Raw genomic sequence first — 57,671 nt, 5'->3', positions numbered from 1 at the left:
CCTTGACCGATCGGCGGTGACGTCGTGAGCGCCCAGCCCATCGTCGCAACCGACCGCGCGGCCCTGATCATGCAGCTCGTTCCGTACCTCATCGCCCAAGGAGAGGTGACGGTGGCCGACGCAGCGCGCGATTTCGACGTCGAGCCGCAGCAGATGCGCTCGATGGTCGAGAAGCTCACCGTGATCGGGCTTCCCGGCGAGGGCGGCTTCTGGCAGATGGCCAACGACCTCTTCGACATCGACTGGGACCTCCTCGACCGCGAGGACCGCATCGTCATCACCAACACCGTGGGGTTGCAGCGATCGCCGCGGCTCACCGCGCGCGAGGCCGCAGCGCTGCTCGCGGGTCTGCAGCTGGCGGCATCCGTCCCGGGTGTCGGCGACAGCGGTATCGTCCAGGGGCTCCTCGCCAAGCTCGCGCGCGGGGCGGGCCAGACTCCCGCCGACGTCATCGTCGCCCCGGCGCCGGTCGATGACGTTCGCGAGACGGTGGCGCGAGCGCTGCGCGAGCGCGTCGCCCTGGCGTTCACCTACACAGCACCGGACGGCGCGCCGACGACGCGCACCGTCGACCCGGTGAAGGTGACGATCTCCGCCGGCCGCTGGTACCTGCAGGGATGGTGCCACACACGTCGCGCGATGCGCACTTTCCACCTCGATCGCGTGACCGACCCGGCGCTCACCGAGATCCCGGCCCTTCACTCGACGGAGCCGGTGCCCGAGCTGTTCGAGCCGGGCGACGACGAGATCCTCGCCGAGATCCGCTACCCGCATCATGCGGCGACGATCGTGGGCGAATTCCTGACCAACGCAGAGGTGCGCGACGAGGGCGGATCGCAGACGGCGATGATCCGCGTCGCCGACCCCCGTTCACTCAAACGACTGGTCGCCCGCAGCGGGGGGAGCATCGAGGTCCTCGCACCGGCCGAGGCCCGCCGTGCCGCCCGCGATTGGGCCCGAGCCGGTCTCGATCAGTACGCCTGAGACGGGCTTCCGGCCGGGTGCGCGGGTTAGACTGTGCGAAACGATCGATGGGGAGACTCAATGAGCAATCTGTTCGCAGGCCCGCACCTGTGGATCCTACTCATCGTCATTCTGCTGCTTTTCGGCGCTGCGAAGCTGCCGGCGCTGGCGAAGAGCATGGGACAGTCCGCCCGCATCTTCAAGGGCGAGATGAAGGCCATGAAGGAAGACGATGCCACGGCCGGCACCGCCGCCTCGACGACCGCTGACGTCGCGCCCGTCGAGAAGCCTGCGGACCCGAAGAGCGGTCCCGCAGCTCCCACACCGTAGCGCCGCGTGGTGACGGCTGAGCGCACGCGCTCAGGGGCGGACGGTGCGCCCCGGCGCGACAAGCGCATGTCCCTCGGGCAGCACCTCGTCGAGCTGCGGCGACGCCTGATCATCTCGGCGCTCGCCCTGGTGGTCTCGATGGTGGTGTCGTTCTTCCTCACCGACTGGATCATCTGGGCGATGACCGAGCCGATCCGTGTCGTCGCGGAGCAGCGAGGCGACACCGAAGCGGTGAAGCTCATGTATTCGACGATCACCGGACCGTTCGACATGCGCCTTCGCATCTCGTTCTCGGTCGGCATCATCCTCTCCGCTCCCATCTGGCTCTGGCAGATCTGGGCATTCCTCATGCCCGGATTGACCCGGAAAGAGATCCGGTACACGGTCGGATTCGTCTCGGCCGCGGTTCCCCTCTTCTTCGCCGGTGTCTACACCGGCTGGCTCGTCATGCCGCACATCGTCGAGATCATGGCGACGTTCTCGCCGGAGGCGTCGGCGAACTTCTACGAGGGCAAGTACTACTACGACTTCGTCTTCAAGCTCCTGCTCGTCGTCGGGGTCGCGTTCATCATCCCCGTGTTCCTCGTCGCGCTGAACTTCGCCGGCATCATGAGCGGGAAGGCGATCCTCAAGGGATGGCGCGTCGCCATCCTCATCGCCGTCGTCTTCTCGGGCCTGGCAACCCCCGCCGCCGACATCGTGAGCATGCTGATGCTGGCGGCGATCCTGACGGTGCTCTATTTCGCGGCCGCGGCGCTCTCACTCCTGCTCGACCTGCGCCGGTCGCGTCGCGCGCCCGAGCTCACTGTCCCCGGCCCGCCCCCGATGACTGATCCCCTTCCGTGAGCGCGTCCAGCCCCGCGGAGCGGTTCCTCGCCGCGCAGTCGGCCCGGGCCCACCCGCTGACCGCGGCGTTCGCCGACATGCAGCGATTCGATCTCGACCCGTTCCAGATCGCCGGATGTCACGCCCTCGAGGACGGGCGGAGCGTCCTCGTCGCCGCGCCCACGGGAGCCGGCAAGACGATCGTGGGCGAGTTCGCGATGCACCTGGCCATGCTCGAGCCCGACACGAAGGCGTTCTACACGACGCCCATGAAGGCCCTGTCGAACCAGAAGTTCCGCGAGCTGGTCGACGTGTACGGCGAGGATGAGGTCGGCCTGCTCACCGGCGACACGAACATCAACGGCAACGCACGCATCGTGGTCATGACCACCGAGGTGCTGCGGAACATGCTCTACGCCGACTCGCCGGCCTTGCGTGGCCTCCGCTACGTCGTGATGGACGAGGTCCACTACCTGGCAGATCGGTTCCGGGGCGCCGTGTGGGAGGAGGTCATCATCCATCTCCACCGCTCGGTGCGGATGGTGGCGCTCTCGGCGACGGTCTCGAACGCGGAGGAGTTCGGCGACTGGCTCGACACCGTGCGAGGCGATACCGCCGTCGTGGTCTCCGAGATCCGTCCCGTTCCTCTCGAACAGCACGTTCTGGTCCGCGGCGATCTGCTGCCGCTGTTCGACGACCGGGCGGGTGTGGCGACTGCGCAGGTCAACCAGGAGCTGACCCGCCTGCGCTCGCCCCAGGGCCAGCGATACGACAGCAACCGGCGGTCGCACGGCTACCGCGGTGCGGGGGGCCACGAGGCTCATCGCAAGCACCGTGGCGGACAGGGGTCGGGACGCCCCGCGGCCGCGCAGCGCCTCGAACGCCTCGACCGACCAGCTGTCGTCGAACTCCTGGGCCGGGCCAATCTGCTGCCCGCGATCTTCTTCATCTTCAGCCGCGCAGGGTGCGACGGAGCGGTCCAACAGGTGCGCAGGTCGGGTATCCGGCTCACGACACCCGAGGAACGGGATGAGATCCGCGCCATCGTGGATCGACGCACCCGCGCGCTCGCGCAGGAAGACCTGGCAGTGCTGGGGTTCTGGGAGTGGCGCGACAACCTCGAGCGCGGCGTCGCGGCCCACCACGCCGGACTGCTGCCGGCGTTCAAGGAGGTCGTCGAGGAGCTCTTCCAGCGCAAGCTCGTCAAGGCGGTCTTCGCGACGGAGACGCTGGCGCTGGGCATCAACATGCCCGCACGCACCGTCGTCCTCGAGAAGCTCGAGAAGTTCAACGGCGAAGCACGCGCGGCGATCACTTCGGGGGAGTACACCCAGCTGACCGGGCGCGCCGGTCGCCGGGGCATCGATGTCGAAGGGCACGCGGTCATCCAATGGAGCGACGGTCTCGACCCGCAGTCGGTCGCCGCGCTGGCGTCGCGGCGCACGTACCCGCTGAACTCCAGCTTCCGCCCCACGTACAACATGGCCGTGAACCTCATCGACCGCTTCGGTCGCGACCGCGCACGTGAGATCCTCGAGTCGTCGTTCGCCCAGTTCCAGGCCGACCGGTCCGTCGTCGGCCTCGCGCGCCAGGTCAAGGAGAAGGAGCAGACGCTCGACGGCTACGCCCGCTCCATGACGTGCGAGCGGGGGGATTTCGCGGAGTACTCCGGCATCCGTCGCGAGCTGAGCGACCTCGAGAAACTCAATCGCAACGACCGCACCGCACCGGCACGCATCCATCAGCGCCGTCAGGACGAGCTGGCCGGTCTTCGCAAGCGGATGCAGCGCCACCCCTGCCACGACTGCCCGGACCGGGAGCACCATGCCCGGTGGGCCGAGCGCTACTGGCGGCTGCGCCGCGACGTGCAGAAGCTGCGGCAGCAGATCGACACGCGCACCGGTACCGTGGCGCGGGTGTTCGATCGAGTCGTCGACGTCCTGACCGCCCTCGACTACGTCTCGGTCGACAGCGACGGCACCACCGCGCTGACAGAGGCGGGCGCCACGATGCGTCGGATCTACGGTGAACGCGACCTCCTCGTGGCCGAGGCGCTCCGCCGGGGCCTGTGGCGCGAGCTCGATCCCGCCGGTCTGGCGGCCCTCGCATGCAGTCTCGTCTACGAGCCGCGCCGCGAGAGCGACGGACCGGGCGAGTACGGGCTTCCGCGAGGCGCCTTCCGAACGGCACTGGCCGAGACGCAAGAGCTGTGGGCGGTCCTCGACGACCTCGAACAGGACCACCGCCTGCCCGGCACCGAGCCGGTGGCCACGGGCCTCGCGAAGGCCATGCATTCGTGGGCACGCGGCATGATGCTCGATCGCGTGCTGCTCGAGGCCGACATGGCCGCCGGCGACTTCGTGCGCTGGGCGAAGCAGACGATCGATCTCCTCGATCAGCTCTCGCTCGTCGCCGACGCCGATCTGGCGCGGACAGCGCGTGCCGCGCTGGATGCCGTCCGGCGCGGCATCGTCGCATACTCCGGCGTCTAGGCTCGAACACGTGCCCGACTCGTCTCCGGCCGCGGTGCGGCCCCTGATACCGCTGTGGCTGGCACTGGTCGGCGCCGTCGTCGGCGGTGCGGTTCTGGACGCCGCATTCCCCGACATCGGGTGGTGGCCGCTGGCGTTCGCCGGTGTCGCGTTCGCTCTCGTCGGTCTGATCGGGCGCTCGGCGTGGGGTGCGCTCGCGGTCGGGGCCGTCTTCGGAGCGTCCTTCTACTTCATCCATATCTCGTGGATCACCCGTTATCTCGGGCCCATCCCGTGGTTCGGACTCGCCGGCATCGAGACGCTCTTCTTCGCGGTCGGCTCGATCCCCATCGCTCTTGCGTACCGCTGGGTCCCGCGTCTGCTGCCGGGCCAGGGAGCACGACTGATCGCCCTCCCCGCCCTGGTCGCGGGGCTGTGGACAGCGCGCGAGCTCTTCATGGGGTCATGGCCCTACACCGGCTTCCCCTGGGGCCGCGTCGGCATGAGTCAGTCCGAGAGCCCGCTCGCGCACGTCGCGTCCTGGACCGGGGTGGCGGGCCTGACATTCCTCATGGTGTTCGTCACAGCGGCGGTCATCGAGTGGCTGCGCCTGGGCAGGCTGCGCGAACTCCGCACGGCGCTCCCGGCGGCCGTCGTCGCCGTCGCGCTCGTGGCGCTGCCCGCTTTCCCGACGACGGATGCCGGGACGTACCGCGTCGGTTCCGTCCAGGGCGACGGCCCCACGGGATACTTCGATTCTCGCGAGCCCTACGACGTCCTGCGCTCGCAGCTCGCGGCCACACAGCCGATCATCGACGAGCCCATGGATCTTCTCGTCTGGCCGGAGGGCGGCATCGATGCGGACCCGCTGTCGAATGCGTCCGTCGCCGACACGCTCGATCGGCTGTCGGAGCGCATCGACGCGCCGTTGCTGGTCAACGCAGCCACGCAGCGCGGCGACGACATCTACAACACGTCGATGCTCTGGCGGGCTGGCGCCGACAATCCCGTCGCGATCCACGACAAGTCACGCCCGGTTCCCATGGGCGAGTACGTCCCCGACCGGTGGTTCTTCGAGCTGATCGTCCCAGACCTCATCGGTCTCATCCAGCGCGAGTACACACCGGGAACGAACCCGCCCTTCATGGACGTCTCCGGCATCGGCGTCGGGCTCGCGATCTGCTTCGACGTGCTCTACGACGACGTGATCTGGACGGGTGCACGTGACGGTGCGCAGCTCTATGTCTTCCAGACCAACAACGCCGACTTCCGCGACACGGACGAGAATCTCCAGCAGCTCGCGTTCGCGCGCATGCGCGCGATCGAGACCGGCCGAGCGGTCGTGAACATCTCGACCGTCGGCACGAGCCAGGTCATCGCGCCCGACGGCACGGAGATCGACGGCCTGCCGGCGGCGGAGGCCGGTGCGATGATCACCGAGGTGCCGCTGCGCACCGGACTCACGCCCGCCGTCATCGTCGGCGGCGCTGTGCAGGTCATCCTCGGCTGGGGAAGCCTCCTGGCTCTCCTCGCTTGCGGCGTCGCCGTCGCGGTCGCGCGACGACGCTCACGCAGCACGTCCGCGACATGAGAATGCCGCCGGTCCCGAAGGACCGACGGCATTCGCGCGGAGCTGGAGGCTCAGGCGCTCAAGCGGGAGCCGCGGCGCTCGCGGAGCATGGCCAGACGCTCCTCGAGCAGTTCCTCGAGCTCGGGGATCGTGCGGCGTTCGAGCAGCATGTCCCAGTGGGTTCGGGCGGCCTTGTCGCCCGAGTGATCGACCTCGACAACGCCCTCGCCTACGCGCAGGAGAGCCTCGGCGCCGCACGCGCGGCACTCCCAGGTCTCGGGCGCCTCCGCGTCGGCGGCGAACGTCATGACGGTCTCGTGCGCACAGCGCGAACACACGTACGTGTGGTTGACCCGGTCGTGGAAGACGACGCCCTCTTCGCTCTGTAGGCTCGAGGCGCCGAGTCGGATGCCGCGCAAGCTGCGGTCTGCCATTGTGTGGTCCTCTCGTCGGCTATCAGTTGTAACGTGCGCGGCTGTGTGCATCATCCGAAGAAGGGATGGTCTTCGGGGTTTCACAGCCGATGTTCAGCGTGTCGGGGTATTCAGCGCTCTTCCGCCACGATGGTCATCGCGCGGTCGGCTCGGTCCGTGACGATACCGTCGACGCCGGCCGCGAGCAGGCGTCTCATGCCGTCCGCGTCGTTGACCGTCCAGACGTGCATCTCGACACCCGTACGGTGGACCGCGCGGATCATTCGGGGGGAGACGATGCGGATGGGCCCCCGACGCTCGGGAACCTGCACCGCGTCGATGCCGCGCAACGCACGACCCATCAACCATGGCACACCTGACGCGACGGCTGCGACGAGAGCCGCGATTCGGATCGTGCCTGCCGACGTCGCGGGGCGTCCCCCGGCAGCGTGGGCGGCGCGGAGTGCGCGTTCGCGTGTGCGGTCGGAGAAGCTCGTGACGAGCACCCGGTCCGCGTGCGGCGCCACCAGACGCCCCACCTTCTCCGCCGCCGATTCGGTTTTCACATCGAGGTTGAAGAAGAGCGTGGGAAACGCGTCGAGGGCTTGAGCGAGCGTCACCAGGCCGCCGCGGTCGGCCATGAGATCCTCGAGCTCGCGGTCTCCGACATCCGCGATCGGGCGTGGGTCTCCGGCGACCCGCGAGAGGTCGGAGTCGTGGAACAGGATCACCGTCCCGTCCGCGCTCAGATGGCAGTCCGACTCGACGTACCGCACGCCGAGCGCGTGTGCCGCAGCGAAGGCCGCGAAGGTGTTCTCGACGATGCCCTCAGAATCCGCCGGCACGAAACCGCGGTGCGCGAGAACCCGAGGACGCTCCGAGCCGAAGTACGGGTGCGTCACGGCGCGGGAGGCGCAGGACGGTCCGCCGGTGCCGCCGGGCGGTCGTCCCGACGACCCGCGAATCCGGCGCTCATGCTCTTGAGAGCCTCCGTGAACTCGCTCGGGATGATCCAGAGCTTGCTCGACGCGCTGTCGCTGATCTTCGGAAGGGTCTGCAGGTACTGATAGGCCAGCAGCTTGTCGTCGGGGTTGCCGTCGTGGATGGCCTGGAATACCGACTGGATCGCAGCCGACTCGCCCTCGGCCCGCAGAATCTGTGCCTGCTTGTCTCCCTCGGCCTTCAGGATCTCCGCTTGACGGCGGCCCTCCGCCTCCAGGATCTGCGATTGCTTCGACCCTTCGGCGGTGAGGATGGCGGCACGACGATCGCGCTCGGCGCGCATCTGCTTCTCCATCGAGTCCTGGATCGAGGTGGGCGGGTCGATCGCCTTGAGCTCGACGCGCGAGACGCGGATGCCCCACTTGCCGGTCGCCTCGTCGAGCACGATGCGCAGCTGACCGTTGATGTTGTCGCGGCTCGTCAGCGCTTCTTCCAGATTGAGACCGCCGACGACGTTTCGAAGCGTCGTGGTCGTGAGCTGCTCCACGGCACCCAGATAGTTGTTGATCTCGTAGGTGGCGGCCCGCGCGTCGGTCACCTGGAAGTAGACGACGGTGTCGATCGAGACGACGAGGTTGTCTTCGGTGATCACGGGTTGCGGCGGAAACGACACCACCTGCTCGCGCATGTCGACGAGCGGCAGCACCCGGTCGATGAACGGCACGAGCAGGTTGAGCCCGGGGGAGAGGGTGCGCTGGTATCGGCCCAGCCGTTCCACGACTCCCGCATAGGCCTGCGGGATGATGCGGATGGCTCGGAAGAGCACGACGATCACGAAGATCGCCAGAACCACGAGAAGCACGATCACGAAGATCTGACCGACGAAAGCGCCGACATCAACCATGGGTGTTCTCCTTCGGGTCGGGGGATTGGGAGGGGGAACCGACCTCCACGGTGGCGCCCCGCACGGCGCGGACGACGAGACGGGAACCGACGGGGGCCTCGCCCGGCTCGCCGACGAGACGAGCGGTCCACGTCTCACCGTTGTCGAGCTTGACCGAACCGGCGCCGTCGACGAACGGGACGAGGACGCGCGCCCCGAGGCCTGCGAGAGCGTCGACATTCGTCGGAATGTGCTGACTGCTGCGGTGGAGAGCGCGCAGGAGGAGCGGTCGGATCGTGAAAAGGAGCAGGGCCGAGACGGCAGCGGCCGCCGCGACCTGCAGCCACCAAGGGGCGCCGAGAAGATTCGTTCCCAGTCCGCCGACGAGCGTGCCACCCGCGAGCATGAGGAAGGTGAACTCGAGGGTGAGCAGTTCGACGATCACGAAGATCAGGGCCAGCACGAGCCACGCTATCCACAGGTATTGCGTGAGATCGGGCAACATCGGCGCTCCTTCGTCCCTCATCCGAACCTATCAGTCGGGGGTTCGATCCGGGCCGGTTGATAGGCTCGTGCGGTGCCGGCGGACCGCCGTGCCGAGAGCCTTTCTTCCCCGCAGGAGCGCCACATGACTCAGCCCCTTCCCGCCGGAACCCTCACGGGTCGCACGGCACTGGTGACCGGATCGTCGCGCGGAATCGGCGCGGACACCGCGCGCTACCTGGCACAGGCGGGCGCGAACGTCGTCATCAACTTCCGCAACAAGGCTCCCCGCGCCGAGAAGCTGGCCGCGGAGCTGCGCGAGCTCGGCGTCGAGGTCCTCGTGGTCGGCGCTGATCTGACCGACCGCGCCTCCGTCGACGAGATGTTCGCCGCCGTCCGCGAGACCTTCGGCCGCCTCGACATCCTCGTGCTCAATGCATCAGGCGGCATGGAGGGCGGCATGGCCGAGGACTACGCCCTCACCTTGAACCGTGACGCGCAGCTCGGCACCCTCGATGCGGCACTGCCGCTGCTCGAAGACGGGTCGCGTGTCGTGTTCGTGACGAGCCACCAGGCGCACTTCATCCGCACGACGCCGACGATGCCCGAGTACGAGGCGGTCGCCCTGTCGAAGCGGGCGGGCGAGGACGCTCTCCGCGAGCGTGTGGGCGAGCTGACCGAACGGGGCATCGGATTCGTCGTCGTGTCGGGAGACATGATCGAGGGCACCATCACCGCGACGCTGCTGGAGCGGGCGAACCCGGGCGCCATCGAGACGCGCCGCGAGTCGGCCGGGAAGCTCTACAACGTCTCGGAGTTCGCCGCCGAGATCGCCCTCGCCGCCGTCGAACCGATTCCCGCTGACAACACGCGCCTCGTCGGAGACATCTCGTCCTTCGGCGGCGAGTGACCATGCGCCCCACCGACATCGAGGCGCTGATCGCTGTCGGGCGTCCGACGGTCGCTGCCGACGGTTCCTTCGCCGTGTTCGCGACATCTCGCCCCGACATCGCCGCCGATCGGAACGTGGGGCAGCTCTGGCGCGTCGACCTGCCGTCGGGCCAGCCGCACCGACTCACGCGCGGTGTCGCGGACGCCTCTCCGAGGCTCTCGCCCGACAGCCGACACGTCGCCTTCCTCCGCGGAGACGCTGACGGCAAGCCGCAGATCCACGTGATCGCGGCATCCGGCTCGGAAGCGATTCAGGTGACGGACGCACCCCTCGGTGTCGGGTCCTTCGCCTGGTCGCCCGCGGGCGACCTCCTCGCCTTCACGGCACGCATACCGGAGCCCGGCCGCTACGGCACCGTCGACGGGCTGGCTCCCGAAGCGGAGCCCGCTCGGAGGATCACCGGCATCCGCTGGCATGCGAACGGTCTCGGGTACATCGCGGACCGCCCCGCTCAGGTCTTCGTCGTCGCCGCACCGGACCTCCATTCCGAGCCGACGTACACTCCCGCCCCGACACCGGATTCCGGCTCCTCGGACGCCCCGCGGAAGGTTCCGGAGCACGCACGTCAGCTCACCTCCGGTGCGCTCTCGCACGACGGGGTCGTGTTCACCGCCGACGGCTCGGAGATCCTCACGACGACGGACGGGATCGAGCACGAGCGTCGGGACCTTCGCTCGCCGCTGATCGCAATCGATATCGACGGAACGGGGGAGCGGGTCGTCGTTCCCGCGACCCTGTCGATCGTCGACGTCACCGTCGCCTCCGACGGCACCATCGCGTTCCTGGCCTCCGACCCGGGCCCGGACGGCACCGACTTCGTCGCGCCCGGCGTCGCGCTCTGGGTGCTCGAGGGTGACGAGCCCCGTCGGCTCACCGATCCCGAGACGATCGACCTCGGCGAAGTGGGCTCGCACATCACGCCGATCGGCGATGACTTCCTGGTGCAGAACCGTACGCGCGGCGAAGTGCACCTGCTGCGGGTCTCGCGCGACGGCGCGGCCACGCGCCTCCGTCGCGGCATGGAGGTCGTCGGCCACGCCGCCGATGCCGCAGGCGAGCGCATCGTCTGCGCCGTAGCCACCAATCGGTCGGCCGGCGAGCTTCTCCTCCTCGACGGCGAAGGCATCGAGGCGCGGTTGCTGACGTCCTTCGGAGATGCCGCCAGCCGCGCCGAATTCGTCCTCCCGCGCGAGCTCGAGGTGAACGCACCCGACGGCTACCCCGTACACGGTTGGGTCGCGACGCCCGAGGGCGAGGGACCCTTCCCCGTCCTGCTGCAGATTCACGGCGGTCCGTATGCGTCCTACGGCGTGCACCTCTTCGACGAGACGCAGGTCCTGGTCGGGGCGGGCTACGCCGTCGTCTATTGCAATCCGCGGGGCAGCGCCGGCTACGGCCGCGCCCACGGCCGCAGCATCCGGGGCCGTATGGGAACCGACGATCTGAGTGACGTCCTCGCCTTCCTCGACGGAGCCGTGGCGTCGAATGCGCGGCTCGACGGCGGCCGTGTCGGCATCCTGGGCGGATCGTATGGCGGGTACCTGACGGCGTGGACGATCGCGCACGACCACCGCTTCGCAGCCGCTGTCGTCGAGCGCGGCTTCCTCGATCCCGAGACGTTCCAGGGAACGAGTGACATCGGCTCGTTCTTCGGTGACGAGTACGTCGGCACCAAGCCGGCCGCGATCCGAGCGCAGAGCCCGATGGCCGTCGTGAAGGACGTCACCACTCCGACCCTGGTGATCCATTCGGAGCTCGATTTCCGGTGTCCCCTGGAACAGGCCACCCGGTACTACAGCGCATTGCGCCGCCAGGGCACGGAGGCGGAGCTCCTCGTGTTCCCCGGCGAGGACCACGAGCTCACCCGTGCAGGGCGACCCCGTCACCGCGTGGAACGGTTCGAGGCCCTCCTCGAGTGGTGGGGACGCCACCTGCCGGCGTGACGCCCGCCCCGGTCAGGGCCGGAACGAGAGCCCCCGGATGATGTTGACGATGCCGAGGGCCACGGCCGAGATGCCGAGCAGCCACCAGAGCACGAACACGCCCCACAGCGGTGTGAACAGCAGCATGACGCCGGCGATGATCGAGAGGATCGCGAACGCGATCGTCCACCCTCGCGACGACGACTCGCTCACGACCGACAGCGAGACGGCACCCTCGACGATCCACATGATGCCCACCAGCACGCCGAGGAACACCGCGAACGACACGGTGAAGGCGGCGAGGTTGGCGAATGCCACGATGCCGACGACCACGAAGAAGAGGCCGAGCGCGACGTGCCCGACCCGCGCCCAGCCGCGCTTGGTCCGCGAGAGGATCCCGAGGGCGGCGTAGACGATGCCCGCGATGATCGCGTAGGCGGCGATGATGCCGGTCAGAACCTGCGCCGTGCGGCCGGGCCAGATGAGGATGAGCAGGCCGAGGATCAGCGTCAGGATGCCGCCGACGATGAACGACGTCCGCAGCGATCTGACGAATCTTCCGGCGATGTCCTCTGCAGTTGCCATGACGGAACCTCCTTCGCGGGAGCCGAGCACCCCCGACACGGCACACGCTAGTGCACCAGGCGGGCGGGCGTCAGAGCCCCGGATGCGGCACCGCGCAGTGCCGGGCTGATCAGCCGAGGATGAGAGTGGCACCCAGCAGGACGGGGACGCACCCGAGGGTGGTCAAGAAGACCGTGTCTCGCGAGATGGTCTCGCCGATGTCGTAGCGCTGCGCGAAGTTGAAGACGTTCTGCGCGGTCGGAAGCGCCGCGAGCACGGTGACGGCCAGGATGTCGGCGGGGGAGAGGTCGAAGACGAGAGCGGCCACCGCCCACGCCACGAGCGGCATGGCGATCAGTTTCAGACCTGCCGCCAGCAGGACGTCTCGCCGACGGCCGGATGCCGAGAGCACGCGCTGGCCGTGCAGCGACATCCCATAGGCGATGAGGAGAACCGGCACGCACGCGTCGGCGATGAGCTGGAGCGGGTCGAGCACGAGAGCGGGCAGTTCCAGACCCGAGACCGAGACGATCACGCCCGCGACCGAAGCGATGACGATCGGGTTGCCGATGGTCCGTTTGAGGATCGGGAGCGGCCGCCGCTGTCCGGTCGTGACAGCCTCGAGGATCGCCATCGTGATCGGGGTGAACACGATGAGCTGCATCAGGATGACCGGCGCGGGCAGTGCGGCCGAACCCAGGAGGTAGAGCGAGAGCGGGATCCCGATGTTGTTGGAGTTCACCTGCCCGGCCGACAGCATCCCGATGAGGGTCTCACCGACCGAACGACGCCACACGAGTCGAGCGATCAGCGCGTAGACGACGAACATCGACACCGCGGCAATGGCGGAGACCGGCAACAGAGCTGAGAACAGCGTCGAGACGTCGGCCTGCGAGAGCACGACGAACATGAGGAAGGGCGACAGGACGAAGAAGATCAGTCGCGCGAGCACCGGGCGGCCGTGCGGCCCGAGCAGATCGATCCGGCCGATGACGTATCCGACGATGATCGCGACCCCGACGACGACGAATCCGGTCACGACCTGCACCCTCCGAGCCTAGGGGAGTGGGCGCGTTGACCCGGCTCACAGCCGCCACTTCGTACGGTGGAACGACGGCGAGAGCGAGGTGATCGGATGAGGCGCAACGTGCGTTACCTGCAGCTGGCGGGCGTTCAGCTGGCGGCGATAGCGGTGACGATCCTGGTGTGCGTGTTCACGGCGTCCGGCCAGTACGCGGATCAGGCCGCCATGGTCGCCACGACGGCGTCCGGAAATCCCGTCCTTCGCGCGGCTCAGCACGTCAGCGCGAACTACATCATCGTGGTCGCCGCCGTGACGATGCTCGTCGGCATCACCGCCGCCCTCGTGCGGCGGCGCTTCGCCGAGGCTGCGGCGGCATCCGTGATCTTCGTCGGGTCGAGTGTCGTGACACAGGTGCTGAAGCACGAGGTCATCGCACGCCCGGATCTGGCGAGCGGCTGGGGCGCATATGGCAACTCACTGCCGTCCGGCCATGCCACCATCGCGATCGCCGCGGCGTGCGCCGCATTGTTCGCGGCACCGAACCGGATGAAGTTCGTCCTCGCACCGGTTCTGGTCACCTGGGCCGCCGTCGCTGGCATGGGTGTGATCGCCGCCGGATGGCATCGACCGAGCGATGTCGTCACGGCGAGCCTCGTCGTGGGCTTCTGGTACACGATTGCCGCGCTGATCGTCACGGCGGCGCGTCACCGTCATGGGCAGGCCGCGGCCGTCCTGACCCGTCCGCAGCGCCGGCTGCGCGGTCTCGCACCCGTCCTGGTCGTGGGCGGCGCGATCACGGCGGTCGCGCTCAGTGCGTTCTACGCGTCTGGTTCCGGACGCACGCTCGTCACGGCTGTCTTGACGGTGGTCACGATCATTGCGACGGTTCTCGGTGCACTTGCCGTCAGTGGCGGGATGCCGTCGGCCCGTTCCCGCAGGGCCTCAGTGGCGTCTGCCGTTTGATCCGATAATGCACATTATGTCAGTTCAGGTGTGAGCTCGTCGGTGCGCATCTTCCCCATCGGCTCGAGATCGAGCACCCGCGAACCGCCGCTTCCATCTCGAGTGCCGCACCATCGTCCCGATACGGTTGTGAAATGAAGACACCGACGCGTCTCGACGAAGCGATGCAGGCATGACCCACGATGCCGCGATACCGGGACGACGCGTCACGCTGGATCTCCGCCGACCCGTGCTCCACCTGATTCCCGGCGTGCGCCCGACCATCGTGATCGACGGCCGCGGACAGCCCGCGCAATGGGGCGTCGGCACCTGGCTCGTGCCCGCCGACGAGGCCGTAGAGATCACCGTCTTCCTCTTCAATCGCTTGTGGCGGTTCGGCGAGGCTCGAGTGGTGCTGCATCCCGCGGACACCGGCCTCGCCTACCGCGCTCCCCTGGTTCCCATCGGCCCAGGTCGCATTCTCACCACCTCCGGATGAACCTCGTCGCGCCGACCTGCATTCGTACCGTCCAGCTGGTACAGTAATCGGTCATCCTCGCTCGAATGGAGCGCGACGAAGGGAGACGGCCATGCACATCGCTGGCTTGGATGCCGACATCATCGACGCACTGACGCAGGTCGCGACGCCCGATCACCGGCCCGATGCACTCACGATCGGCGTGTCCCTCCCCGCGTCGTCCGACGCGCTCCCGGCGTGCATCGCAGAGCTCGACGCGCTGCTCGAGCACGAGTTGAGCCGCGTGTCGCCCCGCGTCCTCGTCGCGGTGGTGCACGCTGCCGGGCGGTTGAGCGAGGGCCGCGTCTTCGCGAGCGAGCTCATCGATCGTGCGAGCGTCCACTCGAGCAACTCGTTGGGTCGCGATCTCACGGCCATCGGCGTCGTGCTGGACGACGAGCAGGACCGCACCATCGCGGCGCGCCGTGTCGCGGAGCATCTCAGCGGCCGCAGCAACCTCGGAGACGGCACCGTCGTCACCGCGCACGATCTGCGCCGCAGCACGCTGCGCGACCTCATCCTCGAGGACGTCCTGTGATGGTCTGACCCCTTCAGCGGCGGCTGACGCGCAGCCAGACGAATCCGTGCTCGGGCAGGACGAGGCCCCGCCCGAGCTCGACCGAGACCCCGCGCACGAGATCCGTCGCAGAATCCTCGAGCCCGCTCATGGTCTCAGGATGAATGGCTGCCGGCGCATCGCCCACATTGGCGAGGACGAGGACCGCTCCCCCGCCGCCATCCATCGCAGGACGCATGAACCCCACGACCGCGTCGTCAGGCGTGTGGAACGGGACGAGCTCGTTGCCGGCGAACTCCGGCGTCGCTGCGCGCACCTCGATCAGGCCCCGGAGCCTTGTGAACACCCGACCGGCGACGGTCGACTCGTCGAGGCGCTGCGCGTATCGCGCGGTCGATCGCAGGGGCCGGTGCGCCCACCGGCTGTCTCCCCGACGGCCGGGGTCGTCCTGGAACGTGTCGTCGTTGAGCTGGGCGACCTCGTCGCCGAGATAGAGCAGCGGGATGCCGCCCGTCGACATCGCCAGCGCATGCGCGAGCACGACCCGGTCTTCACCCCCGGCATCGCCCGCGGCGATCCCGGCCAGCGAGGCCGTGGTGCCCGCGATCCGGGCGTCACCGGTGCGTGGATTCTCCTGGAACGGGTAGCCGCGCGAGAACGAGCCGTCGAAGCGACCGATGTAGAAGTCGTTGAGGAACCGGCGGTGCGGACCGCCGTCGATGCCGAAGCGCGCGGCATCCTCATCGGCGAACGTCCAGCCGATGTCGTCGTGACTGCGGACGTAGTTGACCCACGCCGTCCCGGGCGGCAACGCGTGACGCTCATCCAGCGCGAGCTGAAGCATGCGCGCGTCACGGGTCGCCAGCGCCTCCCAGGTCAGGGCCATCTGCAGCGGGTTGTAGGAGAGCTGGCACTCATCGGGCGAGATGTAGTCCTGCACTTCGTCGGGATGCACGATCGCCTCGGACTTGAAAAGTACCGCCGGCGCCGCGATGCGCAGCACGGCGTTGAACGCCTGGAGCAGCAGGTGCGCCTCGGGCAGCGACTCGCAGGCCGTTCCGAGGCGTTTCCAGATGAAGGCGACGGCATCCATCCGCAGAATCTCGACACCCTGGTTCGCGAGGAACAGCATCTCCCCCGCCATGGCTGTGAACACGTCGGGGTTGGCGTAGTTGAGATCCCACTGGAACCGGTAGAAGGTGGCCCAGATCCACCGGCCATCGGGAAGCGGCACGAACGAGCCCGGGTGGTCGTCCGGGAAGATCTCGCGCGTCGTCCGCTCGTACGCATCCGGGAGCTCGCGGTCCGGGAAGATCAGGTAGAAGTCCTCGTACACCGGGTCGCCGGCGAGGGCGCGCTTCGCCCAGTCATGCTCGTTCGAGGTGTGGTTGAAGATGAAGTCGAGGACCAGCGAGATGCCCGCCTCACGCAACTCGCTCGCGAGCGCACGCAGATCGGCCATCGTCCCGAGGGCCGGATCGACCGTGCGGTAGTTCGAGACCGCGTAGCCGCCGTCGTTGTCGCCGTCAGGTCTGTCGAAGAGGGGCATCAGGTGCAGGTAGGTCAGTCCGAGCTCGCGGAAGTACGGAATCATCCGGCGGACGCCGTCGAGGTCACCCGCGAAACGATCGACGTAGCAGACGCCGCCCAGCATCCTCTCGGACTCGAACCACGCGGGGTCCGCGGCGCGCACGCGGTCGAGCTGCTTGAGCTCGGCGGTGCGCTCTCCCCGGGCATCCAGCGCCACGTCGACGAGGTGCAGGAGCGACTCGAGCCCGTCGGGACGCTCGCCGTAGAGAGCTCGGAACAGACGGTGCAACCGCGGGAACTCGCCGCGAAGGCGCGCGATCGTCTCGCCATCGACCGGCCGTTCGCGACGCGAGACGTGCTCGACGACGATCGCCGCATCAGTCTCGAGCGCGGTCAGCGCGGTCATCGCGGGGCCACCGGAGCACTCATGCTCCGCATCATCTCAGAGGACGGGGACGGCGGACACCAAGGCGCGCGCAGCTGGCGTCCGACAGCGGAGTAGCGTAGAGGGGTGACCTCTCCGACGCCCTGCCCGCTCGGCCGGGTCACCCGATGAGCGTCGCGGCTCGGATGAGCGGTCCGGGGCTCCGGGCATGGCTCGTCTGGGGAACCGGCGTCGCCGCGTACATCCTGTCCATCACGAATCGGACGTCGCTCGCGGCCGTGGGCGTGGACGCAGCCGAGCGCTTCCAGGCGGACGCCGCGACGCTGTCGATGTTCGCTGTCGTCCAGCTCGCGGTGTACGGCGGGATGCAGATACCCATCGGCGTCCTGCTCGACCGTTACGGCTCCCGGCCCATCATGACGATCGGCATGATCCTCATGGCGGTGGGCCAGCTGACGATGGCTCTCTCCCCCAGCGTCGGCGTCGCCATCGTCGCACGCATGCTCCTCGGAGCCGGCGATGCCGCCATCTTCCCGGCGGTCCTCCGACTCGTCGCGACCTGGTTCCCGGCGCAGCGCGGGCCGCTCATGGTGCAGATGACCGGCATCCTCGGTCAGGCCGGCCAGCTCGTCGCCGTCATCCCCCTCTCAGCACTCCTGCACGCCACCAGCTGGTCGGTCGCCTTCGGCAGCGTGGCCGGCCTCGGCGTCCTCTTCGCGGTCCTCGTCTTCCTGCTGGTGCGCAACCACCCGCCGGAGGTCGATCGTGACGTCAGCGTCAACACCGACACGGGCGCCATCCGGGTGGTCACCTCGAGCGTCGACACCGGCGTCGGCATCCGTGCCGCGTGGGCGCACCCCGGCACCCGGCTGGCGTTCTGGTCTCACTTCACGACGCCGTTCGCCGGCACGGCGTTCATCCTGCTGTGGGGCATCCCGTTCCTCACGGCGGGAGAGGGCCGGACTCAGGCCGAAGCGACTCTCATCACGACGCTCTACGTCTTCGCGGGGATGGCGCTCGGACCCATCATGGGTGAGCTCTCCCGCCGCATCCCCAACCTCCGCTCACGCGCCCTCGTCCTGCCGGCGGTCGCCGTGCAGCTCATCGCATGGACAGCGGTGATCCTCTGGCCGGGCACTGCGCCGGGGTGGCTCCTCGTGGCTCTCGCCGTCGCCCTCGCGACCGGGGGTCCCGCGTCGATGATCGCGTTCGATCACGCCCGGACGCACAACCCCTCGCATCGCCTCAGCACGGCGACGGGACTGACGAACGCCGGCGGCTTCCTCGCCGCCCTGATCGCCGTGTTCAGCATCGGCTTGGCGCTCGACCTGCAGGGTGCGGGAACGCCGGCGACGTACTCGCTCGAAGCCTTCCGCATCGCCTTCCTCACCCAGGTGCCGCTATGGCTCATCGGCGGTGCGTTCATCGCGATCGAACGCAAGCGCACCCGCATCCACATCGGGATGGACATGCCGAAACGGCCGCGACGGGCGTGAGCCCACCGCGGCCGTTCACAGCGGCTGCGTCAGAGGATGGGGTCGCCCGAGGTGCTCGTGCTGTTGCGGGTGACTCGCTGGCCGCTGGCGGGGTCGACGGCGGTACGGCTGACCGTCTCGGTCTGACGGCGCCGCACCATCAGGACCAGGCCGATGACGAAGATGAGGGCTCCCGCGCCCATCAGGATGTAGCCGATGAGGTCGAGGTTCACCCACTCGACCTCGACGTTCACGGCGAACGCGAGGATCGCGCCGATGACGAACAATGCGATTCCGGCACCAATGCTCATGTCAGTTCCCTTCGGGTGTGCGGACCCGTTGATACTGGCGCGCGCGCGTGGTTCCACGCACCGGCTTGACACGCGTTCTCGCTGCGTGTCAGGCGCGCGGTGCGACCTCGATCCACGAGCCGAACTTGGGCTGACGGTTATCACCCGATGAACGCCCGGTGAGTCGGCGACGTACCCAGGGAGCGAGGTGCTCTCGGAAGTACTCGCCGCGGGCGAGCACCGGCGGTTGGTCGTCGACGGGAAGAGACCACCACTCCCCCGGCGCCTCGTGGCCGAGGGAACCGAGCACCCGAGCGGCGACCCGATGGTGACCGCGGGCGTTCATGTGAAGTCGGTCGGCCGACCAGTAGGACGGATGGGTCAATGCACGGTCGTACCAGTTCAAGGCGCGGACGACGTCGTCGCGATCCGAGATGCGCTCGACGACGGCGTCCGAGAGCGCGTCCCCCCGACGGTTGATCAGACCTCCCAACGGCAGCTGCGCCGACGGATTCGCACCCGACAGCAGGATGAGGCGGACGCCTTCCTCATCGCACCGCCGCAGCACCTGCACGAAAGCGTCGACGATGTGGGCGATCGACGTCCGCGGGCGCAGCATGTCGTTGCCACCGCCGTTGAACGACAGGTGGGTCGGGCGCAGAGCGAGGGCGGCTTCGAGTTGCTCGTCGACGATCGGGCGGACCAGTTTGCCGCGGATCGCGAGATTGGCGTACTGCACGGGTCGCCCCGTCGCGTCGGCCCAGCCAGCGGCGACGAGGTCGGCCCAGCCGCGCACGGCGCCGTCGGGCAGCTCGTCGCCCACGCCCTCGGTGAACGAATCGCCGATCGCGACGTAACGAACCTCTGTCTCAGCGGTCATCGAGCGACTCTCCTCTGCGGTCGACGAGTCCCCACGCACCGGCGGCGGCGAGGACGAAGAACACGGCGAACACGACGAACAGCACCGGAGCGCCGCCCCACAACAGGAGCGGCGGCACAGACAGGGGCGCGAGGATCGATGCGATGCGGCCGACACCGGCCGCCCAGCCGGCCCCGGTGCCGCGCAGCGACGTCGGGTACATCTCCGGCGTCACCGCGTACAGCGCACCCCAGGCGCCCAGGTTGAAGAACGACAGCGCCATGCCCGCGGCGATGATGACCGTCTCGGTGCCGGCCGTCCCGAACACCACGGCGGATGCCGCCGAGCCGATGAGGAACACCGACAGGGTCAGGCGTCTGCCCCAGACCTCAATTAGCCAGGCCGACACGGCATAGCCCGGCAGCTGAGCGAGAGTGATGATCAGGGTGAACCCGAACGATCGGACGAGGTCGTAGCCCTGCGTGTACAGGATCGTCGGGATCCAGATGAAGGCGCCGTAGTACGAGAAGTTGACGCAGAACCAGACCAGCCACAGGCTCGCGGTGCGGCCGCGGAACTCGGACGACCAGAGCGCGCGGAGCCGGCCGGTCGACGACACGGCGGCGGGCGCCGCGATCGCTTCCGCTCCGACGGCAGCGCCGACGTCGCGCGACGTGGTCGCACTGTTCGTCTCGAAGCTCCGGACGACCGCCTCGGCCTCGGCGTGCCGGCCGCGGCGTTCGAGCCATCGGGCCGACTCGGGCAGCCCCCAGCGCACGATCAGCGCGTACACCGCGGGGATCGCGCCGACGACGAATGCCCAGCGCCAGCCCTCGTCGACCTGTGGGATCACGAAGTAGCCGATCAGAGCGGCTGCGGTCCACCCGACGGCCCAGAAGGCCTCGAGGATGACGATGACCCTGCCGCGAATGCGGGCCGGCGCGAACTCGCTCACGTACGTGCTCGCGACGGGCAGCTCGGCGCCGAGACCGAGTCCCACGACGAAGCGCAGGACGAGCAGCATCGCGAGTCCGCCGACCAGAGCGCTCGCCCCGGTCGCGACTCCGTAGACGAGGAGTGTGACCGCGAACACCGAGCGGCGTCCGAACCGGTCTGCCAGCAGCCCGCCGAGGCTCGCACCGATCGCCATCCCGGCGAAGCCGGCCGACGCGATCCACGACGCCTGCGAGGTGTCGAGCGACCACTGCGCGATGAGCGCCGTGATGATGAACGAGATCAGCCCGACATCCATCGCGTCGAGGGCCCATCCCAGCCCGGACCCGGTGAGGATTCTCAGGTGCCGACGCCCGAAGGGCAGATCGTCGAGGCGGCGCGCCACCGAGGGCGTCGCGGTATCGGTCATTCGACCATGCTATTGACCCGCGACACCCTCGGACACCACTCACTCAGTCGTCGGCGAGCATGTCCCGCACGAGAGGCGCGACCTTCGTGCCGTAGAGCTCGATCGAGCGCATCATGCTCTCGTGGGCGAGCGTCCCGTGCGAGAACTTCAGATCGAACCGGTCGAGCTCCAGCGTTCGGATCGTCTGCGCGAGCTTGCGCGCGACGGTCTCCGGCGACCCGGCGTACACGGCACCATCCGGTCCGAGATCGTGCTGGAACTGCAGGCGCGAGTAGGGCGGCCACCCGCGCTCCGCGCCGATCGCGTCGCGGTTGACCTTCATCGCCGGGAAGAGCTCCTCCCACGCTTGCTCGTCGGTGTCGGCGACATGGCCGGGCGAGTGCACCCCGACCGGCAAGCGGTCGGCACCCATCGCATCGCGGGTGCGGTGGAAGAGATCGACATAGGGGCGGAACCGTGCCGCACCGCCGCCGATGATCGCCAGCATCAGGCCGTAACCGTTGTGGGCCGTTCGCAGCACTGACTCGGGCGAGCCGCCGACGCCCACCCAGGCGCGGAGCCCGTTCTCGGTCTTCGGGAAGACATCCGCGTCCGTCAGCGCCGGCCGGGTCCGGCCCTGCCAGCTGACCGGCTGCTCGGACCGCAGCCGGCCGAACAGGTCGAGGCGTTCCTCGAACAGGATCTCGTAGTCGGCGAGATCGAACCCGAACAGCGGGAACGACTCGGTGAACGAGCCCCGTCCGAGGATGATCTCGGCCCGGCCGTTCGAGACGGCGTCGAGTGTTGCGAAGCGCTCGTAGACCCGCACAGGGTCATCACTGGAGAGGACCGTGACCGCGGTGCCCAGGCGGATGTCCTTCGTGCGGGCAGCGGCAGCGGCCAGCACGATCTCGGGGCTCGACACGGCGAACTCGCGACGGTGGTGCTCCCCGACCCCGAAGAAGCTCAGGCCGACCTCATCGGCGAGCACCGCCTGGTCGACGACATTGCGGATCGTCTGCGCGTCGGACAGCAGCTCGCCGTCGGCGCCGCGGGTGACGTCGCCGAACGTGTCGAGGGCGAACTGGACGGATGTCGCGGTCATGGGGCCACCTTTCATTCATCCGCATACAACGGCGGGATGGGAAGAGTATTCCCGTCCCGCCGTCGTCGTGTTCAGCCCTGCGCGAGCGCCATGCGGAGCGTGTCCAGTCCGACACCGCCCAGGCGCAGCGCCTTCATGTGAAAGGCCTTCACGTCGAATTGCTCGCCCGCGCGCGCGGCGTAGTCATCGCGGATCTCCTCCCAGATCCGCTGACCCACCTTGTACGACGGTGCCTGGCCCGGCCAGCCGAGGTAGCGGTTGACCTCGAAGCGGATGAACTCCTCGGGCATGTTGACGTTGCGCTTCATGAACTCGAGCGCGTACTCCGCGTCCCACACGCCCTCTCCGTCGGGGCGCTCCTTCCCCAGATGCACGCCGATGTCGAGCACGACGCGAGCGGCACGCATGCGCTGTCCGTCGAGCATGCCCAGCCGGTCCGCCGGGTCATCGAGGTAGCCCAGCTGCTCCATGAGGCGCTCCGCGTACAGCGCCCAGCCCTCGGCGTGTCCGCTCGACCCGGCGAGCAGCCGCCGCCAGGCGTTCAGCTCGAACCGGTTGTACACCGCCTGGGCGATCTGCAGGTGATGGCCCGGAACGCCCTCGTGATAAACCGTCGTCAGCTCACGCCAGGTGTCGAACGAGTCGACCCCCTCCGGCACCGACCACCACATGCGACCGGGGCGCGAGAAGTCGTCGGTCGGACCGGTGTAATAGATCCCGCCCTCGTTAGTGGGGGCGATCATGCACTCGAGCGTGCGAATGGGCTCGGGGATGTCGAAGTGGGTGCGACCCAGCTCGTCGACGGCGCGGTCGCTCGTCTCCTGCATCCACTTCTGCAGGGCCTCGGTGCCGTGGAGCTTCCGGGACTCGTCCTTCTCGAGGTGCGCCACCGCCTCTTCCACCGTGGCGCCCGGGAGGATCTCGTTCGCGATCGATTCCTGCTCGGCGACCATCCGAGCCAGTTCCTGGAGCCCCCACTCGTAGGTCTCGTCGAGGTCGATCGTGGCGCCCAGGAATCGGCGGGAGTGCAGCGCGTACAGCTCGCGCCCGACCGCGTCGGTCTCGCCCGCCTCGGGGAGGAGCTCACCGGTGAAGAAAGCGGCGAGAGCGTCGTACGCGACGCGGGCAGCGTTCGCGTTGTCCGCCAGCTCACGAGCCAACGATGCGGGGAGGCTGCCCTCGGTCGGCGCGGCATCTGCCGCGAACGTCGCGAAGAAACCCGTGTCCGCCGTGTAGCGACCGATCTGCGTGGCGACCTCGGAGACCTGACGGCGCGCCGGGACGACGCGCCGGGCGATGCCCTCGCGGAGCGTCTCGATGTACCCGTCGATAGCGGCCGGAACCGCACCGAGACGTTCGGCGATGACGCTCCAGTCGTCGACCGTAGCCGTGGGCATGAGGTCGAAGGTGTTGCGGATCTCCTGCGCGGGCGACGCGATCACATTCACGTCGCGCAGGTGAGCGCCCGCCTCGGCCAACTCGATGTTCAGCCGCAGGTCACCGGCGAGGTCCGCCTTCGTGACGACATCGACGTCGTCCGTGGGCTCGGCCGCCTCGAGAGCGGCGAGGGCGCTGCGTGCGGCCTCGAGTGCCCGAGCCGTGCCCGCAGGCGAGTAGTCGTCGAGTCGTGCGTTGTGCTCGAAACGGCCGATGTACGTCGCGAGCCCGGGAGAGAGCTCGGCCAGGGTGTCGACCCACGCATCGGCGATCCGGTCGATCGGCGTGGGGGTGCGCTGTGCTTCGGTCATCCTCCGAGCCTACTGCGGCACCCCCGCGCGACGAGGTCAGTGACCGGCGACGTCCCAGTCGCCGCCCCGCCCGATCTGAACGTCGAGAGGCACCGTGAGCTCAGCGGCATCGCCCATGCGATCGCGCACGATGCGCTCTGCGGCATCCCACTCACCCGCAGCGACCTCGACCACGAGCTCGTCGTGGATCTGCAGCAGCACTCGAGAGCGGAGGCCCTCGGCGCGGAACTCGCGGTCGATCCGGAAGAGCGCGATCTTCATGATGTCGGCTGCGCTGCCCTGGATGGGTGCGTTCAGGGCGGCGCGCTCGGCATTCTCGCGGAGCACTCGGTTCGGACTCGCGAGGTCGGGGAACGGACGGCGCCGGCCGAAGATCGTCTCCGTGTAGCCGTCGATGCGGGCCTGCTCGACACTCGAGCGCAGGTAGTCGCGCACCGCCCCGAAACGGGCGAAGTACTCGAGCATGAGCTGCTTGGCCTCCGACTGCTCGATGCGCAGCTGCTTCGACAGGCCGAACGCCGACAGGCCGTAGACGAGTCCGTACGACATGGCCTTGACCTTCGTGCGCATCGCCGGCGTGACATCGGCCGGCTCGACGCCGAACACGCGCGCGCCGACGAAGCGGTGCAGGTCTTCGCCCGAGACGAACGCCTCGATGAGCCCGGGGTCTTCGGAGAGGTGCGCCATGATGCGCATCTCGATCTGCGAGTAGTCGGCGGTCAACAGGGTCTCGTACCCCTCGCCCACCTCGAAGGCGGCCCGGATGCGGCGGCTCTCCTCATTGCGGATGGGGATGTTCTGGAGGTTCGGGTCGGTGCTCGAGAGCCGGCCGGTCTGGCTTCCCGTCTGCACGTAGGTCGTGTGGATGCGGTCGTCGGCGGCGATCGCGGTATCGAGCGACTCGATGATCTGACGCAGCTTGGTGGCTTCACGGTGCTGGAGCAGCAGCTCGAGGAACGGGTGCGGGTTCGACTCCTGCAGATCGGCGAGCACCGCCGCGTCCGTGGAGTACCCCGTCTTCGTCTTGCGGGTCTTCGGCAGCTGGAGCTGCTCGAACAGTACCTCCTGCAGCTGCTTGGGCGAACCGAGATTCACCTCGCGGTCGATCGTGGCGTACGCGCGCTGTGCGATGTCGTCCGCTCGTGCCGCGAGTTCTGCCGAGAACGTCGAGAGCTTGTCGTGCGACACGGCAACACCCGCGAGTTCCATGTCAGCGAGGGTGTCGAGCGTCGGAAGCTCGATATCGGAGAGCACGGAGAGGACGGGCGCGGGCATCTCGGCGCGAACCGCCGCTGCCGTGCGCAGCGCGAACCAGGAGAGCTGTCCCGGCGTGGCACCCTCCGTCTCGGGAACGAGCTGAGTCGGATCGGCCTCCGGCAGCTTCTCGTCGAGGTAGCGGTGGACGAGGTCGGCGAGCGTCTTGTCGGGGAAACTGGGGCGCAGGAGCCACCCGGCCAGGATCGGGTCGAAGACGAGCCCGCCCAAGCGGACACCGCCGCGCCGCAGCGCCTTGACCTGGAGCTTGGCGTCGGGGATCACCTTGGGCGCGTCGGACTCGAGCCACGGGCGCAGGGCCTCGGCAACGTCGTCGCCCCAGGTGCCCTCGACCGCTTCGGCGGCGTCGGCGAGGCCGATGCGCTGCGGAAAACCTCCCGCGACCATGACGGTCACGCCGACCTCGCCGTCGCGGGCCGCCGCCCACGCGGCGAGGTCGGCAGCGGAGAGCTCGGCGGCCGTCGGGGCCGGAACGGCGGGTGCGGCGGTCTCGACGGCCATCGCGGGATCGGCACCCGCAGCCTCGAAGACGCGCGGCAGCAGCGTTCGGAACTCGAGCCGGGCGAAGATGTCGCGCACCGCTTCGGCGTCGATCGGGCCGACCGCGAGGTCAGCGGGTGTGACGCCGAGCTCGACGTCGCGGAGCAGGCGGTTCAGCGAGCGATTGCGCCGGACATCATCGAGGTGCTCCCGGAGGTTCCCCCCCACCACTCCCCCGATCTTGTCGGCGTTCTCGAGCAGGGCGTCGAGCGACCCCCACTGCGTGAGCCACTTGACCGCGGTCTTCTCGCCGACTTTGGGCACTCCAGGCAGGTTGTCGCTCGTCTCGCCGACGAGGGCGGCGATGTCGGGATAGTTCTGCGGCGGCAGACCGTACTTCTCGACGACAGTCTCGGGCGTGTATCGCTTGAGCTGCGAAACGCCCTGAACGCTGGGGTAGAGCAACGTCACGTCGTCGGTCACGAGCTGGATCGTGTCGCGGTCGCCCGAGCAGACGAGCACCTCGAATCCGTCTGCTTCGCCCTGGGTCGCGAGGGTCGCCAGGATGTCGTCGGCCTCGTAGTCCTCTTTGGTCAGCACCGTCACGTTCATCGCGGCGAGGCACTCCTGAAGGAGCGGGATCTGGCCCTTGAACTCGGCCGGAGACTCGGAGCGATTGGCCTTGTACTCCGTGTACTCGCGCGTGCGGAACGACTGTCGCGACGTATCGAAGGCGACCGCGAGATGGGTCGGCTTCTCGGCCTTGATCAGGTTCACGAACATCGACAGGAACCCGTAGATGCCGTTGGTGTGCTGGCCGTCCTTCGTCGTGAAGTTGTCGACCGGCAACGCGAAGAACGCCCGGTAGGCCAGCGAGTGGCCGTCGACGACGAGAAGGGTAGGCTTTGCGGAGTCCGTCACCCGTCCAGCCTAACGACGACCGCGGACACCACGACCCGCTGCGACCGAGGGGTGAAGCATGCCCGAGAAGACCGACACCGACACCGGCCTGGCCTGGGCACAGGGCCGCGGCAAGGGAGCTCTCGCCGAGCGCATGGGCATCGAGTTCACGGAGTTCACCACCGAGCGCTGCGTCGCGACGATGCCCGTCGAGGGCAACACCCAGCCCGTGGGCCTGCTCCACGGCGGCGCGTACGTCGTGCTCGGCGAGTCTCTCGGCTCCATGGCGGCGAACATGCACGCCGGCCCGGGACGCCTCGCCGTCGGCGTCGACATCAACGCCACGCACACGCGATCCGCGACGAGCGGTGTCGTGACGGGCGTGTGCACTCCCCTGCATCTCGGGCGCTCGATGACGGTGCACGAGATCGTCGTATCCGACGAGCAGGGGCGCCGGTGCTCCACCATCCGCATCACGAACCTCATCAAGGACGCCCCCGCGGCATCCTGACGCGACGACGAAGCCCCCTCCCGAACCGGGAGGGGGCTTTCTCGTGACGCCGCAGCGCTGCGGTCTACTTCTTGGGGGCGAGCTGCTCGATGATCGCTTTGGCCACGTCCTGCATCGTGAGGCGGCGGTCCATCGACGCCTTCTGGATCCAGCGGAACGCCTCGGGCTCGCTGAGACCCATCTTCTCGTTGAGCAGACCCTTGGCCCGGTCGACGAGCTTGCGGGTCTCGAAGCGCTCGACCATGTCGGCGACCTCGGCCTCGAGGGTGATGATCTGCTCGTAGCGGGCGAGCGCGATCTCGATGGCGGGGAGCAGATCGTTCGGGGTGAAGGGCTTGACGACGTAGGCGAGAGCACCGGCCTCGGTCGCCCGCTCGACGAGCTCCTTCTGGCTGAACGCCGTCAGCAGGACGACGGGCGCGATGTGCGCCTTGCCGAGCCGTTCGGCGGCCGAGATCCCGTCGAGGACGGGCATCTTGACGTCCATGATCACGAGATCGGGACGCAGCTCGGTCGCAAGCTGCACCGCGGTCTCGCCGTCGCCCGCCTCGCCGACGACGTCGTATCCGTTGTCGCGCAGGATCTCGACGATGTCGAGTCGAATGAGCGACTCGTCTTCGGCCACGACGACTCGGCGCGGTGCGGGAGCGGCCGACGTGGGGACCTCTTCTTGCTCTGTCACCTTTCGATCCTACGGTATGGGCGTTCCGGACACGGTTCCGTCGGGTGACACCGCGCAAGACGGTATTGTCGATGTGCGTGCGCCGGTGTGGCGGAATGGCAGACGCGACCGACTCAAACTCGGTTGTCTTCGGACGTGTGGGTTCGACTCCCACCACCGGCACGACGAAAGGGCGGGCACCTCGTGGAGAGGTGCCCGCCCTTCGGCATTCACGTGGCGCTTACTGGATCGCCTGGTAGATCGGCGCGCGGCCGTTGACGGCGTCGCCGATCTTGTGGATGCGGATGTCGTTGGTCGATCCCTGGATTCCGGGAGGGGACCCGGAGATGACGACCACCTTGTCGCCGACCTCGGCGAGGCCGTTCGAAAGGAAGTAGTCGTCGACCTGGTGGAACATCAGGTCGGTGTGCGCGACCTCCTCCACGAGGCTCGAACGGATGCCCCATGTCAGGGCCATGCGACGACGGATCGCCGGGTCCGGGGTGAACGCGATCATGGGGATCTCGGGACGCAGACGCGACATGCGGCGCGCGGTGTCGCCGGACTCGGTGAACATGCAGAGGAACTTCGCCTCGATGAACTGCGCGACCTCCATGGCGGCGAGCGTGATAGCCCCGCCCTGCGTGCGCGGCTTCGCCGTCAGCGGTGCGATGCGCTCGAGACCGTGGGTCTCGGTCGAGTCGACGATGCGCGCCATGGTCTCGACGACGACGACGGGGTACTTGCCCACGCTGGTCTCGCCCGAGAGCATCACGGCGTCGGCGCCGTCGAGGACGGCGTTGGCGACGTCGCTGGTCTCGGCGCGCGTCGGCACCGGGTTCTCGATCATCGACTCCAGCATCTGGGTCGCGACGATCACGGGCTTGGCCATACGGCGGCACAGCGCCACGGCCTTCTTCTGCACGATCGGCACGGCCTCGAGCGGAAGCTCCACGCCGAGGTCGCCGCGCGCGACCATGATGCCGTCGAAGGCGTCGATGATCTCCTCGAGGTTCTCGACCGCCTGCGGCTTCTCGATCTTCGCGATGACGGGGACCTTGCGGCCCTCCTCCGCCATGATCTCGTGCACACGCGTGACGTCGGCGGCATCCCGCACGAACGACAGTGCGATGATGTCGGCTCCCTGCTGCAGCCCCCAGCGCAGGTCGGCCTCGTCCTTGTCCGACAGCGCCGGAACGCTCACGGCGACACCGGGCAGGTTGATGCCCTTGTTGTTCGAGACGGGGCCGGCGACGATGACCTTCGTCGTGACGACCGAGCCCTCGACCGACACGACCTCGACGCGAACCTTGCCGTCGTCGATGAGCAGGAAGTCGCCGGGCTTGACGTCGCCGGGCAGGCCCTTGAACGTCGTCGAGACGATCTCCTTGGTGCCGAGGATGTCGTCGGTCGTGATCTTGAAGACGTCGCCGACCGCGAGCTGGTGCGGCCCGTTCTCGAACTTGCCGAGACGGATCTTCGGCCCCTGCAGGTCGACCAGGATCGCGACGGGGCGACCTGCGTCGTCGGCGGCCTTCCGCACGTTGGCCCAGCGGGCCTCGTGCTCCGAATAGTCTCCGTGGCTGAGGTTGAATCGGGTCACGTCCACACCGGCGTCGATGATGGCTCGCACCATCTCGTAGCTGGCTGTGGCCGGTCCCAGGGTGGCGACGATCTTGGCGCGTCTCACTGATACTCCGATGGTTTCGGGTCGGGAGGGGGGTTGGGTCCAGCCTATGCCCGCTGGAGCCCGATCGCGACGTCGGTCGGACGCACCGGCGCCGGAAGGTCGGTGTCGCCCATCAGATAGCGGTCGACAGCGGATGCCGCGGCGCGGCCCTCCGCGATCGCCCACACGATGAGCGACTGTCCGCGCCCGGCGTCGCCGGCCACGAACACACCCGGCGTGGTGGTCTGATAGTCGTCAGCACGTTCCACGTTGCCGCGATCGGTGAACAACGTACCCAGCTGCGCCTCGAGCTCGGAGCGCTCGGGACCGGTGAAACCCATCGCGATCAGGACGAGGTCGGCGGGGATCTCGCGCTCGGTCCCGCTCTTGGGCACGCGGCGACCGTCGACGAACTCGGTCTCGGCGACGCGCAGCGCGCGCACCTCTCCCGCCTCGTTGCCGAGGAACTCGACCGTGGACGCCAGGTAGCTGCGCTCACCGCCTTCTTCGTGCGCGGAGGCGACCTCGAAGATGGTCGGCATCATCGGCCACGGCTGGGTGTCGGGGCGGTCCGACGGCGGCTGCTTGCCGATCGCGAGGTTCGTCACGCTGAGCGCGCCCTGACGGTGCGCCGTGCCGATGCAGTCCGCGCCGGTGTCACCACCGCCGATCACGACGACGTGCTTGCCCTCCGCGTGGATCTGGTTCGCGACCTGGTCTCCCGCGACGGCCTTGTTCGACTCGACGAGGTACTCCATCGCGAAGTGCACGCCGGCGAGGTCGCGGCCCGGGATCGCGAGGTCGCGGGGCAGGGTCGAGCCGGTCGCCACCACGACCGCGTCGTAGCGGGCGCGCAGCGCGTCCCACGAGATGTCCTTGCCGATCTCGACGCCGGCACGGAAACGCGTGCCCTCGTCCTGCATCTGACGCAGGCGCGCCTCGATGTGGCGCTTCTCCATCTTGAAGTCGGGGATGCCGTACCGCAGCAGGCCGCCGATGCGGTCGTCGCGCTCGTAGACGGCGACGGTGTGACCGGCGCGGGTCAGCTGCTGCGCGGCGGCGAGTCCGGCGGGGCCGGAGCCGACGACGGCAACCGTCTTGCCCGTCAGACGCCCCGGGGGCTCGGCCTCGACCCATCCGTTGGCGAACGCCTCGTCGATCGTCGAGACCTCGATCTGCTTGATCGTGACCGGCGGCTGGTTGATGCCGAGAACGCACGAGCTCTCGCACGGTGCCGGGCACAGGCGCCCGGTGAACTCCGGGAAGTTGTTCGTGGCGTGCAGACGCTCGATGGCCGAGCGCCCCTCGCCACGCCACATGAGGTCGTTCCACTCGGGGATGAGGTTGCCCAGCGGGCACCCCTGATGGCAGAACGGCACGCCGCAGTCCATGCAGCGCCCCGCCTGACGGCGGAGCACGGCGCTGTCACCGGGCTCGTAGACCTCGCGCCAGTCCATGATGCGGACGGGAACGGGACGGCGCTTGGGGAGCTCGCGCTCCGTGATCTTCAGGAAGCCCTTGGGGTCAGCCACGGGTCACCTCCAGGATGCGGCTCCAGACCTCGTCGCCGTCGGGGTCGAGCCCCTCGGCGGCCGCCGTCTGTCGGGTTTCGAGCACCGCGGCGTAGTCGCGCGGCACCACACGGACGAAGTTGGCGACCTCGTTCTCGAAGTCCTCCAGCAGCCGGGCTGCCAGCTCGGACCCCGTCTCGGCGACGTGGCGCTCGAGCAGGTCGCGGAGGATCTCGGCGTCGCCGGACCCCATCTCCCCGAGCACGAGCTCGCCGCTGGCCATGGCCTCGCGGTTCACGTTCGCGGTCTCGAGGCGGTAGACGTAGGCGTTGCCACCCGACATCCCGGCACCGAGGTTGCGCCCGGTGGCGCCGAGGATCACGGCGAGGCCGCCGGTCATGTACTCCAGCGCGTGGTCGCCCACGCCCTCGACCACGGCCGTGGCCCCGGAGTTGCGCACGAGGAACCGCTCCCCCACGACGCCGCGCAGGAACATCGTGCCCTGCGTCGCACCGTAGCCGATGACGTTGCCCGCGATGACGTTCTCCGACGCGTCGAAGGCCGCTCCGCGCGGCGGGCGCACGACGATCTGTCCACCCGAGAGCCCCTTGCCGACGTAGTCGTTCGAGTCTCCCTCGAGACGCAGCGTGATGCCGGCGGGGACGAAGGCTCCGAAGGACTGTCCGGCCGAACCCGTCAGGTTCACCACGATCGAGTCGGCAGGGAGGCCGTTCTCGCCGTGCGCGAGCGTGACCCGGTTGCCCAGCATCGTGCCCACGGCGCGCTCGGTGTTGCGGATGGGCAGATCGATCTCGATGTGACCGCCGTGCGCGACGACATCCTGCGCTCGTTCGATGAGCTGCACATCGAAGTGCGCGTCGAGCTCGTGATCCTGGTCGCGCCGGTGACGACGCGGCGCGTCGTCGGCGAACGCGGGTCCGGTGAGGATGGGTCCGAGGTCGAGGCCGTTGGCCTTCCAGTGCTCGATCGCGCCGTCGACGTCGAGGACGTCGTTGCGCCCGATCGCCTCGTCGAGCGAGCGGAAACCGAGCTCGGCCAGGTACTCGCGGACCTCCTGCGCGACGAACTCCATGAAGTTGACCACGAACTCGGGCTTGCCGGTGAAGCGCTCGCGGAGCACGGGGTTCTGCGTCGCGACGCCCACAGGACACGTGTCGAGGTGGCAGACGCGCATCATGATGCAGCCCTCGACGACCAGGGCGGTGGTGGCGAAACCGAACTCCTCGGCGCCGAGCAGCGCGGCGATCACGACGTCGCGGCCGGTCTTCAGCTGGCCGTCGGCCTGCACGACCACGCGGTCGCGCATGTCGTTGAGCATGAGCGTCTGCTGCGTCTCGGCGAGGCCGAGCTCCCAGGGCGTGCCAGCGTGCTTGAGCGAGTTGAGCGGGCTCGCGCCCGTTCCGCCGTCGTGCCCGGAGACGAGGATGACGTCCGCGAGGGCCTTCGCCGTTCCCGCCGCGACCGCCCCGATGCCCGACTGGCTCACGAGCTTGACGTGCACCCGGGCGGCCGGGTTCGCGCGCTTGACATCGAAGATCAGCTGCTTGAGGTCTTCGATCGAGTAGATGTCGTGGTGCGGCGGCGGCGAGATGAGACCGACGCCCGGGGTGCCACCGCGGGTGCGGGCGATCCACGGATACACCTTGCCGGGCGGCAGCTGACCGCCCTCGCCGGGCTTGGCGCCCTGGGCGAGCTTGATCTGGATGTCGTCGGCATGCGTGAGGTACATGCTCGTGACCCCGAAACGGCCCGAGGCGACCTGCTTGATCGCGCTGCGGCGCTCGGGGTCGAGCAGACGCTCGACGTCCTCGCCGCCCTCGCCCGTGTTCGACTTCGCGCCGAGCCGGTTCATCGCGATCGCGAGCGTCTCGTGCGCCTCCTTCGAGATCGAGCCGTAGCTCATCGCGCCCGTCGAGAATCGCTTCACGATCGACGCGACCGACTCGACCTCGTCGATCGGTACCGGGGGCCGGACGCCGGTGCGCAGCTTGAACATGCCGCGCAGCGTCTTCAGCTCGGCCGCCTGATCGTCGACGAGCTTCGTGTACTCGCGGAAGATGTCGTAACGACGGGTGCGGGTCGCGTGCTGGAGTCGGAAGACCGTGTCCGGGTTGAACAGGTGCGGGGCACCGTCGCGGCGCCACTGGTACTCACCACCGGTCCACAGTCGCTCGTGGGCGCGGACCGCGGCGTCTTCCGGATACGCGTAGGCGTGCCGCGCGGCGTTCTCTGCCGCGATGACCTCGATGCCGATACCGCCGAGCTTGGTCTCGGTGCCGGTGAAGTAGTTCGACACGAACTCGTCGGAGAGCCCGACGGCTTCGAACACCTGGGCGCCGGCGTAGGACGAGACGGTCGAGATGCCCATCTTGGACATGATCTTCAGCACGCCCTTGCCGAGCGCGTAGATGAGGTTCTTGACGGCCTTCTCGGGAGTGACGCCGGTGATGTATCCGGCACGCACGAGGTACTCGACGGTCTCCATCGCGAGGTACGGGTTGACCGCCGACGCGCCGTAGCCGAGGAGCGTCGCGACGTGGTGCACCTCGCGGACATCGCCGGCCTCGACCACGAGACCGACCCGCATACGGGTCTGCTGCCGGATGAGGTGGTGGTGCACCGCGGCGAGCATGAGCAGCGACGGGATGGGGGCAAGGTCCTTGTTCGAGTCGCGGTCGCTGAGCACGAGGAACTCCGCGCCGTCCTCGATGGCCTGGTCGGCCTCGGCGCACATCTGCGCGAGGCGCTTCTGCATGCCCTTGTGACCGGCCTCGACGCGGTAGAGACCGCGGATCGTCACCGACGAGCGGCCCTTGAGGGCGGTGTCGATGTGCTGGATCTTGGCGAGCTCGTCGTTGTCGATCACGGGGAAGTCGAGCGTCACCGTGCGGGTGTGCTCCGGCCCCCAGGCCAGCAGGTTCGCCTCGGGACCGAGCCCGAGGGACAGGGAGGTGACGACCTCTTCGCGGATCGAGTCCAGCGGCGGGTTCGTCACCTGCGCGAACTGCTGCGTGAAGTAGTCGAACAGCAGGCGCGGGCGCTCGCTGAGCACCGCGACGGGGGTGTCGCTGCCCATGGCACCGAGCGGCTCGGCTCCCACCTGCCCCATGGGGGTGAGGAGGATGCGCACCTCCTCCTCGGTGTAGCCGAAGGTGCGCTGGCGGCGCGTGATCGACGCGATGGGGTGCACGATGTGCTCGCGCTCGGGCAGGTCCTTGAGCCGCACGCGACCGGCGTCGAGCCACTCCTGCCACGGGTGGAGCGTCGCCAGCTCGCGCTTGATCTCCTCGTCCTCGACGATGCGGCCCGCGGCCGTGTCGACGACGAACATCCGCCCGGGCTGCAGGCGACCGCGGCGCTTGATCCGCTCGGGGGCGAAGTCGAGCACGCCGGTCTCGCTGCCGATGACGACCAGCCCGTCGGTGGTCTCGGTCCATCGTCCCGGGCGCAGGCCGTTGCGGTCGAGAGTGGCGCCGACGAGCGTGCCGTCGGTGAAGATGAGGGCAGCCGGGCCGTCCCAGGGCTCCATCTGGATGGAGTGGTAGTCGTAGAACGCCCGGAGATCGGGATCGATGTCGGTCTGCTTCTCGTACGCCTCGGGCACCATCATCATGACGGCGTGCGGCAGGCTGCGCCCGGTGAGCGTGAGCAGTTCGAGGACCTCGTCGAACGAGGCCGAGTCGCTCGCTCCGTCCGTGCAGATCGGCAGCAGCGGCTGCACATCGCCGAGCAGCTCGGACTCGAGCTGCGACTGGCGCGCGCGCATCCAGTTGCGGTTGCCCTTGACGGTGTTGATCTCACCATTGTGCGCGAGCATGCGCAGTGGCTGCGCGAGCGGCCACGACGGGAAGGTGTTGGTCGAGTAGCGCGAGTGCACCACCGCGAGCTCCGACGCGAAGCGCTCGTCCTGCAGATCGGGGTAGAACGGCTCGAGCTGGAGCGTCGTGACCATGCCCTTGTAGCCGAGCGTGCGGCTCGACAGCGACACGAAGTAGGCGTCGTGCTCATGGCGGGCGCGCTTGCGCAGGCGATAGACCCGGCGGTCGAGCTCGATTCCGGCGAGGGCGGGCGCGTCGCCAACGGCAGGACGCGACACGAAGAGCTGCTCGAAAGCGGGGCGTGCGGCGAAGGCGAGCTTGCCGAGGTTCTCGTCCTCGGTCGGCACGTCGCGCCAGCCCAGGACCGTCAGACCCTCGGATGCCGCGAGCGCCTCGATGTCGGCCTTCAGAGCGTGGCGTTCGTCGGCGTCGCGCGGCAGGAACGCCATACCCGCGGCGTACTCGCCGGCGGGCGGCAGGTCGAAGTCGACGACCTCGCGGAGGAACGCATCGGGCATCTGCGTCAGGATCCCGGCTCCGTCTCCGGTTCCTGCGTCGGAGCCGATGGCGCCGCGGTGCTCGAGGTTGCGCAGAGCCGTCAGGGCGAGCTCGACGATGTCGTGACCGGCTTCGCCGCGCAGCGTGGCGACCATCGCCAGACCACACGCGTCCTTCTCGAACGCAGGGTTGTACATGCCCTGCTTAGGAGGGAATGAACCGAAACCGGACTTTTGGGGTCGAGGGCTCGAGGCCATACTGACCGTCCTCACATTGGTGCTGAAACCGGGACGACGTCGGCCCTGGGGAACTACTGCTTCGAGGTGACTGCGCTTGTGGCGCTGCCTGCGTGAGCTTCGGGCGTCGGGGGTGCGCTCAGATCCACGAAGTCTTCGGTGCTCTGCGATTGTAGCGCGCTCGGAGCGACCCATTCGCGACCCGGCTGATAAGGCGACGGCTCGTCGCCCGGGTGACGTCGCGTCTGCACCACGATGATCGCGATTCCGACCACGACGGCGAAGATCGCCGCCCAGACGTTGGTGCGGATGCCGAGGATGATCTCACTCGGATCGATCCGGATCGACTCCCACACGATGCGGCCGGCGCCGTACCAGACGAGGTAGAGACCGAAGAGCTTGCCCCACTGCGCCCAGGCCTTGCGACCGACCCACAGCAGCACGAGCACGCCGAGACCGTTCCAGATCACCTCGTAGAGGAACGTCGGGTGGAAGAGCGTGTCAGGAGCCAGTCCCGCGGGGAACGCGGGGTTGCTGGGATCGATCTCCAGCCCCCAGGGCAGGTCGGTGGGGAGTCCGAAGAGCTCCTGGTTGAACCAGTTCCCGAACCGCCCCATCGCCTGAGCGAGCAGGATTCCCGGAGCCAGCGCGTCGGCGAAGCTCCAGAACCGGATGCCGGTCCACTTGCAGCCGAGGTAGGCGCCCACGGCACCGCCGATGAGCGCACCGAAGATCGCGATGCCGCCTTCCCAGATGAAGAGCACCGCCCACGGGTTCTTGTCGGGTCCGAAGTAGAACCCCGGGTGCGTCAGGACGTGGAATGCGCGCGCACCCACCAGGGCCAATGGCACAGCCAGCAGTGCGATGTCGATGACGACCCACGGCTCCGCACCGCGCCTCGTGAGGCGGTGGTTGGTCATCAGCGTCGCGACGATGATCCCGGCGATGATGCACAGCGCGTAGAAGTGGATGCGCAGCGGGCCCAGGTCGATGTAGCTCACCGACGGGCTCGGGATGCTCGCGACGAGCGTGTGTGCAGCGTGGATCATCGGATCGTCCCTCGGAAATCGGTGGTCGTGCGACCGAAAAAGTCTAGACGCGCTCGCGGGCGGTGCCCGCCGCGAGTTCACGCGCGGTGTCGGTGAGTCCGGCCACTCCCCCGTCGCGCAGGGCACGCACGAGTGCGGTCCCGACGATGGCGCCGTCGGCATAGTCGACGACGCCCGCGACCTGCTCGGGCGTCGAGATGCCGATGCCGACGCAGGCGTGGGCTGCGCCGAGCGCACGGATACGGCCGACGAGAGTGCGGGCGGCCGCGTCGAGCTCCGTCCGCTCCCCCGTGATTCCCATGGTCGAAACGGTGTACACGAAGCCCGTGGAGGCCTCGACGATCATCCGCAGTCGCTCCTCGGTCGACGTCGGTGCGGCGAGGAAGACGCGGTCGAGCCCCGTGCGCTCCGACGCGGCGAGCCACTCGGGCGCCGCATCCGGAGTGATGTCCGGCGTGATCAGACCTGCACCGCCGGCCGAGACCAGGTCGTCGGCGAAACGGTCGACGCCGTACTGCAGCACGGGGTTCCAGTAGGTCATGACGAGGATCGGGATGTCGACGCGCTCTGCGATCGCCCGGACTGCCGTGAAGGTGTCGCGCAGTCGGAAACCCGCGGCCAGGGCGACCTGGGTCGCCTCCTGGATGACGACGCCGTCCATCACGGGGTCGGAGTACGGGGGGCCGAGCTCGAGGACGTCGGCGCCGGCCTCTGCCAGCGCGACGGCGGCCTCGATGCTCGTCTCGAGATCGGGGAAGCCGAGCGGAAGGTAACCGACGAACGCGCCGCGCCCCTCGGCGTGTGCGGCCTCGATCGCCGCGGCCACGCGGGAGGTCACAGCTCCACTCCTTCGCCCGACGCCGCCTCGTCGTGTTCGGGCTCGACCACCGGCTCCGCACCGTCGTCGTACAGCTCGAACCAGCGCGCCGCGGTGTCCATGTCCTTATCGCCGCGCCCCGACAGGTTGACGGCGATGACGGCGTCGGGGCCGAGTTCACGTCCGATGCGCAGCGCACCGGCCAGCGCATGGGCCGACTCGATAGCGGGAATGATGCCCTCGGTGCGACTCAGCAGCCGCAGCGCCTCCATCGCCTCGGTGTCGGTGGCCGGGATGTAGGACGCACGGCCGATGGACGCCAACCAGGCGTGCTCGGGGCCGACGCCCGGATAGTCGAGTCCCGCGGAGATCGAGTGCGACTCGACCGTCTGACCGTCCTCGTCCTGCAGCACGAAAGTCTTCGCCCCGTGCAGGACGCCCGGGCGGCCCCGCCCGATCGACGCGGCGTGACGCTCGGTGTCGACTCCCTCACCCGCGGCCTCGACGCCGTACAGTGCGACGCCCTCGTCATCGAGGAAGGCGTCGAACATGCCGATCGCATTCGATCCGCCGCCGACGCAGGCGACGACGGCATCCGGAAGCCGCCCGGTCTCGGCGAGGAGCTGCTCGCGTGCCTCTTCCGAGATGATCTTCTGGAAATCGCGCACCATGGCGGGGAACGGATGCGGCCCCGCCGCGGTGCCGAAGATGTAGTTGGTGGTCTCGACCGAGGCGACCCAGTCGCGGTACGCCTCGTTGATCGCGTCCTTGAGGGTGCGCGACCCCGTCGTGACCGGCACGACCTCGGCGCCGAGCAAGCGCATCCGCGCGACGTTGAGCGCCTGCCGCTCCGTGTCGACCTCGCCCATGTAGATCGTGCAGTCGAAGCCGAACAGTGCTGCGGCCGTCGCCGTCGCGACGCCGTGCTGACCGGCTCCGGTCTCGGCGATGACGCGCGTCTTGCCGAGACGCTTGGTCAGCATCGCCTGACCGATCACGTTGTTGATCTTGTGCGAGCCGGTGTGGTTGAGATCCTCGCGCTTGAGGAACACGCGCGCGCCACCGGCGTGCTTGGCGAAACGCGGCACCTCCGTCAACGCGGACGGACGTCCGGCGTAGGTCGCGAGGGTCCGCGTCAGTTCGGCCGCGAACTCGGGGTCGGCCATGGCCGACTCGTATACCGCTGTCAGCTCGTCGATCGCCGCGATGAGGGATTCGGGCATGAATCGCCCGCCGAACTCACCGAAGAAGGGACCATGCTGTTCTCGCAGGCTCACGCGCCGGCCTCCAGGAATGCGTGCAGGGTGGTCACGGGGTCGTTGGTCACGAGCGCCTCGCCGATCAGGACGGCGTCGGCACCCGCGCGACGGTAGTGGGACACGTCGTCGGGGGTGAGGACGGCGGACTCCGCGATCTTCACAGCGTCAGCCGGAAGGTGCTCCACGAGCCGGCCGAAGAGATCGCGATCGAGCTCGAACGTCGAAAGGTTGCGCGCGTTGACGCCGACCAGACGCGCTCCGATGTCGGCGGCACGATGCACCTCGTCGAGCGAGTGGGTCTCAACGAGCGGCGTCATGCCGAGTTCGAGCACGAGCTCGTGGAGCTCGGCCAGCACCGGCTGCTCGAGCGCGGCGACGATCAGCAGCACCAGGTCGGCGCCTGCTGCCCGCGCCTCGAAGACCTGGTAGGCGCCTGCGATGAAGTCCTTGCGGAGAACGGGGATCGACACCTCGGCGCGAACGGCCTCGAGGTCGGCCAGGCTCCCCTTGAAACGTCGCCCCTCGGTCAGCACGGAGATGACGGATGCGCCGCCCTCCTGATACCGCGCGGCCTGCAGCGCCGGGTCGGGAATGGCGGCGAGATCGCCCCGCGAGGGGCTCGCGCGCTTGACCTCGGCGATGATCTTGACCCGCTCGGCCGGCGCGAGCGCCGCGAGGGCGTCCCGGGCCGGGGCCTGAGCGAGCGCGTCGCGCTCGACGACGGCGAGGGGCCGCTCGGCCGCACGGGCCTCGGCATCCTCGACGGCGCCGGCCGTGAGACCGGCCAGCACGTCAGTGCGCTTTCGGGGTGTACTTGTCGCCGTATGCGCCGTAGCCGGCCTTCGCCATGGCCCAGCCGACGATCAGGCCGACGACCAGGAGACCCGCGGACGCCCAGACCAGCACCGGCATGTCGAGCCAGAAGAACAGGGTGCCGAGCGCGAACGCCAGAAGCATGATCACCACAGCGGTCCACGCCGCCGGGGAGTGTCCGTGGCCGGGGTCGCCGATGTTGCTCATTGTTCTCCTTCGCGGGATCTCTCGGGCTGAGGTCAGTCTACCGGGGCTCAGGCGGTCGGATCGGACCCGCGGCTGAGGTCGTCCCAGGAATCGATCGGATCGTGCGAATCATGCGGACGCGATCCGCCGGGACGGCGGGCCTCGACAGTGGGGTCGGTGCGATAGCGGCGCGCGGTGCTGCGCCACGAGCGCGCCGTGACGAGAGTGAGCACGCCGCCCGCGCACACCACCAGCGCGCCGATCGCCGTGATCCAGGGCCAAGCGGTGACGGTGATGGCCGACACGAGGGTCCCGACCGCCTCGACCCCCGCGAGGCCCGTCGTGTCGGCGACGACGCCGACCACGGCCTCCGGCGGTGCCGTGAGGGCGATCCGCAGCGACTCGGCGAGGAGAGCCGCGCCGATGAGCACGCCGATGACACCGAAGACGTAGCGGAGCACCGTGCCGACGATCGACAGCGCCAGACCGAGCGCCAGCGCCGCCAGGCCGAGCGGGGTGACGAGCGGGAGCGCTTCGGTGCCCGGCACCGGAAGGACCGCCTGGGCGCCGTCGCGCAGCGTCGCCTCGAGCCAGGGCTGGGTCGCGCCGATGACCGCGAGGCCGCCGCCGACGACGGCCGCGAGGACGGCGAGCATGCGGGACCGGCGGGTCATGGCACCGCGACGACGGGGTCGAGGTCGTCCGCGTCGAAGCATGTGCGGGTGCCGGTGTGGCACGCAGCACCAACCTGCTCGACGAGCAGGAGCACGGCGTCGCCGTCGCAGTCGAGCCGCGCCCCGCGGACGAGCTGGACGTGGCCGGACGTGTCGCCCTTGCGCCAGTACTCCTGGCGCGAGCGCGACCAGAAGGTCACGCGTCCGCTCGTGAGCGTGCGGCGCAGCGCCTCGGCATCCATCCACGCCAGCATGAGCACTTCGCGCGTGTCGTGCTGCTGGACGATCGCGGCGACGAGCCCGTTCGCGTCGAACGAGACCCGGGCGATGCGCTCGTCGATGCTCTCGGTCATCGCCGCACCTCGATGCCCTGAGCGGTCAGCGCGTCCTTGACGTCGGCGATCGTGAGCTGGCCTGAGTGGAACACGGATGCCGCCAGGACGGCATCCGCTCCTGCCTCGATGGCGGGGACGAAATGCTCCGTCGCACCCGCGCCGCCCGAGGCGATCACCGGGACGGACGAGATCTCGCGCATCAGCGAGATGAGCTCGAGATCGAAGCCGTCCTTGGTGCCGTCGGCATCGATCGAGTTGACGAGCAACTCCCCCGCACCCCGTTCGATGGCCTCGCGCGCCCAGGCGAGCGCGTCGATCGAGGTCGCCGTTCGCCCGCCGTGCGTCGTCACGACGAAACCCGATTCGGTGCCCTCGGCGCGCTTGACATCGAGCGAGAGAACGAGGACCTGCGCGCCGAAGCGGTCGGCGATCTCACCGAGCAGCTCGGGGCGAGCGATCGCGGCCGAGTTGACGCCGACCTTGTCGGCACCGACCGAGAGGAGCCGCGCCACATCGTCGACCGAGCGGACGCCGCCTCCCACGGTGAGCGGGATGAAGACCTGCTCCGCGGTGCGACGGACGACGTCGTAGGTCGTGGCGCGTCCGTCGACGGTCGCGGTGACGTCGAGGAAGGTCAGCTCGTCGGCGCCCTGCTCGAAGTACAGTCGCGCGAGCTCGACCGGATCGCCCATGTCGCGCAGATTCTCGAAGTTGACGCCCTTGACGACGCGACCGGCGGCGACGTCCAGGCACGGGATGACGCGGCGTGCCAACGTCATGTCAGAGCCTCGCGTTGTGGATCGCGGTGACGAGGATCGCGCGCGCGCCGATGGCGTACAGCTCGTCCATCGTCGTGTTCACGCTCGCGCGCGGCACCATCACGCGGACCGCCACCCACTCGGGGTCGCGCAGCGGCGAGATCGTCGGCGACTCGATGCCACCCGCGATAGCGACGGCCTCATCCACCAGCGCGGCCGGCAGGTCGTAGTCCACCAGCACGTAGCGGCGCGCGACGAGCACGCCGCGAAGCCGGCGCAGCAGCCGCTCGGTGCCGTCCGCATCGTGGGGACCCGCGATCAGCACGGCCTCCGAACGCAGGATCTCGGGACCGAAGACCTCGAGTCCGGCCTGACGGAGGGTCGTGCCCGTCTCGACGACGTCGGCGACGGCGTCTGCGACGCCCAGGCGGACCGCGGACTCGACGGCACCGTCGAGCGGCACGAGGTCGACGGCGATCCCGCGCTCGTCGAGGAACGCGTCGACGAGCCCGGGGTACGACGTCGCGATGCGCTTGCCGGCGAGCTCGGCCACGTCGGTGAACGTGCCGGTCGGGGCCGCGAAGCGGAAGGTCGAACCCGCGAAGCCGAGCCGTTCGATCTCGCGCGCGCCCGGCATGCGGGCGTCGAGCAGCAGGTCGCGGCCGGTGATGCCGACGTCGAGGGCGCCCGAGCCGACGTAGGTGGCGATGTCCTTCGGACGCAGGTAGAAGAACTCGACCTCGTTGACGGGGTCGATGACGTGGAGGTCCTTCGAGTCGCGGCGTCCGGTGTATCCGGCCTCGGCCAGCATCTCGGCGGCGGTCTCGGCGAGCGATCCCTTGTTCGGGACGGCGATGCGCAGCATGGGGGTCTTTCTGTCTCGGAGCGGGAGGGCGGGGCGTCGCTCAGAGATGTCGGTAGACGTCTTCGGGGCTCAGACCCTTGCTGATCATGAGCACCTGCAGGTGGTAGAGCAGCTGCGAGATCTCCTCGGCCGTCTCGGCATCGGACTGGTACTCGGCCGCCATCCAGACCTCGGCCGCCTCCTCGACGATCTTCTTGCCGATGGCGTGCACACCGCGGTCGAGCTGCGCGACCGTGCCCGAGCCCTCGGGCCGGGTCTCGGCGATAGAGGTGAGCTCTGCGAACAGCGCGTCGAACGTCTTCACCTAGCCAGGGTACCGGCCCGCGACGGGCGATCCGACCGCGGCGGGCGACGGATCAGTGCCGGTGCGCCCGCAGCGCCCGATCGCGGAGGGTCGCGATCGCGGCATCCGGATCGTCGGCGCCGAACACCGCCGAGCCGGCCACGAACGTGTCGGCTCCGGCCTCGGCCGCCTGCGCGATCGTCGACTCGGAGATCCCGCCGTCGACCTGCAGCCAGACGGAAGAACCGCGACGGCGCGCCTCGTCGGCGAGCCGGCGGAGCTTGGGCATCTGGTCGGCCATGAAGGTCTGGCCGCCGAAGCCCGGTTCGACCGTCATGACGAGGATCTGATCGAACTCGTCCAGGACGTCGAAGAGGCCCTCGACGGGCGTTGCGGGCTTGACGGCGACACCGGCGCGTGAGCCGATCGAGCGCAGCCGGCGAGCGAGCGCGACGGGGTCGGTGGCGGCCTCGAGATGGAAGGTGACGCTCGCGGCACCGAGCTCGGCGTAGCCGGGACCCCAGCGATCGACGTCCGAGATCATCAGGTGGACGTCGAGCGGAATCGGACTCGTGGCCTGGATCCGCTCGACCATCTGCGGCCCGAACGTCAGGTTCGGGACGAAGTGGTTGTCCATCACATCGACGTGGACGAAGTCGGCCGATCGGATGCGGCCGAGCTCGGCCTGCATGTTCACGAAATCCGCGGCCAGGATGCTGGGGTTGATGCGCAGGGCGTCGGCGTCGCTCACTCCCCCATTATCGCCGTTCACGGCTTCTGCAGCAGGGTGATGGACATGGCGTCGGTGCCGTGGCGGTGGGGCCACAGCTGCGCGCGGCCCGACCCGTCCTGCGGCTCGGGCAGATCGATCTCTCCCCGACTGACCGCCCGGACGACCTCGCGGGCATCGAGCTCCCGGAGATCGGGGTGGGCTGCTCGCACGTCGGCGACGACCACGGCGGTCTCGGCGAGGTGGGGAGAACAGGTCACGTAGGCGACGACCCCGCCCGGGGCGAGCGCATCGACGGCGGCGGAGAGCAGTTCGCGCTGGAGGGCGCTGAGGTCGGGGACATCCGCGGGGCTCTTGCGCCAGCGCGCCTCCGGCCGGCGACGGAGCGCGCCGAGCCCCGTGCAGGGCGCATCGACGAGGATGCGGTCGTAACGACCTCGGCCGGCACGCTCGCGCCCGTCCTCCTCCGATACCGGCACCTCGAGCGGAACGCCGGCGACCGAGGATCGAACGAGACGTGCGCGCGCAGGCGAGATCTCGTTGGCCTCGACCACGGCCCCTCCCGCCAGGGCCTCGGCGGCCAGGACAGCGGTCTTGCCGCCCGGCGCGGCGCACAGATCGAGCCAGCGCTCACCGGCGCGGACCGGGAGCGCGCGCGACAGCGCGAGCGCCGCGAGCTGGGAACCCTCGTCTTGGACGCGGATGCGGCCTTCCGCGCGACGCACCATGGGCTCGGGATCACCGCCGTCGAGGCGGAAACCGAGCGGCGAGTACGGTGTCCGTGCCCGGTCGGCGGGGATGTCGGCGAGGCCCGGCAGTGCGGTCATCGTGACGCTCGGCGAGACGTTGTCGGCGGCCAGCAGCTCGTCGAGTTCGTCCGCGCGCCCCTCGGCCGCGAGTGCCCGACGGAACGCACGGATGACCCATACCGGGTGGGAGTATCGCAGCCCCAGCCGCTCGTCGTCCGAGCGCGCTGCGGCATCTACCCGCTGCAGCCAATCGCCCGGGTTGTCCCGCGCGATGCGTCGCAGGACCGCGTTGGCGAAACCGGCCGCGTTGGGCGCGCCCGCGCGCCGCACCAGCTCGACGCTCTCGTTCACCGCGGCATGAGACGCGACCCGCGTCGACAGCAGCTGATGGACACCGAGGCGCAGCGCGTCGCGCACCGGCGGATCGATCGTCTCGATGGAACGCCCTGACGCCTGCTCGATGATCGCGTCGTAGGTGCCCTGGCGGCGCAGCGTGCCGTATGTCAGCTCGGTCGCGAGCCCGGCGTCGGCAGGGCTCAGTCCCGCCCGCCGCAGCTCCTGCGGCAGAAGGAGGTTCGCATACGCGTCGGAGTCGGCCACCGCGCGCAGCACGTCGAAGGCGACACGGCGTGCGGGGTTCACGATCCCGCCTCGAGGCTGTCGGCGCGCAGTCCGCGCCACCAGTCGGGAGCCGGCATCGCGCCGCGCCCCGCGGGCTGCACCGACAGGAGCGAGATCGTGCCGTCGGCGGTTCCGACGAGGACCTCCTTACCGACGAGGCGAATCTCGCGCGGTGCGAGGGCAGCGGCATCCGGCCCGCGCCTCGCAGACAGCACCTTGAGCCGCTGCCCGGCCACCGTGGTGTGCGCGCCGGGCTCGGGCGTCGTGCCGCGGAAGCGGTCGAGCACCGTGTCGGCGGGCAGTGCGAAATCGAGGAGCCCGTCGGCGAGCGTGAGCTTGGGAGCGAGGGTCGGCTCGCCCGTCTGCGCGACGGCGGTCGCGGTGCCGTCGGCGATCGCGTCGACGACATCCGAGACGGTGTCCGCACCCAGATCCGCGAGTTCGGCGAGAAGTCGCCCCGCGGTGGCGCCCCGGTCCACCGGGTGGCGCGTCTGCGCGAAGACATCGCCCGCGTCGAGCTCAGGAACGAGCTGGAACACGCTTACGCCGCTCACCCGGTCCCCGGCGATGAGCGAATGCTGCACCGGCGCCGCCCCGCGCCAGGCCGGCAGCAGCGAGAAATGCAGGTTGATCCACCCGTGCCGCGGTGCCGACAGGAGCGGCTCGCGCACCAGCCCTCCGTACGCGACGATGACGCCGAGGTCGGCGCCCCACGACGTGATCGTCTCCGTCGCCGCCGCATCGAGGCGGTCGGTCTTCAGCACCGGCAGTCCGAGCTCAACCGCGAGCGCGCCGACCGGAGAGGGCGTCAGCACGCGCTTGCGACCGAGCGGCGCGTCGCGGCGCGTCACGACTCCGACGACCTCGTGGCGAGAGGCGGCGAGTCGCCGGAGCGAGGGCAGGGCGGGTTCCGGTGTCCCGGCGAAGACGATGCGCATGGCGCTCCTCACAGATCGAGATCGGGCACGTCGAGACGTACTCTGAGTGTATTGCGCGGTCCTGGCGGCGCCCCGCGCCGACGACGCCCGCGCAGCGCCGCAGCGACGACCGACGCCCGAAGCGACTCGGCCACCGCGCGCCCCAGCGCGTACTCGAACCGCACGAGCGCACGGACGGCGTCTTCGCGCGGCACGGGGCCGAGAATCGACGTCTCGGTCAGAGCGGGCACATCGGCCCGCAGCTGCTCGATCGCCTCCGATACGGCTGACGCGGTCCCTTCCACGGCCGCGACGCGGACCGTCGGCGGCATGTGGAGCGAGGCCCTCTCGGCGAGCTCCGCCCGGGCGTACGCCGGTTGCGTCCATGTCGCGAGCGCGCGGGCGGCGGGACCCGCGACACCGACGAGGTGCACCGGCGCACCGGGCGCCGCGAGAGCCGCAGCATCCGACCACCACCGCAGACACGCCTCGGCGATCCGCAGCTGCTCGGTCATCAGCATCCGATCGCCGTCGAGCAGGATGACGGCGTGGTACCCGCCGGCGGCGAAGGGCTCCGCGCCGCGCGTCGCGATCACGAGGGCGGGTCTCGCATCGACGTGGGTGACCTGGTGCTCGCCGTCGGAGACGATGACACGGGTGTTCGGGAAGGCGCGTCCGAGCTCGTCGGCCGTGCGCTCGCTCCCCGACGACGCCATGCGCAGGCGCTGGGAGGAGCACGACGCGCATCCCCACGCCGGCGCGCCCCGCCCGCACCACGCGCACTCGGGAACGGCACCCGGCCGACGGGCGCGCAGCGGACCGGCGCAATGCGCGCAGCGCGCCGGCGTGCGGCAGTCGGCGCACACCAGCACCGGGGCGTACCCGGGTCGTGCCACCTGCACCAGAACGGGTCCGTGCGTCAGCGCCTCGCGCGCCGCGGCGAACGCCGCCGACGGGACCCGCGTGCCCCGCGACTCGCCCTCGCGCGTCGCCGACAGCACGACCCGGGGGCTCTCACGACGGCGGGCCGCGATCTCGCGCACCCAGCCGAGTGCTACGAGACGCTCGACGTCGGTCGTCCGTGTCAGACCGACGAAGACCAGCGCGCAGGCCTGGAGCTCCTGCCGGACGAGGGCGGCGTCTCGCGCGTGCACACCCGGGCTCAGCGGCTCGGCGAGCAGCGGATCGCCGTCGTCCCAGAGGAGGACGGCGCCGACGTCATGGGCCGGGGCGTACACGCTCGACCGATTCCCCACCACGATGCACGGCACCGGGGCCAGCAGCCGAAGGTACCCCGCGTAGCGCTCGGGGCCCGAGCGGCGCGCATCGTCCCTGACGACCGCTTCCTCGTCGACCCGACGCGCCAGGACGGAGAGGACATGCGCCTCGTCTCGGTGGTCGGGCACGACGACGACCGCGCTCTTGCCCCGCGCGAGCGTGAGCACGGCCAGCGCGGCGAGCAGTTCGGACCAGGCAGGGACGTCCTCGGCGGGGCGGGGCGGGGCGTCGACCGCGAGGCGCTCGCCGTTCTCGACCGCACCCTCCAGATCGGGGTACGCCGCCGTCGTCTCGCGGGCCCAGGCGAGGGACTCCGCGCTCACGACCGGTACGTCAAGCGGACCGGAGGCCGACCAGGCCTTCTCGGCCCGCACCATCCGTTTCGGGATCACCAGCCGCAGGACATCGCTCGCCGACCCCGCGGCCCGATCGGCCACCCGGCGCGCGTGGGCGTAGAGCCGCTCCGGCAGCACCTCGACGGGCGAAACGACATCCTCGAGCTCGGACAGGGGACGGTCGCCGTCGGTCTCGTCGCCGAGCTCGACGAGGTAGCCCTCGACGGTGCGCCCGACCGTGCGGAGCGGCACCTTGACCCGCACACCGGGCAACGCGGCCTCGCGGAGGACGTCGGGTACGACGTAGTCGAAGAGGCGATCGAGCTGCGGCAGGGGCGAATCGATCAATACTCGGGCCACCCGCCGAGGCGCGTCGCTCACAGGCCCGCGGCGGCGCGCAACTCCTCGACACGGTCGGTGCGCTCCCAGGTGAACTCGGGCAGCTCGCGGCCGAAGTGACCGTACGCGGCGGTCTTCGCATAAATGGGCCGCAGGAGGTCGAGGCGGTCGATTATCGCCTGCGGCCGGAGATCGAACACGTCGCGGATGGCCGCCGAGATGACCTCGTCGGCGACGTGGCCCGTACCGAACGACTCGACGTAGAGCCCCACGGGTGCGGCGCGCCCGATCGCATAGGCGACCTGCACCTCGAGACGGTCGGCCAGGCCTGCGGCGACGGCGTTCTTCGCGACCCACCGCATCGCATAGGCCGCGGAGCGGTCGACCTTCGACGGGTCCTTGCCGCTGAAGGCTCCGCCGCCATGCCGTGCGGCGCCCCCGTAGGTGTCGATGATGATCTTGCGGCCGGTCAGTCCGGCATCCCCCTTCGGGCCGCCGACGACGAACGGCCCCGCGGGGTTGATGACGTACTCGACGTCGGAGATGTCGAGACCGGTTTCGGCAAGCACCGGCTCGATGACCTCGGCCTGCACGGCCGCCCGCAGCGCCGGCAGCGAGATGTCGGGCTGGTGCTGCGTCGAGAGCACCACGGTCTCGACCGTGCGGGGCACGGCGCCCTCGTAGCCGAGGGTCACCTGTGTCTTGCCGTCGGGCCGCAGGAACGGCAGGGCCCCGGTGCGGCGGGCCGATGTCAGACGCTCGGCGATGCGGTGGGCAGTCCAGATGGCCATCGGCATGAGCTGCGGCGTCTCGTTGGTCGCGTAGCCGAACATGATGCCCTGGTCGCCGGCGCCGAGCGCATCGGTCGGATCGATCGAACCCTGCTCGCGGTGCTCCAGGGCGTTGTCGACGCCGGCGGCGATATCGGACGACTGCTCGCCGATCGACACCGTCACACCGCACGAGTCGCCGTCGAAGCCCGTCTCGCTCGAGGTGTACCCGATTCCGTTGACGACGCCGCGGACGATGCCGGGGATGTCGGCGTAACCGTCGGTGCGCACTTCGCCCGCGACGTGCACCAGACCCGTCGTCACGAGGGTCTCGACAGCGACACGGGAGCCGGGGTCGACCGTGAGCAGCGCGTCGAGGATGCTGTCGGAGATCTGGTCGCAGATCTTGTCGGGGTGCCCCTCGGTGACGGACTCGGACGTGAACAGGCGCAGCTGGCTCATCGGGGCTCCCTGTGGGACGGAACGGGGCGGGATCGGGACGGAGACGATTCTGCCCGCGGCGGCCGACATCCGGCTGCCGCGGGCAGAAATGTGACGGGTCTACCGCCGGATCAGTCGAGCGAACGCAGGCGGAGCTTGTCCTCGTGGATCTCGTGCATCGCGATCGTCAGCGGCTTGTCCTCGACCGACGAGTCGACGAGCGGGCCGACGTTGTCGAACAGGTTGCCCTCGTGGAGGTCGGAGTAGTAGTCGTTGATCTGGCGCGCACGCTTGGACGCGTAGATGACCAGCTGATACTTCGAGTCGACCTTGTCGAGCAGGGCGTCGATGGGCGGGTCGATGATGCCTTCGTTGCTTCCGGCCATGGCGGATCCTTCCGGGATCGATGTCGGTGGAGAGTCTGCTGCCGCGCCGCAGGCGCAGGCATCCCCCCAGTCTACGCGATCAGTCGGCCAGCGCGGCGACCTCGTCGGCCGCGCGCGCGACGGTGTCATTGACGACGCGGTAGTCGAACTCGCCCTGCGAGGCGAGCTCGACACGCGCCGTACGGAGGCGACGGTCGCGTTCCTCGGCGTCCTCGGTTCCCCGCCCGACCAGCCGGTCGACCAGTTCGTCCCAGCTCGGCGGCAGGAGGAAGACGAGGGTCGCATCCGGCGCGGCCGCGCGCACCTGACGGGCTCCCTGCAGGTCGATCTCCAGCAGCACCGTGCGCCCCGCCGCGAGTGCCGCCTCGATGGGCGCCTTCGGCGTGCCGTACCGGTGGCGGTTGTGCACGGTGGCCCACTCGAGAAGCTCGCCCTCGGCGATGAGACGGTCGAACTCGGCGTCGTCGACGAAGTAGTAGTGCTCGCCGTCGACCTCTCCCGGCCGCGGGGCCCGGGTGGTCGCCGACACCGACAGCATGATCTCGGGATGGTTGTCGCGGATGTGCGCGGCGACCGTTCCCTTGCCGACGGCAGTGGGCCCGGCCAGCACAAGCAGCCGCGATCGGCCGGCACGCGGCTGGGGCTCGGGCAGGCGGGCATCCAGGAACTGCTGAAGCGCGAGCCGCTGACGCGACCCCAGCCCGCCGAGGCGCTTGACGGGCGAGATGTCGAGATCCGCGAGGATCCGGTCGCGCTTGTTCTCACCGATCGCCGGGATCGCCGTGAGGAAGTCGGTCACCCGCATGGCGCCGGCCGCCGACTCGGGATCGGCGAGAGCGCGCCGCAGGAGCTCCTGAGGTGAGATGACGCGCATCGCGACATCCTTCTTCAGCGCCGCCCGCTCGCGTCGCGCTTCGACGGCACGGCGTGACGCCGCGGCGCGGTCGACCTCGGGTGGGTGGGGACGATCAGCCACGGGCTTCCTCCTCTGCCTCGGCGAGCTCCCGCCGATGCGCGTCGATGGCGTCGATGATTCCGTCGGGACCGGCGGCGAGCACGCTGCGGCTGGCGCTCGCGACCACCTGGCCCGCGAGCGGTCCGAACACCGAACGCACCGCGCCGAGCGCCACGCCCTGCGCGCCGAAGCCGGGAGCGAGGATCGGTGCGCCGCGAAGCGATTCGTGCGTGAGGCCGAGCTCGTCGCGGTCGACGGTCGCACCCACGACGAGCCCGACGTGACCGAGACCTCCCGCGTCCGCCGCCGCACGGTTCGCCCATCCGACGCCGGCGGCGACCCAGTCCGCGACCGTCTGGCCGCGCTGCGCCTCGACGACGGTGACCTCCGCCGACTGCAGTCCGAACGCCTCGGGGTTGCTGGTGGCGGCGAGGACGAAGACGCCCTTGCCGGCGCGCGCCGCGGCGGTGATCGTGCCGCGGAGCGACCCCGGGCCGAGGTACGGGCTCACCGTGACGGCGTCCGCCTCCAGCGGGGCGCCCGGCTCGAGCCACGCCGCGGCATAGCCGTCCATCGTGCTGCCGATGTCGCCGCGCTTGGCGTCCGCGATGACGATGAGGCCCGCGTCGCGTGCGGCGCGCTGCACCTCTTCGAGCGCGGCGAAGCCCGCTGACCCGTAGCGTTCGAAGAAGGCGACCTGCGGCTTGACGATGCCCACCCGCTCGCGCGCGGCCTCGACCACGCGCAGACCGAACTCGCGCACGCCCGCGGCCGAGGCCGGAAGGCCCCAGTCCGCGAGCAGTGCGGCGTGCGGGTCGATGCCGACGCAGAGCGACCCATACGTGTCGAGCGCGCCGGACAGGCGCTCCCCGAATGCGGTCACCTGCGCCCCGCCCGCTCGAGGGCGTAGTCCTGCAGGCTCTTGACCTCGAACCCTTCCCGGAGCACGGGCAGCGCGCTCACGGCGGCACCGAGGACGGCCATCGTGGTGAACAGGGCACGGTCGCCCGCCACGGCCGCGGCCCGGATCTCGTAGCCGTCTGCGCGAGCGACGCCGCCCGAGGGCGTGTTCACGACCATGTCGATCTCGCCGGCGTTGATGAGATCGACGACGTTTCGCTCCCCCGAGCCCTGGGTCTCGGAGTACTTGCCGACGACCTCCACGCGGATGCCGTTGCGGGCGAGGATCTCGGCGGTCCCCTCGGTCGCGATCAGGCGGAAGCCGAGCTCCTGCAGCCGGTGGGCGGGCAGGATGACGGCGCGCTTGTCGTCGTCGGCGACCGACAGGAACACCGTGCCCGAGGTCGGCATGCCCCCGTAGGCGGCCGCCTGGCTCTTCGCGAAGGCAGTCGGGAAGTCGCGGTCGATGCCCATGACCTCACCGGTCGAGCGCATCTCCGGGCCGAGGACCGAGTCGACCGTCCGGCCGTCAGCGGTGCGGAAGCGCTTGAAGGGGAGCACGGCCTCCTTGACGGCGACCGGCGCATCGAGCGGGACCCGCGAGCCGTCCTCGGCGGGCAGCAGCCCCTCGGCCTTCAGCTCGGCGATCGACGACCCGGCCATGATCCGCGACGCGGCCTTGGCCAGCGGGATGCCGAGCGCCTTCGACACGAAGGGCACGGTGCGGCTCGCGCGGGGGTTCGCCTCGATGACGTAGAGCACACCCGCCGACACGGCGAACTGCACGTTCAGCAGACCCCGCACGCCGACACCGCGGGCGATGGCGAGAGTCGCCTCGCGCACCCGGTCGATCTCGGTGCGGCCGAGCGACATCGGCGGCAGCGTGCAGCTCGAGTCACCGGAGTGGATGCCGGCTTCCTCGAGGTGCTCCATCACGCCGCCGATGTACAGCTCTTCGCCGTCGAACAGCGCGTCGACGTCGAGCTCGACGGCGTCATCGAGGAAGCGATCGACGAGCAGCGGGAGGCCCGGGCCGATGATCGCCTGGTCGGCGACGCGCACGAAGTAGTCGCGCAGGCTCTCGGTGTCGTAGACGATCTCCATGCCACGGCCACCGAGGACGAAGCTCGGGCGGACCAGGACGGGGTAGCCGATCGACTCGGCGACCTCGACGGCCCCCTCGACGTCGATGGCGGTGCCGTTGCGCGGGGCGACGAGACCGGCGTCGTCGAGCAGACGCGAGAAGAGCTCGCGCTCCTCCGCCAGATCGATCGCCGCGGGCTGGGTGCCCAGGATGCTGTACCCGGCCGCCTCGATGCCCTTTGCGAGCCCGAGCGGCGTCTGACCGCCGAGCTGGCAGATGACGCCGAGGATCGTGCCGGACTGCGACTCGGCGTGCAGCACCTCGAGGACGTCCTCGAGCGTCAGCGGCTCGAAGTAGAGCCGGTCGCTCGTGTCGTAGTCGGTCGACACCGTTTCGGGGTTGCAGTTGACCATGATCGTCTCGTAGCCGGCGTCCGCCAGCGCGAAGCTGGCGTGGACGCACGAGTAGTCGAACTCGACGCCCTGCCCGATGCGGTTGGGGCCCGAGCCGATGATGACGACCTTCGTGCGCTCGGAGGGCGTGACCTCGGTCTCGGTGTCGTACGACGAGTAGTGGTACGGCGTGAGCGCGGGGAACTCACCGGCGCAGGTGTCGACCGTCTTGAAGACTGGCCGCAGGCCGAGGCCGTGGCGGACGCCGCGCACCTCTTCTTCGGTGATGCCGCGCAGCTGCGCGATCTGCGCGTCGCTGAACCCGTGGTCCTTCGCCGTCCGAATGACGTACTCGTCGAGCTCGCCCGCGTCGGCCACGAACGCCGCGACCTCGTTGATCAGCTCGATCTGGTCGAGGAACCACGGGTCGATCGCGGTGGCCTCGAAAGCCTGCTCGACCGTCGCGCCCTTGCGCATCGCCTGCTGCAGGACCACGATCCGGCCGTCGGTCGGGGTCTTCGCGATCTCGAGCAGCTCGTCCACCGAGCGCTCCTCGTCGCCCCAGTGGAAGCTCGATCCGCGCTTCTCGAGCGAGCGCAGCGCCTTCTGGAGAGCCGTGGCGTAGTTGCGCCCGATCGCCATCGCCTCGCCCACCGACTTCATGGTCGTCGTGAGGGTGGTGTCGGCGGCCGGGAACTTCTCGAAGTTGAAGCGCGGCACCTTGACCACGACGTAGTCGAGCGTCGGCTCGAAGCTCGCCGGGGTGACCTTCGTGATGTCGTTCGGGATCTCGTCGAGGCGGTAGCCGATCGCGAGCTTCGCGGCGATCTTCGCGATCGGGAACCCGGTCGCCTTCGACGCCAGCGCGGACGAACGCGACACGCGCGGGTTCATCTCGATGACGATGATGCGCCCCGTCTGCGGATCGACCGCGAACTGGATGTTGCAGCCACCGGTGTCGACGCCGACGGCGCGGATGATGTCGATGCCGATGTCGCGCATCTTCTGGTACTCGCGGTCGGTGAGCGTCAGTGCCGGCGCGACCGTGATGGAGTCGCCGGTGTGGACGCCGACCGGGTCGACGTTCTCGATCGAGCAGACGACCACGGTGTTGTCGGCCGAGTCGCGCATGAGCTCGAGCTCGTACTCCTTCCACCCGAGGATCGACTCCTCCAGCAGGACCTCGGTCGTGGGCGAGTCGCGCAGGCCCGCTCCGGCGATACGGCGCAGGTCCTCCTCGTTGTACGCGAAGCCCGAACCGAGCCCGCCCATCGTGAAGGAGGGGCGCACGACGAGCGGGTAGCCGAGCTCGGCGGCGCCCGCGAGCACCTCGTCCATCGTGTGGCAGATGCGGCTGTCGGCGACATCCGCTCCCGAGTCGATGACGAGCTGCTTGAAGATCTGCCGATCCTCGCCCTTGTTGATCGCCTCGAAGTTCGCGCCGATCAGCTCGATGTCGTACTTCTCGAGGATGCCGTGCTTGTGCAGGTCGATCGCCGCGTTGAGAGCGGTCTGACCGCCCAGGGTCGGCAGGATCGCGTCGGGGCGCTCCTTGGCGATGATCGTCTCGATGACCTGCCACGTGATGGGCTCGATGTACGTGGCGTCGGCGAAGTCGGGATCGGTCATGATCGTCGCCGGGTTGGAGTTGACGAGGATGACGCGGACGCCCTCCTCGCGGAGCACGCGGCACGCCTGGGTGCCGGAGTAGTCGAATTCACAGGCCTGGCCGATGACGATCGGCCCCGACCCGATGACGAGGACGCTCTGGATATCGTCGCGCTTGGGCATCAGTTCTTGTTCTCCTGGGTCGCGACCACGAGGTCGCGGAAGCGGTCGAAGAGGTAGTTGGCGTCGTGCGGGCCGGCGGCGGCCTCGGGGTGGTACTGCACCGAGAATGCCGGCAGGTCGAGGGCCCGCAGGCCCTCCACGACGTTGTCGTTGAGGCCGACGTGGCTCACCTCGACGCGGCCGAAGCCGGCCGGGCTGTCGACGACGCCCTCGATCGGCGCGTCGACGGCGAAGCCGTGGTTGTGCGCGGTGATCTCCACGCGCCCGGTCTGCTTGTCGAGCACGGGCTGGTTGATGCCGCGGTGGCCGAAGGGCAGCTTGTAGGTGCCGAAGCCGAGGGCGCGGCCGAGGAGCTGGTTGCCGAAGCAGATCCCGAAGAACGGCAGCTTCTCGGCGAGGACGCCCCGCAGAAGCTCGACGTGGTGGTCGCTCGCGGCCGGGTCGCCCGGGCCGTTGGAGTAGAACACCGCGATCGGGTCGATCGCACGGAGCTGCTCGATCGTGACGTCCTGCGGGAGGACGTGGACGTCGAATCCGCGGGCGGCGAGGTTGTTCACCGTGGCCTGCTTCACGCCGAGGTCGAGCACCGCGAGGTTTCCGAGCCGCTCCCCCGTCGCCGGGGTCACCTCGGCGGCGGGCACCGACACCTCGGCGGACAGGTTGCGACCGGTCATCTCCGGCGCCTCGCGGACGATGCGCAGCTGCTCCTCGGGATCGATCTCGGCGGCGTCGCCGCTGAAGACGCCGCCGCGCATCGAGCCCGCCGAGCGCAGGACGCGCGTGACGGCGCGCGTGTCGATGCCGCTGATGCCGACGATGCCGTCGCGCTCGAGCGACTCGTCGAGCGAGTTCTCGGAGCGCCAGTTCGACACGACGCGCGAGGGGTCGCGCACGATGTAGCCGGCGACCCAGATGCGGCGGGACTCGACGTCCTCGCCGTTCATGCCGGTGTTGCCGATGTGGGGTGCGGTCTGGAGCACGATCTGGCCCGCGTAGGACGGATCGGTGAGGGTCTCCTGGTAGCCGGTCATGCCGGTCGCGAAGACGACTTCTCCGAGGGTGGTGCCGCGCGCGCCGTAGGCGCGGCCGATGTGGCGGGATCCGTCCTCGAGCACGAGCACGGCGGGGTCACGGGTGAACAGTGTCACGCGTCGCCTCCTGGGGTCTGGGTGGGGGTGACGATGGTCTGGATGGCATCGGCCAGCGCACGGGCCGATGCGGTCTGGGGCCGGAAGTAGCTGTCGACGATCGTCTCGTCATCGATCAGCCAGCTCAGGCGTGTCAGGCCCTGCTTCTCGACGACACGGTCGATGGCGACGGTGGCCTGATCGACGGAGACGATGCGCTCGGCGGGGATGTACAGGCGCGGCTGACCGGTCAGGTCGATGGCCACGCCGTCGCCCGCGCCTCCCGCGGCGACGATGACGTCGACGCGGGAGCGGAATCCGAGCCCGCGGATGGCGAGGCGCTCGAGCGGCTCGTCGTGGCGGGTCGTCGCGACGTAGAGTCCCGAGATCGCCGCCGTCTGCACGGCGCCCGCGGGCAACTCGCCCACCGGTGCCGTGAGGCCGCTGTCGCGCCTCGTTCGTCGTCGCCAGGCCCAGACCCCGAGTGCGAGCAGCACCAGGGCGACCGCGACCATGACGAGCAGAGCTCCTTCGCGGGTCACGCGCGGGCTCCCGGGCGTTCGAGCAGGTCGCCGTCGGCGACCGTCGGCGTGCCGCGGAAGAACGTCCAGCGCACCTCGCCCGGCAGTTCGCGATCGAGGTAGGGCGAGTTCACGCTGCGACCCCGCAGGTCGGCATCCGTGAAGGTGCGGACCGGGCGCGGGTCGTACAGCGTGAACGAGGCGGGGCGGCCGGCCTCGAGCGGCGTGCCGGCATCGGCCAGGCGGCCGATCCGAGCGGGAGCCGTCGAGAGCACGCGGGCGACGTCGTCCCAATCGAGCAGTCCGGTGTCGACGACCGCTTGCTGCACGACCCGCAGCGCGGACTCGAGACCGACCATGCCGTTCGCCGCCGCGGCCCATTCGCACGTCTTCGCCTCGGCGGGGTGCGGGGCGTGGTCGGTCGCGACGATGTCGATCGTGCCGTCGGCGAGGCCCTCGCGGACTGCCCGCACGTCCTCGTCACGGCGAAGCGGCGGGTTGACCTTGAAACGCGCGTCGTAGCCGCGGACGAGCTCCTCCGACAGCAGCAGGTGGTGCGGGGTCACCTCGGCGGTCACGTTCACGCCGCGCTTCTTCGCCCACCGGATGATGTCGACCGAGCCCGCCGTCGAGAGGTGGCAGACGTGCAGTCGAGAGCCGACGTGCTCGGCGAGCAGGACGTCGCGCGCGATGATCGACTCCTCGGCGACCGCCGGCCAGCCGGTCAGTCCCAGCTCTGCCGACACGGTGCCCTCGTTCATCTGGGCGCCCTCGGTCAGCCGCGGATCCTGAGCATGCTGGGCGACGACGCCGTCGAACGACTTCACGTATTCGAGGGCGCGGCGCATGATGAGCGGATCGAAGACGCAGAAGCCGTCGTCGCTGAACACGCGGACGCGCGCCCGCGAGGCGGCCATCGCGCCCAGCTCGGCCAGGCGCTCGCCCTTCTGCCTGATCGTGACGGCGCCGATCGGCTGGACGTGCACGTACCCGGCGGCCTCGCCCAGGGCGAGCTCCTGCTCGACGACACCCGCGGTGTCGGCGACGGGCGAGGTGTTGGGCATCGCGAAAACGGTGGTGAACCCGCCCGCCGCTGCGGCACGCGACCCGGTGAGGATCGTCTCGGACGCCTCGAACCCCGGCTCGCGCAAGTGGGTGTGCAGGTCGACGAGCCCCGGCAGGGCGATGAGCCCGTCGGCGTCGACGACGGTGGCACCTCTGGCGCTCAGGCCGGTGCCGACCTCGGCGATCGTCCCGTCGATGACCAGCATGTCCGCCGCGTCGCCGCCGGCCAGGCGCGCTCCGCGGATGAGGAAGCTCTCGCTCATCGTCCGTCCTCCTCAGCTTCGGTGCGCTCGCCCGCGAGCAGCAGGTAGAGCACGGCCATCCGCACCGAGACACCGTTCGCCACCTGCTCGAGCACGGTCGAGCGCGGCGAATCGGCGGCGGCGGCGGAGATCTCCATCCCCCGGTTCATCGGGCCGGGGTGCAGGACAATGCTATCGGCCGGGAGCGCGCCGAGCCGCGCGGCATCCAGGCCCCACGTCCGCGAATACTCCCGTTCAGTCGGGAAATAGGCGGCGTTCATGCGCTCGAGCTGGATGCGGAGCATCATGAGCGCATCCGGACCCGCGGCGATGGCCTCATCGAGGTCGTAGATCACG

General features: G+C 69.5%; 53 protein-coding genes and 1 tRNA gene (2 of these 54 running past the window's edge). 14 read left to right on the top strand and 40 right to left on the bottom strand.

Going from position 1 to position 57,671, the window contains the following annotated elements; translation table 11 throughout:
- The 6 genes from O1W71_RS01270 to lnt all read left to right on the top strand — a co-directional run.
- Nucleotides 1-28, top strand: partial view of a helix-turn-helix transcriptional regulator gene (locus O1W71_RS01270; protein WP_269266760.1) — the end only. 911 nt of this gene lie to the left of the window's left edge; the window shows 28 of its 939 coding nt (coding positions 912-939); its start codon lies off the left edge, out of view; it ends in the stop codon at nt 26-28.
- On the top strand, nt 25-984 hold the full coding sequence (locus O1W71_RS01265; protein WP_112614792.1) for a helix-turn-helix transcriptional regulator: 960 nt from the start codon (nt 25-27) through the stop codon (nt 982-984). The genes O1W71_RS01270 and O1W71_RS01265 overlap by 4 nt, the downstream gene beginning before the upstream one ends.
- Before the next feature lie 60 nt (nt 985-1,044).
- Complete coding sequence (locus O1W71_RS01260) at nt 1,045-1,293, top strand: twin-arginine translocase TatA/TatE family subunit (protein ID WP_181574133.1); 249 nt, start codon at nt 1,045-1,047, stop codon at nt 1,291-1,293.
- Between the two features lie 66 nt (nt 1,294-1,359).
- The gene (gene tatC, locus O1W71_RS01255) at nt 1,360-2,139 is read left to right on the top strand and encodes a twin-arginine translocase subunit TatC (RefSeq protein ID WP_112615165.1); all 780 of its coding nucleotides are present in this window, start codon (nt 1,360-1,362) and stop codon (nt 2,137-2,139) included.
- Nucleotides 2,136-4,610: a DEAD/DEAH box helicase gene (locus O1W71_RS01250; RefSeq protein ID WP_442923564.1), complete on the top strand. Its 2,475-nt coding sequence runs from the start codon at nt 2,136-2,138 to the stop codon at nt 4,608-4,610. The genes tatC and O1W71_RS01250 overlap by 4 nt, the downstream gene beginning before the upstream one ends.
- Nucleotides 4,570-6,180 (top strand): apolipoprotein N-acyltransferase, encoded by a 1,611-nt coding sequence (gene lnt / locus O1W71_RS01245; RefSeq protein WP_442923816.1) that lies wholly within the window; start codon nt 4,570-4,572, stop codon nt 6,178-6,180. Before O1W71_RS01250 ends, lnt begins: the two co-directional genes overlap by 41 nt.
- Before the next feature lie 50 nt (nt 6,181-6,230).
- On the opposite strand, the gene O1W71_RS01240 is transcribed toward lnt, so the two are convergent.
- From O1W71_RS01240 to O1W71_RS01225, 4 genes are all read right to left on the bottom strand, one after another.
- Nucleotides 6,231-6,593: an RNA polymerase-binding protein RbpA gene (locus tag O1W71_RS01240; RefSeq protein ID WP_112614794.1), complete on the bottom strand. Its 363-nt coding sequence runs from the start codon at nt 6,591-6,593 to the stop codon at nt 6,231-6,233.
- Nucleotides 6,594-6,703: 110 nt separating this feature from the next.
- Complete coding sequence (locus O1W71_RS01235) at nt 6,704-7,474, bottom strand: glycerophosphodiester phosphodiesterase family protein (RefSeq protein WP_269266205.1); 771 nt, start codon at nt 7,472-7,474, stop codon at nt 6,704-6,706.
- Nucleotides 7,471-8,418 (bottom strand): SPFH domain-containing protein, encoded by a 948-nt coding sequence (locus O1W71_RS01230; protein ID WP_114589502.1) that lies wholly within the window; start codon nt 8,416-8,418, stop codon nt 7,471-7,473. Before O1W71_RS01230 ends, O1W71_RS01235 begins: the two co-directional genes overlap by 4 nt.
- Entirely contained in the window at nt 8,411-8,902 is a 492-nt protein-coding gene (locus tag O1W71_RS01225; protein WP_269266204.1) for an NfeD family protein, read from the bottom strand. The genes O1W71_RS01230 and O1W71_RS01225 overlap by 8 nt, the downstream gene beginning before the upstream one ends.
- A 123-nt stretch (nt 8,903-9,025) precedes the next feature.
- On the opposite strand from O1W71_RS01225, the gene O1W71_RS01220 reads away from it, so the two are divergent.
- Nucleotides 9,026-9,790 carry an SDR family oxidoreductase gene (locus tag O1W71_RS01220; protein WP_112614802.1) on the top strand — a complete coding sequence of 255 codons (765 nt, stop codon included), beginning with the start codon at nt 9,026-9,028 and terminating at the stop codon, nt 9,788-9,790.
- 2 nt (nt 9,791-9,792) lie between these two features.
- On the top strand, nt 9,793-11,775 hold the full coding sequence (locus O1W71_RS01215) for a S9 family peptidase (protein WP_269266203.1): 1,983 nt from the start codon (nt 9,793-9,795) through the stop codon (nt 11,773-11,775).
- Between the two features lie 12 nt (nt 11,776-11,787).
- Here the strand turns inward: O1W71_RS01215 and O1W71_RS01210 are convergent, their stop codons facing one another.
- Entirely contained in the window at nt 11,788-12,339 is a 552-nt protein-coding gene (locus tag O1W71_RS01210; RefSeq protein ID WP_269266202.1) for an HdeD family acid-resistance protein, read from the bottom strand.
- A gap of 109 nt (nt 12,340-12,448) precedes the next feature.
- Nucleotides 12,449-13,366: an AEC family transporter gene (locus O1W71_RS01205; protein ID WP_269266201.1), complete on the bottom strand. Its 918-nt coding sequence runs from the start codon at nt 13,364-13,366 to the stop codon at nt 12,449-12,451.
- Nucleotides 13,367-13,453: 87 nt separating this feature from the next.
- Here O1W71_RS01205 and O1W71_RS01200 point away from each other — a divergent pair, with 87 nt between their 5' ends.
- The 3 genes from O1W71_RS01200 to O1W71_RS01190 all read left to right on the top strand — a co-directional run bounded on the left by O1W71_RS01200 (nt 13,454) and on the right by O1W71_RS01190 (nt 15,339).
- Entirely contained in the window at nt 13,454-14,305 is an 852-nt protein-coding gene (locus O1W71_RS01200; RefSeq protein WP_112614810.1) for a phosphatase PAP2 family protein, read from the top strand.
- Nucleotides 14,306-14,477: 172 nt separating this feature from the next.
- The gene (locus O1W71_RS01195) at nt 14,478-14,783 is read left to right on the top strand and encodes a hypothetical protein (protein ID WP_269266200.1); all 306 of its coding nucleotides are present in this window, start codon (nt 14,478-14,480) and stop codon (nt 14,781-14,783) included.
- A gap of 91 nt (nt 14,784-14,874) precedes the next feature.
- Nucleotides 14,875-15,339, top strand: coding sequence for a hypothetical protein (locus tag O1W71_RS01190; protein WP_269266199.1), 465 nt, complete (start codon nt 14,875-14,877; stop codon nt 15,337-15,339).
- A gap of 13 nt (nt 15,340-15,352) precedes the next feature.
- On the opposite strand, the gene O1W71_RS01185 is transcribed toward O1W71_RS01190, so the two are convergent.
- On the bottom strand, nt 15,353-17,254 hold the full coding sequence (locus O1W71_RS01185; protein ID WP_269266198.1) for an alpha-amylase family protein: 1,902 nt from the start codon (nt 17,252-17,254) through the stop codon (nt 15,353-15,355).
- 146 nt (nt 17,255-17,400) lie between these two features.
- Here O1W71_RS01185 and O1W71_RS01180 point away from each other — a divergent pair, with 146 nt between their 5' ends.
- Nucleotides 17,401-18,729 carry an MFS transporter gene (locus tag O1W71_RS01180; RefSeq protein ID WP_269266197.1) on the top strand — a complete coding sequence of 443 codons (1,329 nt, stop codon included), beginning with the start codon at nt 17,401-17,403 and terminating at the stop codon, nt 18,727-18,729.
- Nucleotides 18,730-18,758: 29 nt separating this feature from the next.
- On the opposite strand, the gene O1W71_RS01175 is transcribed toward O1W71_RS01180, so the two are convergent.
- The 6 genes from O1W71_RS01175 to polA all read right to left on the bottom strand — a co-directional run bounded on the left by O1W71_RS01175 (nt 18,759) and on the right by polA (nt 26,728).
- Nucleotides 18,759-19,019 (bottom strand): DUF6458 family protein, encoded by a 261-nt coding sequence (locus O1W71_RS01175; RefSeq protein WP_269266196.1) that lies wholly within the window; start codon nt 19,017-19,019, stop codon nt 18,759-18,761.
- Between the two features lie 88 nt (nt 19,020-19,107).
- Nucleotides 19,108-19,878 carry an SGNH/GDSL hydrolase family protein gene (locus O1W71_RS01170; RefSeq protein WP_269266195.1) on the bottom strand — a complete coding sequence of 257 codons (771 nt, stop codon included), beginning with the start codon at nt 19,876-19,878 and terminating at the stop codon, nt 19,108-19,110.
- Nucleotides 19,868-21,220: an MFS transporter gene (locus O1W71_RS01165; RefSeq protein ID WP_269266194.1), complete on the bottom strand. Its 1,353-nt coding sequence runs from the start codon at nt 21,218-21,220 to the stop codon at nt 19,868-19,870. Before O1W71_RS01165 ends, O1W71_RS01170 begins: the two co-directional genes overlap by 11 nt.
- A 43-nt stretch (nt 21,221-21,263) precedes the next feature.
- A complete protein-coding gene (locus O1W71_RS01160; protein ID WP_112614828.1) occupies nt 21,264-22,304 on the bottom strand; it encodes an LLM class flavin-dependent oxidoreductase in 1,041 nt (346 codons plus the stop codon).
- A 71-nt stretch (nt 22,305-22,375) separates the two neighbouring features.
- Nucleotides 22,376-24,052 (bottom strand): DUF885 domain-containing protein, encoded by a 1,677-nt coding sequence (locus O1W71_RS01155; protein ID WP_269266193.1) that lies wholly within the window; start codon nt 24,050-24,052, stop codon nt 22,376-22,378.
- 36 nt (nt 24,053-24,088) lie between these two features.
- Nucleotides 24,089-26,728: a DNA polymerase I gene (gene polA / locus O1W71_RS01150; protein ID WP_269266192.1), complete on the bottom strand. Its 2,640-nt coding sequence runs from the start codon at nt 26,726-26,728 to the stop codon at nt 24,089-24,091.
- A 58-nt stretch (nt 26,729-26,786) separates the two neighbouring features.
- Here polA and O1W71_RS01145 point away from each other — a divergent pair, with 58 nt between their 5' ends.
- Nucleotides 26,787-27,218 carry a hotdog fold thioesterase gene (locus O1W71_RS01145; protein WP_112614834.1) on the top strand — a complete coding sequence of 144 codons (432 nt, stop codon included), beginning with the start codon at nt 26,787-26,789 and terminating at the stop codon, nt 27,216-27,218.
- A gap of 64 nt (nt 27,219-27,282) precedes the next feature.
- On the opposite strand, the gene O1W71_RS01140 is transcribed toward O1W71_RS01145, so the two are convergent.
- Complete coding sequence (locus O1W71_RS01140) at nt 27,283-27,900, bottom strand: ANTAR domain-containing response regulator (protein ID WP_112614836.1); 618 nt, start codon at nt 27,898-27,900, stop codon at nt 27,283-27,285.
- An 81-nt stretch (nt 27,901-27,981) separates the two neighbouring features.
- Between O1W71_RS01140 and O1W71_RS01135 the strand changes: the two genes are divergently transcribed.
- Nucleotides 27,982-28,062 (top strand) — tRNA-Leu (locus O1W71_RS01135).
- A gap of 58 nt (nt 28,063-28,120) precedes the next feature.
- Here the strand turns inward: O1W71_RS01135 and pyk are convergent.
- The 26 genes from pyk to O1W71_RS01005 all read right to left on the bottom strand — a co-directional run.
- A complete protein-coding gene (pyk, locus tag O1W71_RS01130; RefSeq protein ID WP_112614838.1) occupies nt 28,121-29,569 on the bottom strand; it encodes a pyruvate kinase in 1,449 nt (482 codons plus the stop codon).
- A 44-nt stretch (nt 29,570-29,613) separates the two neighbouring features.
- Nucleotides 29,614-31,080 carry a glutamate synthase subunit beta gene (locus tag O1W71_RS01125; RefSeq protein ID WP_112614840.1) on the bottom strand — a complete coding sequence of 489 codons (1,467 nt, stop codon included), beginning with the start codon at nt 31,078-31,080 and terminating at the stop codon, nt 29,614-29,616.
- On the bottom strand, nt 31,073-35,653 hold the full coding sequence (gene gltB / locus O1W71_RS01120; RefSeq protein ID WP_269266191.1) for a glutamate synthase large subunit: 4,581 nt from the start codon (nt 35,651-35,653) through the stop codon (nt 31,073-31,075). Before gltB ends, O1W71_RS01125 begins: the two co-directional genes overlap by 8 nt.
- A gap of 53 nt (nt 35,654-35,706) precedes the next feature.
- Nucleotides 35,707-36,681 carry a prolipoprotein diacylglyceryl transferase gene (gene lgt / locus O1W71_RS01115; RefSeq protein ID WP_269266189.1) on the bottom strand — a complete coding sequence of 325 codons (975 nt, stop codon included), beginning with the start codon at nt 36,679-36,681 and terminating at the stop codon, nt 35,707-35,709.
- Between the two features lie 43 nt (nt 36,682-36,724).
- Nucleotides 36,725-37,519 carry a tryptophan synthase subunit alpha gene (gene trpA, locus O1W71_RS01110; protein WP_112614846.1) on the bottom strand — a complete coding sequence of 265 codons (795 nt, stop codon included), beginning with the start codon at nt 37,517-37,519 and terminating at the stop codon, nt 36,725-36,727.
- Nucleotides 37,516-38,775, bottom strand: coding sequence for a tryptophan synthase subunit beta (gene trpB, locus O1W71_RS01105; protein WP_269266188.1), 1,260 nt, complete (start codon nt 38,773-38,775; stop codon nt 37,516-37,518). Before trpB ends, trpA begins: the two co-directional genes overlap by 4 nt.
- Entirely contained in the window at nt 38,772-39,548 is a 777-nt protein-coding gene (gene trpC, locus O1W71_RS01100) for an indole-3-glycerol phosphate synthase TrpC (protein ID WP_269266187.1), read from the bottom strand. The genes trpB and trpC overlap by 4 nt, the downstream gene beginning before the upstream one ends.
- Nucleotide 39,549: 1 nt before the next feature.
- The gene (locus O1W71_RS01095; protein WP_023950623.1) at nt 39,550-39,777 is read right to left on the bottom strand and encodes a DUF6704 family protein; all 228 of its coding nucleotides are present in this window, start codon (nt 39,775-39,777) and stop codon (nt 39,550-39,552) included.
- Between the two features lie 47 nt (nt 39,778-39,824).
- Nucleotides 39,825-40,430: a Trp biosynthesis-associated membrane protein gene (locus tag O1W71_RS01090; RefSeq protein ID WP_269266186.1), complete on the bottom strand. Its 606-nt coding sequence runs from the start codon at nt 40,428-40,430 to the stop codon at nt 39,825-39,827.
- Nucleotides 40,427-40,783: a phosphoribosyl-AMP cyclohydrolase gene (gene hisI / locus O1W71_RS01085; protein WP_112614854.1), complete on the bottom strand. Its 357-nt coding sequence runs from the start codon at nt 40,781-40,783 to the stop codon at nt 40,427-40,429. Before hisI ends, O1W71_RS01090 begins: the two co-directional genes overlap by 4 nt.
- Nucleotides 40,780-41,544 (bottom strand): imidazole glycerol phosphate synthase subunit HisF, encoded by a 765-nt coding sequence (gene hisF, locus O1W71_RS01080; protein ID WP_269266185.1) that lies wholly within the window; start codon nt 41,542-41,544, stop codon nt 40,780-40,782. The genes hisI and hisF overlap by 4 nt, the downstream gene beginning before the upstream one ends.
- A gap of 1 nt (nt 41,545) precedes the next feature.
- Nucleotides 41,546-42,388: an ATP phosphoribosyltransferase gene (gene hisG, locus O1W71_RS01075; RefSeq protein ID WP_094261495.1), complete on the bottom strand. Its 843-nt coding sequence runs from the start codon at nt 42,386-42,388 to the stop codon at nt 41,546-41,548.
- A gap of 40 nt (nt 42,389-42,428) precedes the next feature.
- A complete protein-coding gene (locus O1W71_RS01070; RefSeq protein WP_023950618.1) occupies nt 42,429-42,692 on the bottom strand; it encodes a phosphoribosyl-ATP diphosphatase in 264 nt (87 codons plus the stop codon).
- A 52-nt stretch (nt 42,693-42,744) separates the two neighbouring features.
- Nucleotides 42,745-43,422 carry a ribulose-phosphate 3-epimerase gene (gene rpe, locus O1W71_RS01065; RefSeq protein WP_269266184.1) on the bottom strand — a complete coding sequence of 226 codons (678 nt, stop codon included), beginning with the start codon at nt 43,420-43,422 and terminating at the stop codon, nt 42,745-42,747.
- Nucleotides 43,423-43,439: 17 nt separating this feature from the next.
- Entirely contained in the window at nt 43,440-44,792 is a 1,353-nt protein-coding gene (locus O1W71_RS01060; RefSeq protein WP_269266183.1) for an RsmB/NOP family class I SAM-dependent RNA methyltransferase, read from the bottom strand.
- Nucleotides 44,789-45,709 (bottom strand): methionyl-tRNA formyltransferase, encoded by a 921-nt coding sequence (fmt, locus tag O1W71_RS01055; RefSeq protein ID WP_269266182.1) that lies wholly within the window; start codon nt 45,707-45,709, stop codon nt 44,789-44,791. The genes O1W71_RS01060 and fmt overlap by 4 nt, the downstream gene beginning before the upstream one ends.
- Before the next feature lie 8 nt (nt 45,710-45,717).
- On the bottom strand, nt 45,718-47,661 hold the full coding sequence (locus O1W71_RS01050) for a primosomal protein N' (RefSeq protein ID WP_269266181.1): 1,944 nt from the start codon (nt 47,659-47,661) through the stop codon (nt 45,718-45,720).
- 17 nt (nt 47,662-47,678) lie between these two features.
- The gene (metK, locus tag O1W71_RS01045; protein ID WP_112614866.1) at nt 47,679-48,872 is read right to left on the bottom strand and encodes a methionine adenosyltransferase; all 1,194 of its coding nucleotides are present in this window, start codon (nt 48,870-48,872) and stop codon (nt 47,679-47,681) included.
- 110 nt (nt 48,873-48,982) lie between these two features.
- A complete protein-coding gene (gene rpoZ, locus O1W71_RS01040; protein WP_023950606.1) occupies nt 48,983-49,237 on the bottom strand; it encodes a DNA-directed RNA polymerase subunit omega in 255 nt (84 codons plus the stop codon).
- 79 nt (nt 49,238-49,316) lie between these two features.
- Nucleotides 49,317-50,213, bottom strand: coding sequence for a guanylate kinase (gene gmk / locus O1W71_RS01035; protein WP_269266180.1), 897 nt, complete (start codon nt 50,211-50,213; stop codon nt 49,317-49,319).
- Nucleotides 50,206-51,075 carry an orotidine-5'-phosphate decarboxylase gene (gene pyrF / locus O1W71_RS01030; protein WP_112614870.1) on the bottom strand — a complete coding sequence of 290 codons (870 nt, stop codon included), beginning with the start codon at nt 51,073-51,075 and terminating at the stop codon, nt 50,206-50,208. The genes gmk and pyrF overlap by 8 nt, the downstream gene beginning before the upstream one ends.
- Complete coding sequence (gene carB / locus O1W71_RS01025; RefSeq protein ID WP_269266179.1) at nt 51,072-54,359, bottom strand: carbamoyl-phosphate synthase large subunit; 3,288 nt, start codon at nt 54,357-54,359, stop codon at nt 51,072-51,074. Before carB ends, pyrF begins: the two co-directional genes overlap by 4 nt.
- On the bottom strand, nt 54,359-55,507 hold the full coding sequence (carA, locus tag O1W71_RS01020) for a glutamine-hydrolyzing carbamoyl-phosphate synthase small subunit (RefSeq protein ID WP_442923546.1): 1,149 nt from the start codon (nt 55,505-55,507) through the stop codon (nt 54,359-54,361). The genes carB and carA overlap by 1 nt, the downstream gene beginning before the upstream one ends.
- Nucleotides 55,504-56,028 (bottom strand): PH-like domain-containing protein, encoded by a 525-nt coding sequence (locus O1W71_RS01015; RefSeq protein ID WP_269266178.1) that lies wholly within the window; start codon nt 56,026-56,028, stop codon nt 55,504-55,506. The genes carA and O1W71_RS01015 overlap by 4 nt, the downstream gene beginning before the upstream one ends.
- A complete protein-coding gene (locus O1W71_RS01010) occupies nt 56,025-57,335 on the bottom strand; it encodes a dihydroorotase (protein WP_269266177.1) in 1,311 nt (436 codons plus the stop codon). Before O1W71_RS01010 ends, O1W71_RS01015 begins: the two co-directional genes overlap by 4 nt.
- On the bottom strand, nt 57,332-57,671 hold the end of the coding sequence (locus tag O1W71_RS01005; protein ID WP_112614878.1) for an aspartate carbamoyltransferase catalytic subunit. 626 nt of this gene lie beyond the right edge of the window; the window shows 340 of its 966 coding nt (coding positions 627-966); the start codon falls outside the window, past its right edge; its stop codon occupies nt 57,332-57,334. Before O1W71_RS01005 ends, O1W71_RS01010 begins: the two co-directional genes overlap by 4 nt.

Origin of the sequence: Microbacterium sp. H37-C3, assembly GCF_027157935.1 — a bacterium.
GTDB classification, from domain to species: domain Bacteria; phylum Actinomycetota; class Actinomycetes; order Actinomycetales; family Microbacteriaceae; genus Microbacterium; species Microbacterium plantarum.
Note: the sequence above shows the minus strand (reverse complement) of the source record. Positions and strands in the feature narration are given on the sequence as shown.

Excerpts from the sequence above, each read along its gene's own strand:
- O1W71_RS01175 (WP_269266196.1), bottom strand. The coding sequence starts at position 19,019 with ATGAGCATTGGTGCCGGAATCGCATTGTTCGTCATCGGCGCGATCCTC.
- O1W71_RS01240 (WP_112614794.1), bottom strand. The coding sequence starts at position 6,593 with ATGGCAGACCGCAGCTTGCGCGGCATCCGACTCGGCGCCTCGAGCCTA.
- fmt (WP_269266182.1), bottom strand. The coding sequence starts at position 45,709 with ATGCGCATCGTCTTCGCCGGGACACCGGAACCCGCCCTGCCCTCGCTC.
- O1W71_RS01170 (WP_269266195.1), bottom strand. The coding sequence starts at position 19,878 with ATGACCGCTGAGACAGAGGTTCGTTACGTCGCGATCGGCGATTCGTTC.
- O1W71_RS01195 (WP_269266200.1), top strand. The coding sequence starts at position 14,478 with ATGACCCACGATGCCGCGATACCGGGACGACGCGTCACGCTGGATCTC.
- O1W71_RS01220 (WP_112614802.1), top strand. The coding sequence starts at position 9,026 with ATGACTCAGCCCCTTCCCGCCGGAACCCTCACGGGTCGCACGGCACTG.
- O1W71_RS01155 (WP_269266193.1), bottom strand. The coding sequence starts at position 24,052 with ATGACCGAAGCACAGCGCACCCCCACGCCGATCGACCGGATCGCCGAT.
- lgt (WP_269266189.1), bottom strand. The coding sequence starts at position 36,681 with ATGATCCACGCTGCACACACGCTCGTCGCGAGCATCCCGAGCCCGTCG.
- O1W71_RS01185 (WP_269266198.1), bottom strand. The coding sequence starts at position 17,254 with ATGACCGCGCTGACCGCGCTCGAGACTGATGCGGCGATCGTCGTCGAG.
- gltB (WP_269266191.1), bottom strand. The coding sequence starts at position 35,653 with ATGGCCTCGAGCCCTCGACCCCAAAAGTCCGGTTTCGGTTCATTCCCT.
- O1W71_RS01210 (WP_269266202.1), bottom strand. The coding sequence starts at position 12,339 with ATGGCAACTGCAGAGGACATCGCCGGAAGATTCGTCAGATCGCTGCGG.
- O1W71_RS01200 (WP_112614810.1), top strand. The coding sequence starts at position 13,454 with ATGAGGCGCAACGTGCGTTACCTGCAGCTGGCGGGCGTTCAGCTGGCG.
- O1W71_RS01180 (WP_269266197.1), top strand. The coding sequence starts at position 17,401 with ATGAGCGTCGCGGCTCGGATGAGCGGTCCGGGGCTCCGGGCATGGCTC.
- metK (WP_112614866.1), bottom strand. The coding sequence starts at position 48,872 with ATGAGCCAGCTGCGCCTGTTCACGTCCGAGTCCGTCACCGAGGGGCAC.
- hisG (WP_094261495.1), bottom strand. The coding sequence starts at position 42,388 with ATGCTGCGCATCGCCGTCCCGAACAAGGGATCGCTCGCCGAGACCGCC.
- O1W71_RS01145 (WP_112614834.1), top strand. The coding sequence starts at position 26,787 with ATGCCCGAGAAGACCGACACCGACACCGGCCTGGCCTGGGCACAGGGC.
- O1W71_RS01225 (WP_269266204.1), bottom strand. The coding sequence starts at position 8,902 with ATGTTGCCCGATCTCACGCAATACCTGTGGATAGCGTGGCTCGTGCTG.
- O1W71_RS01215 (WP_269266203.1), top strand. The coding sequence starts at position 9,793 with ATGCGCCCCACCGACATCGAGGCGCTGATCGCTGTCGGGCGTCCGACG.
- hisI (WP_112614854.1), bottom strand. The coding sequence starts at position 40,783 with ATGACCGAGAGCATCGACGAGCGCATCGCCCGGGTCTCGTTCGACGCG.
- tatC (WP_112615165.1), top strand. The coding sequence starts at position 1,360 with ATGTCCCTCGGGCAGCACCTCGTCGAGCTGCGGCGACGCCTGATCATC.
- O1W71_RS01165 (WP_269266194.1), bottom strand. The coding sequence starts at position 21,220 with ATGACCGATACCGCGACGCCCTCGGTGGCGCGCCGCCTCGACGATCTG.
- O1W71_RS01190 (WP_269266199.1), top strand. The coding sequence starts at position 14,875 with ATGCACATCGCTGGCTTGGATGCCGACATCATCGACGCACTGACGCAG.
- lnt (WP_442923816.1), top strand. The coding sequence starts at position 4,570 with ATGCCGTCCGGCGCGGCATCGTCGCATACTCCGGCGTCTAGGCTCGAA.
- rpoZ (WP_023950606.1), bottom strand. The coding sequence starts at position 49,237 with ATGGCCGGAAGCAACGAAGGCATCATCGACCCGCCCATCGACGCCCTG.
- O1W71_RS01260 (WP_181574133.1), top strand. The coding sequence starts at position 1,045 with ATGAGCAATCTGTTCGCAGGCCCGCACCTGTGGATCCTACTCATCGTC.
- hisF (WP_269266185.1), bottom strand. The coding sequence starts at position 41,544 with ATGACGTTGGCACGCCGCGTCATCCCGTGCCTGGACGTCGCCGCCGGT.
- carB (WP_269266179.1), bottom strand. The coding sequence starts at position 54,359 with ATGCCCAAGCGCGACGATATCCAGAGCGTCCTCGTCATCGGGTCGGGG.
- O1W71_RS01230 (WP_114589502.1), bottom strand. The coding sequence starts at position 8,418 with ATGGTTGATGTCGGCGCTTTCGTCGGTCAGATCTTCGTGATCGTGCTT.
- O1W71_RS01095 (WP_023950623.1), bottom strand. The coding sequence starts at position 39,777 with ATGAGCAACATCGGCGACCCCGGCCACGGACACTCCCCGGCGGCGTGG.
- O1W71_RS01160 (WP_112614828.1), bottom strand. The coding sequence starts at position 22,304 with ATGACCGCGACATCCGTCCAGTTCGCCCTCGACACGTTCGGCGACGTC.
- O1W71_RS01090 (WP_269266186.1), bottom strand. The coding sequence starts at position 40,430 with ATGACCCGCCGGTCCCGCATGCTCGCCGTCCTCGCGGCCGTCGTCGGC.
- O1W71_RS01010 (WP_269266177.1), bottom strand. The coding sequence starts at position 57,335 with ATGAGCGAGAGCTTCCTCATCCGCGGAGCGCGCCTGGCCGGCGGCGAC.